We start from the raw sequence: 55,554 nt of genomic DNA, 5'->3' as shown, positions 1-55,554 counted from the left end.
GACAGCGGTCGAACGGCCGTGTCTGCGAACCTCGCGGAGGAACACCGCGCGGCGGCGACGATCGGCGCCGATAGTCACCGTCGTGCACGGTGTACCAACCGCAGCGGTAAGCACCGGCTACTGCGGCCACCGAACGGTCCTCGTCGAGTACCGCGGTGGCCATCATCGCCTTGGCCCGCAGGGTCACCCGCGCCCGCGCCGGGATTCCGGGCACATACACGGTGAACACCTTGCGCTCACAGACCATGCTGAGGCACAACCACCGGTACGGTCCCCGCCGAACTGGACCCCAAGCGCGGGACCCGGGTCATCCTGGCTCTGCTGCACGGCTTCGTCTTACAGCGCACCGCATTCGGCCTTGATGACACCGAAGGCTTCATCCACGACGTGCGCAGCCTGCTAACCGACCGCAGCCCTGGGGAGAGAACTCCGCACCCGGCCTGACTGGTGACCACCGACGCCCAAACCATCCGTCTAGTGCCACTCGATCGACCTACAATCACCCACACAACGAGCGGCGCCAACGTTGTCGGGCGGCCGTTACATCGCAGCCGCGACGCCGCTCTTTCACCAAGGTAGTCGATCACCTTGGTAGTCCACGAAATGGATGCCGGCCGTGCCGTCCAGCGCGTCGAGCACGTCGGTGACCGCGGGCACGCTCTCCGCCACCGACAGCAGCGCGCGTTCGGTGCCGATCTCGGTGCGCACCCAGCCGGGATTCATCGCCACGTAGGTGCGGTCGTCGTCACGACGTACGGCAACGCTCTTCAATCCCATGTTCAGCCCGGCCTTGCTGATCCGGTAGGTCTCGTGATGCGCATCGTCGTTGAGCGCGATACTGCCTTGGCTGGACGAGAGCACCACCAGCATGCCGCGGGGTGTCACGTGCGCGGCAACTCGATCGATGATCCGCAGCGGCGCAAGGGTATTGACCTCGAGTGTGCGCAGAAAGTCTCCGGCGGTGACCTCGCCCACGGGCCCCGCCGGCCCGGCGATGCCCGCGGAGACGATCAGCCTGTCGATGCCGTCCGGAAGTCGCTCCATCACAGTCTGCAGACCGTCTTCGTCCGTGGTGTCGAGCATTTCGATGGCGAAGTTCCCGGCCACACGGTCCGGCGGCGTCGTGCGAACGGTGCCGGTGACCGTCCAGCCTCGGCGCAGATGCTCTTCGGCCAAGCCGCGCCCGATACCTTGGGACACCCCGATCACAACGATGTTCCGACTCACGCGTGCACCGCTTTCCAGGACTCGGCGGTCTCGCGGGCGAACTCGGTATAGCTGCGCATGGGGCGACCCAGAATTTCCTTCAGTCGCTGATCGGTACCCGGCGCCGCAATCATCCCGTCACGCTGGAAGCGCCGGTACATCAGCCGCAGGTCGTAGGCAAGCCAGTTTGGCAGGATCCCGGCGAAGGTCGCCTCCATCCGATCGAGATCGTCGCCTCCGTACCGGATTTGGCGTCCCAGGATCGCCGACCAGATCTCCGCGATCCGATCGCCGCCCAGAATCTGGGGGGCGACGACGTCGAGTGTCACCGCGGGCGCGGCGGGCGCCGCCAGCCGGCGCAGCAGTTCCGCGGCCGCAACCTCGGCGAGGTCGCCGACGTCGGTGAACAGCGCCGCAGCGTTGCCGACCGGCGGGTCGTAGACGCCGTCGTGGATCAGTCGGTCTCGCAGCGCGAGATCGTTCTGCAGGTAAATGCCGGGCCGCAGCACCGTGGCGTGAATACCGAAGTCGGCCATCGCCTTCTCGACCGCAGCCTTGGCCGCGAAGTGCGGCGGGTCGGTGAAGATGTCGGCGTGGATGACCGACAGGTAGACCACCGCCTCGACGCCGGCGGCTCGAGCCAGGTCCAGGGTCTGCAGTGATCCGGTCAGCTCGTCGAGGGAGACCGGGCTGAGCAGGAACAGACCGTCGACGCCGTCCAGTGCGGTGCGCATGGCGGCGGTGTCGCTGAGCGAGCCCGCCACCACCTCGACATCCGCCGGCAGCGCGGAGGTGTCGGGGCGACGCGACAAGGTCCGCACACGTTCGCCACGGGCCAGAACTTCGGCGATCACATGTGAGCCAACCAGCCCGGTGCCACCGGTGATCAGCACGGTCATGTCGTTCCCCTTTCGAAGGATCTCGGTGCAACGCCGATACTCCGCCGTCCAGCCGACTGATCTCTAACCACAGCGGGGAGGTTGCGACATAACGTGCACGACGACATGTCGTCAACGGCAGAATCTTCAGGATGGATCGCATTGACCGACAAATCGTGCACTGCCTCCAGCGTGACGGCAGGGCGTCGTTCGACCTGATCGCCGACGTTCTCGGGGTCTCCCCTCAAACCATCGGACGCCGCTATCAGGCCCTGCGCCGCGACGGGGTGATCAAGGTGGCGACGGTGCCGGACCCGCGCACGTCGAGGGCACGCACCTGGTTCCTGCGGGTGGCGGTGGCACCGCGCGCCGCCGGGCAACTCGCCGAGTCGCTGGCCGCCCGCGACGATACCTCCTGGGTCAGCCTGGTGAGCGGAGGCGGCGAGATCACCTGCGTCTGCCGGATCGATCCACGGGACGCGGCGGAGAAGAACCTGCTCGACGTCTTGGCCCGCTCGCCTTCCGTGCAGACGGTTACCGCAGCGGCGATGATGCGGATGTATCTGGGTGGCAACGCCGAATGGGATGCGTTCGCCGACCCGCTCAGCGTCGAGCAGGTGGCTATGTTGACCCGCACCGCGGGCGAGAAGCCACCCGCGGACACGGGATCGGTGTCGTTGCGCCCCGACGACCAGCCGCTGCTTGCCGAGCTGGCACGTGATGGACGCGCGAAACCGGCCGTGCTGGCACGAACACTGGCCTGGCCCCGCTCTCGGGTGACCGCCCGGCTCAACGAACTGTTCGCGGCCGGCCTGCTGCACACCGAGGTCGACATCGCCGCGGATTTCTTCGACTCCAGGGCGGCCGCCTACATCTGGATGGCCGTCGCCCCAGGCGAACTCGAGGCCACGGGCACCGCACTCGCAAACAGGCCCGAGACCGCGTTCGCCGCCGCGGTGACGGGTCCGACAAACCTGATGTGCGCCGTGAACTGCCGCGACATGGACGCCCTGTTCGGTTACGTCACCGACGCCATCGGCAGCCTGGCCCCGGTACGCACCGCCGACGTCACACCCGTCGTCCGGCGCATCAAACAGGCGCACACCCACATGCGCCGCGGGCGACTGTCGCCCTGATCCGTGCGACTCAGGAGTGGTTTCTACCCAGCTCGACCCCCAACGAACGTCAGAGATCGGCGACGGCGGACGCGGGGTCTTCGATGAGTCCACGCAGGTCCGTGAGGAACGCCGCGACCTGCGCTCCGTCGAGGATGCGGTGATCGAACACGCACGTCAACGTCATCAACGGGGCGATCACCAGGGTGCCGTCGCGAACCGCCGGGCGCGGCCGCAGCGACCCCATCCCCAGAATCGCGGCTTCCGGCGGGTTGATGATCGGGACGCCCTCGTCGACGCCGAGGGCGCCGAAATTGGTCACGGTGAACGTCGAGCCCCGCAGCTCGGCGCGCCCCAGTGTTCCGCGTCGTGCTCCGTCGGTGAGCCGGGCGATCTCGGCGGCGAGATCGCGGGTGCCGCGCTGCTCGGCGTCGCGGATCACCGGAACCAAGAGTCCGCGTGAGGTGGCGGCGGCGAACCCCAGGTGCACACCCCGGTGATAGCGCACCCGCGGCCCGGCCGCACCACGCGAATCGGCCGCCCAGGTCGCGTTGAGGCTCTGGTGGCGGGCCAGCGCCATCACCGTCAGCCGCACCGTCAGCGCGAACACGGTGATGTCCGGGTCGTCGATGCCGTCGCGCAACTGCAGCAGCCGGGTGCCGTCCACTTCGACAGTCGCCGATGCAGCGGGAATCTCCCTGTGCGCCAAGCTCATCCGCTGGGCCATCGTCGCCTGAACCGCGCCGAGGTCGACCAGTTCGCCCTCGACGCCGGCCGCGGCGTCGAGCACCGCCTCCGTGGTGATCACCCCGGCGGGCCCGGGGTCGACGGTGGTCAGGTCGACGCCGAGTTCGGCGGCGAGCTTGCGGGCCGCCGGCTGGGCTCGGGGCCGCGACGGCATCGGGCGACGGCTGATGTCCAATCCGTCGTCGGTGCCGTACCCGACCAGCACCGGCCGGCGTTCCCCGCCGCCGCGCTCCTCGGGCCCGCCGCGGCGCGGTGCGTCGTCAACACCGCCGCTGACCGCGATACGTGCCAGCAACGAGCCGACGTCGAGGACCTCACCGGGCGCGCCGCGGATCTCCGCGATCCGCCCGCGGTAAGGGCTGGGGATCTCCACCTCGGCCTTGGCCGTCTCGACAGTGCACAACGGCGCGTTGAGGTCGACCTCGTCACCGACGCCGACGTGCCAGGCGGTGATCGTCACTTCCAGAAGGCCCTCACCGAGGTCGGGCACCAGAAACGACTCGACCCGTTCAGCGCCCGGGCTCACGGCGCCTCCATCACGCGTTGAACGCAGTCCATCAACCGATCCACACCCGGCAGCCAGGCCTTCTCCAACCGCGCCGGCGGATACGGCGTGTCAAATCCGGTGGCCCGCAACACCGGAGCCTCCAGCTCGTAGAACATCTCCTCGGCGATCCGGGCCGCCAGCTCGGCACCGAACCCCAGCGTTCGTGGCCCCTCGTGAAGGACCACGGCCCGGCCTGTGCGGCGCACCGAATCGGCCACCGTGGCGAAATCCAACGGGCTGAGACTGCGCAGATCCACCACTTCCAGACTCGGGCCCTGTTGCTCGGCCGCCAAGGCCGCCGCTGACATCGCGGTGGCGACCAGGCCTCCGTAGGTGAGCACGGTGACGTCCTCGCCGGCGCGACGGATGACGGCCCGACCGATCGGCGGTGCCGGTGTCGCCAGATCGACCGGTCCGGCCGTCCAGTAACGCCGCTTCGGTTCGAGATACATCACCGGGTCGGGGCACGCGATGGCGTGACGCAGCAGCCAATAGGCGTCGCCCGGCGTCGCAGGGGTGACGACCTTGAGCCCGGCCGTGTGCACCCAGTAGGTCTCGGTGGACTCCGAATGGTGTTCCACCGCACCGATTCCCCCGAAGGAGGGAATCCGCACCGTCACCGGCATCGCGATGTCTCCGCGGGTGCGCATACGGTATTTCGCCAGGTGGCTGACGATCTGGTCGAACGCCGGGTAGGAGAAGCCGTCGAACTGCAATTCGGGCACCGGGACGAACCCGCGGATCGCCAGGCCGATCGCGATGCCGATGATCCCCGACTCCGAGAGCGGGGTGTCGAAGCAGCGGCTGTCCCCGAACGTCTCGGACAGCCCGTCGGTCACCCGGAACACCCCGCCCAGGGCACCGACGTCCTCACCGAAGACCAGCACCCTGGTGTCGGCGGCCATCGCGTCGTGCAACGACCGGTTGATAGCGGCAACCATGGTCATGCTGGTGTCCGGCGGGCCCGCGCCGGACGCGGCGCGTTCGATGATCTCGGTCATGGCCCACCCTCCTTCGCCTGCTCCTGCAGAATCTGGGTGCGTTGGCTCACCAGTTCGGGAGTCGGATGGGCGTAGACGGTGTCGAACACGGTGGTGACGTCGAAGTCGGCAGCGTCGACGACCGCGGCGCGCAACTCGGTACACAGCTGTGCGGCTTCGGCGCGGACCTCGCTGTCGAACGGTTCGCTCCACAGTCCCCGCCGCTGAAGGTAACGCCGATAGCGCGGCAACGGATCACGGTCGTTCCATGCCTGGACCTCCGCCTGGTCGCGGTAGCGCGTCGGGTCATCGGAGGTGGTGTGCGGCCCGACGCGGTAGGTGATCGCCTCGATCAGCGTCGGTCCCGCCCCGGCTCGGGCCCGCTGCGCGGCCTGCGCCATCACCGCGTAGCACGCCAGGACATCGTTGCCGTCGACGCGGACACCGGGCATGCCGTAGCCGATCGCACGGTGCGCGATCGACGGGCCGGCGACCTGGCGGTCCAGCGGCACCGAGATCGCCCACTGGTTGTTCTGTACGTAGAACACGCAGGGCACCCGGTAGAGCGCGGCGAAGTTGAGCGCCGCATGGGTGTCGCCCTCGCTGGTGGCCCCGTCGCCGAGGAAGGCGACCGTCACGGTGTCGTCGCCCAGACGCTGGGATGCCATCGCCGCGCCGACCGCGTGCAGTGTCTGGGTGGCGATCGGGATCGATACCGGCGCACAGTGTTTGTCGGTGAATCCGATCCCGCCGTGCCAGCCACCGCGCCACACCGGCGCCATCTGCGCGGGGGTGAGGCCGCGGGCCAGAAAAACACCGAGCTCGCGGTACTGCGGGAACAACCAGTCGGTGTCGCGCAGCGCCAATCCCGCCCCGACCTGGGCCGCCTCCTGGCCGCGGCACGGCGCCACCAACGCCATCTCGCCTTGGCGTTGCAGGTTGACCAGTTCGGCGTCGAACTCTCGGGTGATGGCCATCAGCGCGTAGAGCCGGCGCAGGGTGTCCTCCGGCAGGTCGAGCGTGAACCGCCCATCGCCGGTTGGGGCGCCGTCGAGGTCGATGAGCTGCACGGGCTCAAGGTCGACGGCCTCTGGTGTGGTTGCTGTCTCGGCCATACCGCCTCCTCGGGGCGCAGCACCGATTATGCCAGCGGCACCCGGGGGTTCGGGCTCATCCGGGCGCGACCATCCCCAGGCGTGTCGCCGTGACGCCCGGTACGGGAACGGGTCAGGAGATTCCCATCTGGCGGGCGATGATCATTAGTTGCACCTCGGTGGTGCCCTCGCCGATCTCGAGGATCTTGCTGTCGCGGTAGTGGCGGGCGACGGTGTATTCGTTCATGAACCCGTACCCGCCGTGGATCTGGGTGGCGTCACGGGCGTTGTCCATGGCGGCCTCGGCGGCCACAAGTTTGGCGATCGCGGCCTGCTTTTTGAACGGCTTTCCGGCCAGCATCAGCGCAGCGGCGTCGTAGTAGGCGGTGCGCGCGGTGTGAGCGCGGGCCTCCATCCGGGCCAGTTTGAACTCGATCGCCTGGTAGCGCGCGATGGGTCGGCCGAACGCCTCGCGCTCCCGCGCATATTTGACGCTCTCGTCCACGCACCCCTGCGCCACCCCGGTCGACAGCGCCGCGATCGCGATGCGTCCCTCATCGAGAATCGACAGGAAGTTCGCGTAGCCGCGGCCCCGCTCGCCGAGGAGGTTCTCCGCCGGAACCCGCACGTCGGCGAAGGTCAGCGGATGGGTGTCCGAGGCGTTCCACCCGACCTTGTTGTAGGGCGGCTCGGCGGTGAAGCCGGGGGTGGGCACCGGCACCAGGATCGCCGAGATCTCGTTCTCTCCGGTCACGGCGGTGACGGTGACCACCGTGGTGATGTCGGTGCCGGAGTTGGTGATGAACTGTTTCGACCCGTTGATCACCCACTGGTCGCCGTCGAGGCGCGCGGTGGTTTTGGTGGCGCCCGCGTCGCTGCCGCCACCGGCCTCGGTCAACCCGAACGCTCCCAGGGCGCGCCCGCTGGTCAACGACGGCAGCCACTGCTGTTTTTGGTCCTCGGTGCCGAACCGGTAGATCGGCATCGCTCCGAGGCTGACGCCGGCTTCCAACGTGATCGCCACGCTCTGGTCGACCTTGCCCAACTCCTCCAACGCGAGGCACAGCGCGAAGTAGTCGCCCCCCATGCCGCCGTACTCTTCGGGGAAGGGCAGCCCGAACAGGCCCATCTCGGCCATCTGGGCCACCACGGCGTAGGGGAAGGTGTGGTCGGCGTCGTGGCGGGCGGCCACCGGGGCAACGACATCGCGGGCGAACTCGCCCACCGTGCGGGCAAGATCGCGGTATTCATCGGGAAGCGTCGCGGTGGAAAGGAATTCGGTCATACCGTCTCGGGCTCCTCGTGTTCGGTTGTCGTGGTGATGCGGGCCAGCGGCTGCCCCACCGTCACCTGCTCGCCCGCGGCGGTGAGCAACTCCACCAACCCGTCGACCGGCGCGGTGAGCGCGTGTTCCATCTTCATCGCCTCCACGGTGACCACCACCGTCCCGGCGGTCACCGTCGCCCCGTCCTCGACGGCGACCGCGACCACCGATCCTGGCATCGGGCTGCACAGCTCGGCGTCGCCATCGAGATCGTCGTCGGGGCGGGCCGGGGCTTCGCGTACCGGTTCGACGACGGCGGTCAGCCCGCCGCCGGTCACCCACAGCGCGGTGTCGGTCCGGTCCACCCGGAAACGGTGCCGAACCCCGTCGACGGTGAGCACCAGATGATCGGTGTCGCTTTCCGCGGTCATCGTCCGGGGCTGCCCATCGCCGACGCGCACGCTCGCCGCGTCGGGGGTGCCGGTGAGATACACATGGTCGATGCGCTCCCCGGCGCGCAGTCGCACGGCCGTCGGCGCCGGAGCCCCGATGCGCCACCCGGTGGGCCGGGCCCAGATGTCGTCGCCGGCGGCGGCCCACCGCTGCAGCCAGGGCCACACCGCCGCGGCGATCAGATGCTCGTCGTCGACCGGTGCAGCGACGAAGTCGGCGGCACGGCGGTCCAGCAGCCCGGTGTCGAGGTGACCGGCGACGACGTCCGGGTCGGCCAGCAGGAACCGCATGAACTCGATGTTGGTGATCACCCCGGGCACCGCGGTGTCGGCCAACGCCTGGTCGAGTCGGCGCAGCGCGCCCGCGCGGTCCTCGGCATGGGCGATGACCTTGGCGACCATCGGGTCGTAGTCACTGCCGATGACGGTGCCGGCACGCACACCGGAGTCGATGCGCACCCCCGGCCCGACCGGGTCGATTGCGGCCAACACCTCTCCCCCGGTGGGCAGGAAACCGCGTGAGGGGTCTTCGGCGTAGACCCGCGCCTCGATCGCATGCCCGCGGGTGACGATCTCGTCTTGGCGGGCGGTGATCGGCTGGCCCGCTGCGATCCGCAGCTGCCATTCGACGAGGTCCCATCCGGTCACCATCTCGGTCACCGGATGTTCAACCTGCAGACGGGTGTTCATCTCCATGAAGAAAAATTCATCCGGCCGGTCCGCGGAGACGATGAACTCGACCGTGCCGGCACCGGTGTAGGCGACGCTGCGGGCGGTGTCACAGGCGGCGGCACCGATCCGCGCCCGGGTGGCCGCGTCCAGCAGCGGTGACGGCGCCTCTTCGATCACCTTCTGGTGACGGCGCTGCAGACTGCACTCCCGCTCCCCCAGGTGCACCACGGTGCCGTGGGCGTCGGCGAGCACCTGCACCTCGATGTGTCGCGGGCGCAAGACGAATCGTTCCAGAAACAGTGTGTCGTCACCGAACGCCGCCGCGGACTCCCGACGTGCCCCGGCCAGGGCGTCGGCGAGTTCCGCCGGGTCCGACACCAAACGCATGCCTTTACCGCCTCCCCCGGCGGAGGGTTTGATCAGCACCGGATAGCCGATTTCTGCAGCAGCATCGGTCAATTCGGCGTCGGACAGTCCGGGTCGGGCGATCCCCGGCACCACGGGAACGCCGAATTCTGCGACCGCGGCCTTGGCGGTGATCTTGTCGCCCATGGTCTCGATGGCCGCCGTCGGAGGGCCGATGAAGACCACGCCGGCGTCGTGTAGGGCGGCAGCGAACTCAGCGTTCTCCGACAAGAATCCGTAGCCGGGGTGGACGGCCTGGGCTCCGCTGCGCCGGACCGCCTCGAGGATCGCTGTGATGTTCAGATAGCTCTGCCGCGCCGGCGCCGGCCCGATGCGCACGGCCTCGTCGGCTTCGGCGACGTGGCGGGCGCCCGCATCGGCGTCGCTGTAGACGGCGACCGCACGGATCCCCATGGCCTTGAGGGTGGCGATCACGCGCACCGCGATCTCGCCGCGGTTGGCCACCAACACCGTGTCGAACATCGCCCTCACATCCGAAAGACGCCGTAGGAGACCGGATCGAGCGGGGCGTTGGCGGCCACCGACAGAGCCAGCCCCACCACCGTGCGGGTGTCGGCCGGGTCGATGACCCCGTCATCCCAGAGTCGGGCGGTCGAATAGTACGGGTTGCCCTGCTGTTCGTACTGCGCGCGGATCGGTGCTTTGAACTGCTCCTCTTCCTCGGCACTCATCGCCCCGCGCACCGTCGCCAGCACAGAGGCGGCTTGCTCACCGCCCATCACCGAGATCCGCGCGTTGGGCCACATCCACAAGAACCGCGGGGAGTAGGCGCGCCCGCACATGGAATAGTTCCCCGCACCGTAGGATCCGCCGATCACCACGGTCAGCTTGGGTACGCGGGCGCAGGCCACGGCGGTCACCATCTTCGCGCCGTGCTTGGCGATACCGCCGGCCTCATAGTCACGCCCGACCATGAACCCGGCGATGTTCTGCAAGAACAGCAGTGGCACTACGCGCTTGTCGCAGAGTTCGATGAAATGCGCTCCCTTGAGCGCCGACTCGGAGAACAGCACGCCGTTGTTGGCGACGATGCCGACGGGATGGCCGTGGATGTGGGCGAATCCGGTCACCAGACTCGATCCGTACTCGGCCTTGAATTCCTGAAACTCGCCACCGTCGACGAGCCGGGTGATGACCTCGTGAACGTCGTAGGGGATGCGGGGATCGACCGGCACGACATCATAGAGTTCGGTCTGCTCGCAGATCGGATCGACGACAGGAACCGTCTGCCACGGCCGGGGTTCGCCGGGGCCGAGTGTGGCGACGATACGGCGCACGATGCGCAACGCATCGCGGTCGTCGTGGGCCAGGTGATCGGTGACACCGGAGACCTTGGAGTGCAGGTCCCCACCACCGAGGTCCTCGGCGCTGACGACCTCACCGGTGGCCGCCTTCACCAGGGGCGGCCCACCCAGAAAGATCGTGCCCTGGTTGCGCACGATGACCGCTTCATCACTCATCGCCGGCACGTAAGCACCACCGGCGGTGCAGGATCCGAGCACCGCCGCAATCTGGGCGATACCCGCAGCACTCATCGTCGCCTGGTTGTAGAAGATCCGGCCGAAATGCTCGCGGTCGGGGAAGACCTCGTCCTGGCGCGGCAGGAATGCACCTCCGGAGTCGACCAGGTAGATGCACGGCAACCGATTCTGTGCGGCGATCTCCTGGGCCCGCAGATGTTTCTTCACCGAGATCGGGTAGTAGGTGCCGCCTTTGACGGTCGCGTCGTTGGCCACGATCATGCATTCGCGTCCCGAGACCCGGCCGATTCCGGTGATGATCCCGGCACCGGGACATTCGTCGTCGTAGAGCCCGTCGGCGGCCAGCGCGGCCACCTCCAGGAACGGACTGCCCGGATCGAGCAGACCGTCGACCCGGTCGCGGGGCAGCAGTTTTCCGCGTTCGACGTGGCGTGTGCGCGCACGGTCGGAACCGCCGCGCGCGGCAACGGCGAGCTTCTCCCGCAGCTGCGCGACCAGGCCCTGGTGCGCCTCCCGGTTCGCTGCCGACGACTTCATGGTGTGGTCCTGCCGATGCCGGTGACTGATGATCGATGGTATGTTAATCGAGATTAACTGAAGTGTCCAGGGAGTCCGTGATGGCCGACGCCGCAACTCCGACCCGCCGCAGCCGAGAAAAATCCGACCGGCGCGGCCAACTGCTGGCCGCCGCCGAGCAACTCTTCGCCGAACGCGGTTTCACGGCGGTGCGCCTCGAGGACATCGGTCGGGCCGCCGGTGTCAGCGGGCCGGCGATCTATCGGCACTTCCCCAACAAAGAGGCACTGCTCGTGGCGTTGCTCGGCGGTGTCAGCGATCGGCTGCTCGACGGTGCCCGCACGGTGCTGTCGGCCGGCCACGATGCGGCGACGACGCTGGAGTGCCTCATCGACCGGCATCTGGATTTCGTGTTCGCCGCACCGCGCATCATCGAGATCCAGGACCGCGACCTGGCCCACCTGCCCGACACCGAGCATCGCCGGATTCGGCGCGCACAACGCCGCTACGTCGAGATCTGGGCGTCGACCCTGCGTGGTCTGCACAGCGCTCTCACCGAGTCCGACGCGCGGCTGATGGCACACGCGGCGTTCGGTTTGCTGAACTCCACTCCGCACGGGGTGCCGTCGACGCAACCACGCGCCGCCGATGCCCGCCGTGCCCGGGAGATCATGCGCGCGATGACCGTGGCGGCCCTGACCGCGCCGCGGCGTTGAGGGCGGCTACCGGCCGGTGAGGCCATGCGCTCGCGGCGCGCAGGTAGTCTGGCCATCCATGAGGTGGGTGTGAGCGGTCCATACCAGCGCAGCGGCCCCGGCTACGATGCCGGTCCGCCACAGTGGGCTGACCCCACGGTCGTCGACTATCCGCTGTATCCCGACGCGGCCTACGCCGGTGAGCAGCTGCCGCCGACCGCCGGCTACACCGCCCCGGGTGTGCCGATGCCGCCGGTGCCGCCCACCCGGTCCTGGCAGCCCCCGCCGGGCGGGCCGTCGCCGGCTGAACCACCGCCGCCGGAACCGCCGGGGACACCACGGTGGCTGTGGCTGTTGACCGGGGCGACCGTTCTGTTGGTGTTGGGGCTGGTCGTCGCCCTCCTGATCAACGGGTCCTCGGAGTCCGACCGCACCGCAGCACCCTCGCTGACCCCCACCCTCGCGCCGTCCTCGCCGGTACCCACGGTTCCGCAGCGCCCCCAGCTGCCGACCCGGACCTCCCCGGCGCCCACGCCGTCGTCGCCGACCAGCCCGGCCCCGTCGACCTCGACCCCGCCGTCGGGCGCGACACAAACGGTGGACTACCAGGTCTCCGGCAGCGGTACGGCGCTGAGCATCGCCTACATCGACAGCGGCGGGGTGTTGCAGACCGACTTCAACGTGACATTGCCGTGGAGCATGCAGGTCAGCCTCGACGCGTCGGTATCCGATGCCGCGATGGTCACGGTGATCACCGCGGGCAGCCAGGTGACGTGCTCGCTCAGTGTCGACGGCGAGCAGGTGCGCCAGCACAGTGGCGCGTTCCTCACGGTGTGCGCTGCGGCCGGTTGAGTCCCGGCGTCCGTACCGCACTCATCGCCACCATGCCCGCAGCCAACACCGCGCACAGCCCACCGAGCCCGGCGCGTTCGCTGGCGAAGACGTCGACGAACACCGAGAACAGCCACGGGGCCAGGAAGGTCGCCGCCCGCCCGGTCATGGTGTACAGCCCGAACGCGACGCCTTCCAGACCGTCGCCGGCCATGCGCAACAGCAGGGTGCGCGATGCGGACTGGGTGGGTCCGATGAACAGGCAGAGCACCAGCCCACAGACCCAGAACACCGCCGGGCCCGACGATGCCAGCAGGATGAGGCCGACCACGATCATCGCGGCCAGCGACCCGACGATGATCGGTTTCGACCCGACGCGGTCATCGAGGAGACCGCCGGCGACCGCGCCGATGGCGGCGACGACCGAGGCGGTCCCGCCGAACAGCAACACGTCGGCCGATGAGATGCCGTAGACGTTGACTCCGAGCACCGCACCGAACGCGAACACCCCGACCAACCCGTCGCGGTAGACCGCGCTGGCCACCAGGAAGTAGACCAGGTGCCGGTCGCGGTGCCACTCGGCGCGCAAGTCGGCGGCGAGTTTGCGGTATCCGGCGAGCAACCCCAGTCGCGGCGGGACCGGTGATGTCGCGGGGTCCGGTGTGGCGGGGTTGAGGTGATGGGCACTGACCAGCAGCGGCATCGCGAAGACCGCCAGCCACGCCGCGGCGAGCAGCATCGCCATCCGCACGTTGTGCCCGCCGGCGGTGCTCAGTGCCAAGAGTCCGCGGGTGTCGCCGTCACCGGCGAAGAACCCGACGTAGACCACCAGCAGCAGCACCACCGCGCCGGCGTAGCCGGTGGCCCAGCCGAACCCGGAGACCCGCCCGGCGGTGGCCGGGGTGGATACCTGACGCAGCATCGCGTTGTAGGGCACCCCGGCCAGGTCACCGCACGCCGCCGCGGCCGCCAGCAGCGCCAATCCCGCGAGCAGATACGCCGGGTCGGCGCGGATCTGGCTCATCGCTGCCGTGAGTCCCACTGCCAGGGCGGTGAGTGCCGTCAACGCGGCGCGGCGCCGGTGCGGCGCCTCGACGAAGACCCCGATCCCCGGTGCCAGCACCGCGACCACCAGGCCCGCGATGGTCATGGCGCGACCCAGCCAACTGGCCGAGACCGTGGCCCCCGGATGCTCGGCGCCGACGGTGCTGGTCAGATACACCGAGAACACGAACGTGACCACGATCGCGTTCAGTCCGGCCGAACCGGCGTCCCACAACGCCCAGGCGACCACCCGGGCGGGATGCGGCCGCGCCCCCGGGTTGCCCATGTCGGCAAACTTTAGGCTCTGTTTAGGATCGACGCATGCCCGTCCCCACCCCCAGTCCGGATGCCCGCGCCGTCGTCACCGGCGCCTCGCAGGGAATCGGTGAAGCACTGGCCACCGAGTTGGCGGCCCGCGGCCACCATCTGATCATCACCGCACGGCGCGCAGAGGTGCTCGAGGCGCTGGCGAACCGGTTGACCGACCGCTACGGGGTCACCGTCGAAGTCCGCGCCGTCGACCTGGCGGATCCGACCGCGCGCACCGGCCTCCTCGACGAACTCGGGAAGAGGCCCATCTCGATCCTGTGCGCGAACGCCGGTACCGCCACGTTCGGTCCGGTGTCGGGACTGGATCCGGCCGAGGAACGCGCTCAGGTGCAACTCAACGCGGTGGCGGTCCACGACCTGGTGTTGGCGGTGCTGCCCGGGATGCTGGCTCGCAAGGCCGGCGGGATCCTGATCTCCGGGTCGGCGGCGGGCAACTCCCCGATCCCCAACAACGCCACCTACGCGGCGAGCAAGGCGTTCGTCAACACGTTCAGCGAGTCGCTGCGCGGCGAGTTGAAGAAGAGCGGGGTGCACGTCACGTTGCTGGCTCCCGGACCGGTGCGCGCCGAGGCGCCCGACCCCGCGCAGGCATCGTTGGTCGACAAGCTGGTGCCGGATTTCCTGTGGATCTCGGTGGAGCACACCGCCAAGCTCTCCCTGGATTCGTTGGAGCGCAACAAGATGCGCGTCGTTCCCGGGGTCACGTCCAAAGCGATGTCGGTGGCCGCCGGGTATGTCCCGCGGGCCATCGTCGCCCCGATCGTCGGCAGCTTCTACAAAAAACTCGGCGGCGGCTGAGCCGGGCCTGCGGTCAGCGCCGGCGTCGGGTCTTGGTGGTGCCGCCGACGCGGCGTGCCAATTCCCGGCCCAGAATGGTGGCCAGGGTGGTCAGGAACGCCTTCATCGCGCGGCTCTCCATCATCCGGGCGAACCAGCCGGGCTTGTCCGGGACCGGCCGCTGCAGCGACCCCTCCGGCGGGGTTTCGCGACGATCGAGCCGCTCATAGGCCGAATCCCGGTCGATGGTCTCGCCGTATCGCGCCTGCAGGCTGCTCGATTGCGCGGCCTGCCGGATGGCGTCCTCACCGATCGCGGCCATCAGCGAGCGCGGCGCGCGCAGCCGGGTCCACGCGACCGGGGTGGGCGCGCCCGTCTCGGAGAGGACGGTGATCACCGCTTCACCGATCCCCAGTGAAGTCAGCGCCGATTCCAGGTCGTAGACCTTGGTTTTCGGGTAGGTCCGCACCGTTTTGCTCAGCGCCTTCTGGTCGTCAGGGGTGAAGGCTCGCAGCGCGTGCTGCACGCGCGCGCCGAGTTGTGAGAGCACCGCGTTGGGCACGTCGGTGGGAAGCTGTGTGCAGAAGAACACCCCGACGCCCTTGGAGCGGATGAGTTTGACGGTCTGCTCGACCTGGTCGAGGAAAGCTTTGGAGGCGTCGGTGAACAGCAGATGCGATTCGTCGAAAATGAAGACCAGTTTGGGCTTGTCGACGTCGCCGACCTCCGGCAGCAGAGTGAACAGGTCGGCGAGGACCCACATCAGGAACGTGGAGAACAGCACCGGGCGGCTGGCCTGGTCCCCCAGCTCGATCAAGGTGATGACGCCGTGTCCGTTCGAATCGACCCGCAGCAGGTCTTTGGGATCCAGTTGGGGCTCACCGAAGAAGGTGTCTGCGCCTTCGGCCTCCAGGTTGACCAGCGCTCGCAGGATGACCCCCGCGGTCGCCTTGGACACCCCGCCGATCCCCTTCAGGTCGGCTTTGCCGGCGTCGCTGGTGAGATGGCTGATCACCGCCCGCAGGTCTTTCAAGTCCAACAGCGGGTAGTCGTTCTGGTCGGCCCAGTGGAAGATCAGTCCCAGCGTGGACTCCTGAGTGGCGTTGAGACCGAGCACCTTCGCCAACAGGATCGGGCCGAAGCTGGAGATCGTGGCGCGCACAGGCACCCCGATGCCCTCGGTGCCCAGCGACAGGAACTCCACCGGGAAGGCCGTCGGCGCCCACTCGTCGCCGGTGTCGCGCGCCCGCGCGGTGATCTTCTCGCCGCTTTCGCCGGGTCGCGCCAGCCCGGACAGATCGCCTTTGATGTCGGCCATCAGGACCGGAACACCCGCCGTGGACAGCTGCTCGGCGATCACCTGCAGGGTCTTGGTCTTTCCGGTACCGGTCGCCCCGGCCACCAGCCCGTGGCGGTTGAGGGTGGCCAGCGGGATACGCACCGGCGCATCCGGGTCGACGGTCCCGTCGACGACGATCGTGCCCAACTCCAACGCCGCGCCCTCGGAGGCGTACCCGGCTGCGATCCGCTGCGCCTCGCCAGCGGTCGATTCAGTACTCATTGACCCGTGTCCTTGATCGTTCTCGTGATCGCTGTGCTGGTGCCCCGACGCCGGGACAACCGAGAACATTACTTGGCCGCGGGCGGCCGCCGGCGCGGCAGCGGCTAACGTGGGCCTACTGTGAGTGCAATGCGCGACGAGCTGGTCTGGATCGACTGCGAGATGACCGGTCTGGATCTGAGCTCAGACAAACTGATCGAGATCGCCGCGGTGGTCACCGACAGCGACCTGAACGTGCTCGACGAGGGCATCGACATCGTCATCCACGCCGACGACGCGGCGTTGGAGTCGATGATCGACATCGTCACCGACATGCACACCCGCTCCGGGCTGATCGAGGAGGTCCGCGCCTCCACCGTGGATGTGGCGACTGCGCAGCAACAGGTCCTCGATTATCTGCGCAAACACGTCAAACACGCCAAGACGGTGCCGCTGGCGGGCAACTCGATCGCCACCGACCGCGGTTTCATCGCCCGTGACATGCCCGAGTTGGACGCTTTCCTGCACTACCGGATGATCGACGTCTCCTCGATCAAGGAGCTGTGCCGGCGCTGGTATCCGCGGGTGTACTTCGGTCAGCCCGCCAAGGGGCTGGCCCACCGCGCCCTGGCCGATATCCGCGAGTCCATCCGGGAGCTGCAGTTCTACCGGCGGACCGCCTTCGTCGCCGCGCCGGGCCCGTCTACCAGCGACATCGCCGCGGTCGCCGGGCAGCTCGGCGCCCCGGCGGACGCACCGGGCAAAACCGATTCGGCCCCCGGGCACCCCAACGGCTAGTATGGGGAGCCGCTGCCGGGCAACCGGTCGGCGGCGATGGTGGCTGTAGTTCAGTTGGTAGAGCACCAGGTTGTGATCCTGGATGTCGCGGGTTCGAGCCCCGTCAGCCACCCCACGGTAGAAACCCTGCCTGACCTGCACAGGCGGGGTTTCTTTTTGCCTGACTCGGGTGTCCATCCTTCAAAGACCGCATTGCGCAGATGGCCTATGCGGAGTACGGGATACCACAAAACACGGTGAAGACCTGGGTCGATGTAATCAGAGGTAAGAGCGGTAAAGAGGTGTTTCGCGACGACACCGCCTACAGCCCTCGGCGCACCATCATGTTTACATGGATTTCAACGGAACCGAATGAGTTGTGGATTCTTTCCGGAGACATCGGAACCTTCTATGTCACGCGCGAGTCCGACGGAAACTGGGTGAAACAGCACGCAACAGATGTTCCTGAAGAGATCAAAGCCCTGCGCGGATACTGAGGGTGAGCAAACGAATCGTCGCTGCGCTGTTGGCAGTGACGTCAGTTCTCGCGGGCTGCGTGATCAACCGCGCCGATCACTTGAACGACAAGCGGATCATCGAACCCGACAACCCACAGCCCCCACAGCCTTCCCCTTCGGGGCAATACACTGCCTACGCCGAATGGGGCCGGATGAGAACACCGTGAAGACGACTACGCCTACAGCACGAGGCACGGGGTGATGATCACCTGATTATCCACGGAGCCCAACCAACTTTGGATCTATTCGGGTGATGTCGCGGTGACCCGTGTGTCGCCGGATCCGAGTGGTACGTGGGAGAAGGTACCCGTACGACGTCAAGATGTACCGAGCGAGATCAGCGAGTTGTGGCGGCACCCGTCGCGCACATGACCGTTGGCGGCCGGTGCTCGTTTCGTCGGGCGATCCGATTTGACCGCAATGAAAGTGATCCAGTCGCGTTGTGATCCCGCGCGGCAATGGAGGCTGGGCCAGGGCCGGAAAGCTGTCGGGTGGGTGCGGGTCCGCGACGACGGCGAATACATCTACACGCCTAACTTTTCGCTCGCGACAGCTCGAACGCGTCAGCAGTCGTCCGGCACATCTGCGCCATGCGCTCGAACCTCCCGCCGACCGTCTTTAACGCCGACACCACCGCCTCGTGGGCACCGGCCAGACTCGCTGCGGTGGAGAACCCCGCCAAACCCGACGACACCGCTGTCGAATCGGGGACGGGGAGTCCGGTCACGGCGGTGTTCTCCGCGCTGATCCGGTCAGCGCCGCCCCGCACGTTCGCCGGGGTGATCTTCAAACGCCTGCCCCATCGGGCGCTCCCCTTCTCGTCGCGGCTTGTTGAGAGTCTAAGCCAGCGTCCAGTCCACTGCCCATGGTCACGGTTTTCTCATGAGCGTCACATTGAATCACGGCTTGACCTGGGGTTTGCATCGTCCCGATGCGGCGACGGTGGTGTGAGCGACCACGGCGGATATCGTGGAACGACGTGCCTCACAAGTCCTTCGGGAAGACCGCCCGCCACATCTCTCGTAGCGTGTCCGGGTAGCTGGGCATCGGCTCATCGTCGTCAGTACGCCGCTCCTTTCGCCACCGACATTTCAATTCCTTCCCGATTTCTTTCATTTGTTCCCGATATCCTGGAACAGTTTCTACATCGGATGCGGTCCACCTCTGGAAATAGTCGCGTTCGCGAAACCCTTCGCCGTGCAGTCGAAACCCTCTATGAAGTTGAATCCTGGTTGCCCATCGAACAAAAATGACCCAGAAAGCGACAACGCCCACGTAGACTTCGCTTATCGGCACCGCGAACTTGAGAACGAAATCGTACACGTCGTAAAGGTTCGATGGCACGAATCGGCGTATGAACGCGGCTAGAACGCTTGCCCACTTGATGCTGAACCAAGCGAATGCCACAAATATGATCACGGACAACCATGGTAACCATAGGGAAAGCTCACTAACGATCTGCTTGTAGACATAGCATAGGAAAACGATAGTAACCATCATGAGAAGACCGATAAGGAGCATAACTGCCCAAAGCGCCAGACGGTCGATGGCCCAGGCAATATTGATGAACCGCCATGCCCCAGGAGTATCCCCATGAGCCAAGTAGTACTCGTGCAATGCGCGCATCATTAGGTCGAAGACCTGCTGTGCCATAGTGTTGAGAGCGCCAATCGCAATAATCGCGATCGGGATATTCACGGCAAAGACCCATATAATTCTGTGAGTCTTCACGTTCCGAGCACGCATTTTCCATGATTTCTTAATTTCTTTGTCGTGTGCGCGAAGAGTTGCAACGTTCCCAGGCAATCGCAAACCGAGCACCGTGTCGCCACGCGCACCACGGGCCTTCTTGGGGTCAGCATGTCCGCTGACTGCATCTGGTTCGATCATGGCGTGAGCGTAAAGCCGGGGTGTGACAACTCCCCCGCACCTCGGGCCTACAGGTCGGATCGGCTCGAAGATGGGATGTCGGTACGGCGTTCTAGTCTGCCAAGGTGACCGACTACCTATCCGCCGAGGCGACATGGCGCGGGCAGTTCTGGCTGCCGACAGATGACCGTGGCCAGGTATAGCCAGCCCTGGTCGGTCTTCAAATAGGTGATGTCACCGACGAGGTGCGTGGCGGGCACCGGCGGCCGGAACCGGCGCCGCAGCAGGTCAGCGCGGGTGTCGGCATCGGCCGAGGCGATCGTGGTGCGTTTGAACCGCGGGGCTGGATCCCGGCGATGCCCAACTCAGCGATGATCTTGCCGATAAGCCACAACGATGCCCGGTGGTCTTCGGCGAGCAGGTCGGCCTGCAGGCGCCGCGCGCCGTGCCATCGTTGCACCGGCGATTCAGACCGTGCTGACCACCGGCGAAAGCACCGGCCGCCGGCGGTGACCGATGCGTCATCCAGCTGTTGCGCGCACGGTTTATCGCCTGCCGATCGCCTCAGGTCGTGTCGTCGACCCCGGCCGCGTGTGGGGCGCTCTCGCCGAGCAGTGCACGCACCAGCGGGCGCGGGCCGTAGGGCCGCAGCATGGCGCTCGCCGGGCGGGGTCGCACCACCTGCGGCCACCAGAACCAGCGGCCCAGCAGTGCGGCCATCGACGGGGTCATCAGCGAGCGCACGATCAACGTGTCGAACAGCAACCCGATCCCGATGGTGCTGCCGGCCTGCCCGATCGAGCGCAGATCGCTGGCGACCATCGACATCATGGTGAAGGCGAACACCAGCCCCGCGGCGGTGACCACACCGCCGGTGCCGCCCATCGACCGGATGATGCCGGTCTTGAGCCCCGCCCCGATCTCCTCCTTGAATCGCGACACCAGCAGCAGGTTGTAGTCCGAGCCGACCGCGAGCAACACGATCACCCCGAACACCGGTGTGATCCAGTTCAACTCGAGCCCGAGGATGTGCTGCCACACCAGCACGGAGAGCCCGAACGCCGCACCCAGTGACAGCACCACCGTGCCCACGATCACCAATGCCGCCACCAGGGAGCGGATGATGACCAGCATCACGATGAAAATCAGTGTCAGTGCCGCCAATCCGACCAGCACGATGTCGTAGGTGGATCCGGACTGAATATCGTTGTAGATGGCCGCGGTTCCGGTCAGAAAGAATTTGGCGTCGGCCAACGGGGTGCCCTTCACCGCATGGCGGGCGGTCTCCAACTCCGGTTTGACCGAGGCGATCCCGGCCGGGGTGGCCGGATCGGCGTCCAAGGTGACGAAGAACCGCGCCGCCGTGCCGTCCGGGGACAAGAAGATCTCCAGGCCGCGTTGAAAGTCCGGGTTGTCGAAGGCTTCCGGCGGCAGGTAGAAGTAGTCGTCGTTCTTCGCCGCGTCGAACGCCTGCCCCATGGCGGCGGCCGTGTCGGTCATCCGCTCCATCTGGGTGACCATCCCGTCGAAGCTGCTGTGCAATGTCAGCAGGGTGCCCCGCATGGTCCTGGCGACGGCGATCATCGGCGCGAATTCTGCGGTCATCTGGTTGACCACGGTGTCCATCGCACCGACGTCGCCGATCAACGTCGCCATGTTCTCGCTGAACCGGTCGACGTCGTCGAAGGCGTCGAAAACCGATCGCGTCGACCAGCACAGCGGAATGTTGTCGCAGTGCGGCTCCCACACCAGGTAGTTGCGCACCGGTCGCCAGAACTCGTCGAAATCGGCGATGTGGTCGCGCATCTCGTCGATGGTGTTCTGCATCGTGCCCATGTGGTCAACCATGTCTCCGGTGGTGCCGCCCATCGTCGCGACCAACGACTGCAGCCGCTCCATCGAGCCGATCATGGTGCCCAGATCGTCGCTCATCGTGAGCATGTCGGCCATCCGGTCCTTCATGAACTGAAGGTTGGCGGTGATCGGCAGCGACTGCATGCTGATCTGGAACGGGATCGAGCTGTGTTCGATGGGCCCACCCAGCGGTCGGGTGATGCTTTGCACCCGGGCGATTCCGGGCAGCCGGAAGATGTCCTTGGCGATGCGGTCCAAGATGATCATGTCCGCCGGCGTGCGCATGTCGTGGTCGGCTTCGATCATCAAGATGTCGGGATTGAGTCTCGCGGCGGAGAAATGCTGCTCGGCGGCGTCGTAGCCGACGTTGGAGGGCAGATCCGAGGGGATGTAGTAGCGGTCGTTGAAGCTGATCTTCATCGTCGGCATGATCAACACCCCGATGACGACCGTGACCAGCGACGCCGCGAACACCGGTGCGGGCCACCGGACCGTGGCGGTGCCGATCCGGCGCCACCGGTGCGCGGAGGCCTTGCGGCGCGGCTCGAGCAGCCCGAAACGGCTGCCGATCGCGATCACCGCGGGCCCGGCGGTCATCGCCCCGGCGATGACGATCAGCATGCCCAGCGCAGAGGGCAGCCCCAGGGTCTTGAAGTAGTCCAGACGGGCCAGGTGCAGGCACGCCGTCGCTCCGGCGATCGTCAGACCCGACCCGACGATGACGTGCGCCGTTCCCCGGATCATCGTGTAATACGCGGTCTGCGGGTCCTGTCCGGCTTGGCGCGCCTCCTGGTAGCGGCCGATGAGAAAGATGGCGTAGTCGGTGCCCGCGGCGATCGCCAACGACGACAGCAGGGCGACCACGAACGTGGAGAACCCCAGCAGCCCGTAGTCACCGAGCAGCGCCACCACCCCGCGGGCGGTGCCCATCTCGACACCGACCATGACCAACGCCAGCGCCGTGGTGCTCACCGACCGGTAGGTGATCAGCAGCATGACGATGATGACGACGCCGGTGACGCCCATCATCGTGAACATGCTCTTGTCGGCGGCTTCGGTCATGTCCGCGGTCAGCGCGGCCGGTCCGGTCACGTGCACCCGCACCCCGGGCGGGGGCGTGGTGTCGTCGACGATGTGGCGCACGGCGTCCACCGACGCGATGCCTAACGTGCTGCCCTGGTTGCCGGCCACGTTGACCTGGGTGTAGGCGGCCTTGCCGTCGGCGCTCTGCACTCCGCCGGCGGTGACGAGGTCGCCCCACAGGTTGTGCACGTGTTGCACGTGGGTGGTGTCGTCGCGTAGGCGGGCCACCAGGGTCTCGTAGTAGCGCCGCGCCGTCTCGCCGAGTTCGTCGTCGCTTTCGAGGACGATCATGACGATGCTGTCGGAATCGGACTCGCCGAACTTCGCGCCGATCTGCTTCGCGGCGATCACCGCGGGGGCGTCCTCCGGCGACATCGACACCGCGTGCTCACGGGCGACCGCCTCGATCTGCGGGACGAACACGTTGACCGCGACCGTCAGCAGCACCCAGCCGATGAGGATCGGCCAGGCCAGGGCGCGCATCGCGCGCATCAGCCGAGACGGGGGCAGCTCGGGCCCGCTCATGCCGCTTTGACCAGACAGGAGGTCTGGGCGCTGCGCCCGGTGGCCGAGCGGTCGTCTTTGACCACGCCGTTGACCGTGATGCGGCAGCCGAGTGCGGAGCTGTCGCCCTGGGCGACGATCTGCGCGACCACCACCGGCAAGGTGGTGCTCAGGGTGTGCGTCCAGGGCAGGGTGGAGAACCGGTCGGAACGGTTCTCACTGCGCTCGTCGAGGTAGCTCACCTTGCCGACGGTTCCCGGCGGACCGTAGACCTCGTAGCGCACCTCTTTGACGTTCACCGAGACGATCGCCTCGGTCCCGGTCGGCTGGGTGAACACCGGGTCGGAGCCGAACAGGGCGCGAAAATGGGTCACACCGAGTGTGCCGAGCATGACGGCCACCGCCACCAGCAGCGGAATCCACCCCCGCTTGAGGACTGTCATCACAGCCGGCCCCTTCCACCGTCGTCGCCCACCCGTCGGGCAATACCGTGAATACTATACCCCGTAGGGTATCGAGGAGGGCCGACGGCGCCCACGTGATCCGTTGGGGAGATCCTCAGCGCGGGACGGTCGCCGGGCGCGGCCGACGGGTTACGGTGTGCGGCGGCTCAGGCGTTGGCGTTGCCGGCGCGCCACTGGGACCACGGGATGTTCCAGTCCCCCAACCCGTCGGTGCCCGGCAGCGTCGGGCCGACGGTGTTGACCACCTCGACGAGGTCGCCGCGCTTGGTGTGGTCGTAGAACCAGATCGCGTCGTTCGGGCTGACATTCAGGCAGCCGTGGCTGGTGTTGGTGTTGCCCTGGGCACCGATCGACCACGGCGCCGAATGCACGTAGATCCCGCTGTAGGACATCTGGGTCGCCCAGTCCACCTCGGTGCGGTAACCGTCGGGCGAGTTCACCGGGACCCCGTAGGTCGACGAGTCCATCACCATGTGCTCGAAACGCTCACCGACGATGTAGACGCCGTTGTCGGTCGGGGTCGCGTCCTTGCCCATCGACGTCGGCATCGTCTTGACCACCTCGCCGTTGATCCGCACCGTGATCATCTTCGTCTTGTCGTCAGCGGTGGCGATCACCTTGTCGCCGATGGTGAACTCGGTGCTCGCGCTGTCCTGGCCGAACACCCCGTCACCGAGGTCAACGCCGTAGGTGTCGACCTTGACGCTCACCGTGGTCCCCGGTTTCCAGTAATGCTCCGGGCGCCAGCGCAGTTCGCGGTTGCTCAACCAGTAGAACGCACCTTCGACCTCCGGTTCGGTGGTCACGGTGATCGCCTTCTCGGCGGCCGCCCGGTCGCTGATGTTCTCGTCGAAGCGGATCATCACCGGTTGGCCGACACCGACGACCTCACCCTTGCTGGGGTAGGCGTAGGGCATCGCGAGGTTGGCCGGCGAGTGGGTGCGGAAGCTCAGCTTCTTCGTCGTCGCGCCCGCCAGTCCCAGCGCGGTCGCGGTGACCGTGTAGCGCTTGTTGTAGCCCAGCGGTTCGCTGGTGCTCCAGATCCGGCCGTCCTTGCTCAGCTCCCCGTCGACCTGGGTGCCGTAGTCGTTGACCATCGTCACCGACCCCAGCACGCCGTCCTCGGCGGTCACCTCCACCGGCGTATCGACGGCGACGTCGACATCCCCGTCTTTGACGCTCGCGGTGAGCTTGGGCACCAGCAGGTCGTCGTACGGGGTGCCCTTGTCGGAGATGATCTCCGTCGGTGCCGGCGAGGAGTCCCCGCCGCATCCGCTGAGACCGAGGACCAGAAGCGGCAGCAGCACCGCGGAAATCAGAGCGATTCGCGTCCGGCGCCGCCGCACCCGGGAAACGAACTGACCCATGCCCTGCTGTCCCTTTCACTACCGTGTCCCCGCCGCGCCGGACCGCCCCGGCTCGACGCCGAGGGGCTGGTTCCGGATTGGCCCCCACCGGGCTCCAGTCTAGGGCCCGACGCTCCGGTTTCCCGACAACGCTGTCGCTCCGGGGTGGGGATCAGGCGCACCGAATTTCGTGGTGTGGCGCCTTGCCTGTTATTCTCTCACACGCAGTTCGCGCCGTTAGCTCAGTTGGTAGAGCAGCTGACTCTTAATCAGCGGGTCCGGGGTTCGAAACCCTGACGGCGCACCATGAAAAAATCCCCCACCGCGGTGGGGGATTTTTTTCCTCTGCCGCCCCGACAGTGACAAGGGTCACCGTCGCCGGGGCGGCGCGCCGGGGCGAGTCGCTAGAAGACCCGCACCCAGTCGACCAACATTTCAGCGGGGTAGTCGCCCCCGGCGGGGTCACCGCCCCCGGAGCCGGCGACGGCCAGGTTCAGCACCGGGAACATGGTGTAGCCGGGGTTGTTGAACGGCCAATCGTCGATGGAGAACGCCGGAACCTCGAAGTAGGGCTCCTTGCCCGGGGCGTAGTCCTGCCAGAAGTACAGGCCCCGGTCGGTCCAACTCACCCGCCACAGATGCCAGTCGCCGTCCACCGGGAACGGGTGGGTCGCGAACGAGGTGCCGTCGGGGCGGGCGTGCACGGTGGTCCCCGAAGGCCATTCGCCGTTGCCGTACCACTCCATCAGGTCGATCTCACCGCCGACCTTGGGGTCGTCGCTGTTGGACAACCACCAGGCCGGCCAGCACCCCGCGGTGAGGCAGTTGAGCTTGATGCGGGCCTCCCAGGTGGTGCCCATCCCGCCACGCCAGTTGCCCTGCACCTTGCCGCTGACGTACTTGCCGTCGTCGTTGCGGGTGGCCCGGATGACGAGGTTGGAGTTGCCGTCGACGAAGACGTGCTCGCGGTCGTTGCGGTACTGGCCCATGTTCTCCGGGCGGTCCCAGAAGACCGGGTTCTTGATGGTCTCGCGGGCGGTGGCGATCGACCAGTTGGCCGAATCCGGCGCCGACCCCGCGGGACCGTCGAACTCGTCGAAGAACAGCAGGCTGGGGGCCGCGCCGGGCGGCTCGGCGGGCAGTGGCGCCGCCGGGGCCTGGGGTCGGGCGGGCTGCGCCTGCGCACGGGGGGCGGCCAACGCGCCCGCACCCAGTAAACCCAGACCCGACATCAGCATCATGTTGCGACGATTGATCTCTTGCACAGCTAGACCATAGAGCCTCATCCGGCCGATCTGTCAAAACAGGCCCCGCTCGGGCCGTCGTGTTGGCCGCCCCGCCCGCGGGACGCCCCTGTGATCAGCGGTTACGGATTTTGCGGACGGTCACCACCACAACCAGCGCCCCGACGCCGGCCAGCGAAACCGTCACCACGGGCTTTTTGACGATGCGCAGTGCGGTCGCCTTGAGGTCGTCGGCGAGGCGACGCGGGTTCGCCCGCTCGGCGAGCAGGTCCACGGTCGACGCCAACTGGTCGCGGGCCTGATCGATGTCCTTTTTGATGGTGTCGGGATCACGGTCCGCCACGGTCACCTCCGCCTTGTCCGCCATAGTCAGCTTGATGGCTCGATCCGCACTACCCTAGAACAGCGGCGCCGACTGGGGTGCCGTGGGGAACAGAAAGGGAGTTGCCTTGACCCAGCGGCTACAGCCCGGGGACACCGCACCGGCCTTCACATTGCCCGACGCCGACGGCAACTCTGTGTCGCTGGCCGACTACGCGGGACGGCGGGTGATCGTGTACTTCTACCCGGCGGCCGCCACCCCCGGTTGCACCAAGCAGGCCGGTGATTTCCGTGACAACCTGCGCGAACTCAACGCCGCGGGCCTCGACGTCGTCGGCATCTCCCCGGACAAGCCGGCGAAGCTGGCGACCTTCCGCGACGCCGAGGCGTTGACCTTCCCGCTGCTGTCGGATCCGGACCGCACCGTGATGACCGCCTGGGGTGCGTTCGGCGAGAAGAAGCTGTACGGCAAGACCGTGCAGGGCGTGATCCGCTCGACGTTCCTGGTCGCCGAGGACGGCACGATCGCGACCGCCCAGTACAACGTGCGGGCCACCGGCCACGTCGCCAAACTGCGCCGCGACCTGTCGGTGTGATTCGGTAGCGCCTACCCGCACAGTTTCGGTGGCCGGCGAGGTCGGTATGGGAAAGCACCGACGACAAGGAGCCCACCCATGCCGATCACCCGCCTGAGCCTGTGGTTCGACACCGAGGCGCTGGAGGCCGCCGAGTACTACGTGTCGATCTTTCCCAATTCGGCGATCACCGCCGTCTCCCACTGGGGCCCGGAGGATCCCGACCGGGACGGCAGCCCGCTGGAGGTGGTGTTCGACCTCGACGGGCGCGGATTCTCGGCGATCAACGGCGGCCCCGGCTACACCTTCGACCAGGCGGCCTCGATCCAGATCTACTGCGCCGACCAGGCGGAGGTCGACTACTACTGGGACGCACTGTCTCGGGGCGGTCAGCAGATCCAATGCGGGTGGCTCACCGACCGCTACGGGTTGCCCTGGCAGGTCATCCCGAACCGCCTGGCGGAGTTGATGGTCGATCCCGACCGCGACCGCGTGCAGCGGGTCAAGGAGGCGATGTTCACGATGGTGAAACTCGACGTCGCCGCCCTGGAGGCCGCCGCGGCCGGCGGGTGAGCGGACCGTCCTTGTGCTGGTCCTCACCGGCACAAGCCGGTACCGTCAGCAGGTGTCCGTCTCGCCGCGACTCGACGATCAAGGCCGGCTGGCGGCTCTCGCGCCGTTTCGCCGGGAGATCAGGGCGCACTGCTACCGGATGACCGGGTGTGTGCACGACGCCGAGGATTTGACGCAGGAAACCTATCTGCGGGCGTGGCGCGCGTTCGGGGATTTTGACCACCGGTCGTCGCCGCGCACCTGGCTGTATCGGATCGCGACCAACGTGTGTCTGACCCATCTGGGGCAACGACCGCGTCGTCCCCTGCCGACCGGGCTGGGCGCCCCGCCCGCCGATCCGCGGCGCCGCCCCGACGGCGACGGGGCCACCGCGTGGCTCGAACCGATCCCCGACACGTGGCTGTGGACGGCGGCACCGGTCGATCCCGGTGAGCACACGATCAGCCGTGACTCGGTGCGGATCGCGTTCATCGCCGCGTTGCACCACCTGCGGTCCCGTCCCCGCGCCGTGCTGTTGTTGCGCGACGTGGTGGGCTGCACAGCCCGCGAGGTCGCCGAGACGTTGGGCATGTCGGTCGCCGGGGTGAACTCGACGCTGCACCGGGCCCGCGCCCGCCTCGGCGCCGTCGACGCCGCGACGGTGCCGGCGCACCCGGAGAGCCCCGCCGACCGGCGACTGCTCGACGCCTACCTGGACGCGTTCGAACGCTATGACATGGCCGCCCTGGTCGAGGTGTTGGCCGCCGACGCGGTGTGGGAGATGCCGCCGTTCCCGGGCTGGTACCGCGGTGCCGCCGCTATCGTCACCGTGATCGCCACCTGGTGTCCTGCCCGCGGCCCCGGCGACATGATCCTGCGCCGGACGGCGGCCAACGGGCTGCCGGTGTTCGCGGTCTACCTGCGCGGCGCCGACGGGGTGCACCGGGCCTTCCAGGTGCAACAACTTCACACCGGACCCGACGGTGTCGGCCGCGTCACCGCCTGGTTCGCCCCGGAGTTGTTCGCCGCGTTCGGGTTGCCGGCGACGCTGTGACGACGCCCGTCGCCGCCCTCAGCGGCGCGCCGCGCCCAACTCGGCCAGCAGCAGCGCCTCGGCGATCGCCGCCCGTTCCAGCACCCCCAGATGCAGGCTCTCGTCGACGCTGTGCGCCCGGGTGGCGGGATCTTCGACGCCGGTGACCAAAATCGCGGCGTCGGGGAAAGCGGCGGCGAACTCGGCGAGAAACGGGATCGACCCGCCCATGCCCATGTCCACCGGCTCGGCCCCCCACGCCCGGCGGAACGCGCTGCGGGCGGCGTCGTAGACCGGTCCGGTCGCCGCGATCGCATACGGCTGCCCGAGTTCGCCGTCGGTGACCGTCACGCGGGCCCCCCAGGGGGCGTTGTCCTGCAGGTGGCGCCGCAGGGCGGCGAGGTGTTCGGCCGCGTCGCCGCCGGGGGCGACCCGCAGGCTGATCTTCGCCCGGGCACTCGGGATCAAAGTGTTGGAGGAGGCCGCGATCGGTGTGGTGTCGATCCCGATGACGGTGATCGCCGGTTCGGCCCACAATCGTTGCGGTATGGGACCGGAACCGATCTCGCGGACCCCGTCCAGCAGGCCGGCCTCGGTGCGCAGCCGCTCGGCCGGGTAGTCGGGGAAGGCCCGCCCGGGCTCGGCGCGGTGCAGGCCCGCCACCGCGACATCGCCGTCGTCGTCGTGCAGGCTGGCCAGCAGCCGTACCAGCGCGGCGAGCGCGTCGGGCACCGCCCCGCCCCACAGCCCGGAGTGCAGGCCGTGCTCCAGGGTCGACACCTCCACCTCGCAGTCGACCAGGCCGCGCAGCGACACGGTGAGCGCCGGAACCTCGACACTCCAGTTGTCGGAGTCGGCCAACACGATCACGTCGGCGGCCAGGGCGTCGCGATGGGCGGCCAGGATCCGGCCCAGCGACGGTGAGCCGGACTCCTCTTCACCCTCCACGAAGACGGTCACCCCGACCGGCGGTTCGCCGTGGTGGGCACGAAATGCGGCCAGGTGCACGGCGATTCCGGCCTTGTCGTCGGCGGCGCCGCGGCCGTAGAGACGCCCGTCGCGTTCGGTCGGCTCGAACGGCGCACTGGCCCAGGCCGCCCGGTCGCCTTCGGGCTGCACGTCGTGGTGGGCGTAGAGCAACACCGTCGGCGCCCCCGGCGGGGCCGGGTGGTGGGCGATGACCGCCGGTGCGCCGCCTTCGGCGACGATCTGCACCTGCGCGAACCCGGCGGCACTGAGCAGCTCGGCCACCGTCGCCGCGCTGCGGTGCACTTCGGCACGGCGCGCCGGGTCGGCCCAGACCGACTCGATGCGCACCAGGTTCTCCAGGTCGGCGCGCACCGCGGGCAGCACGGCGCGCACCCGCTCGGCGATCCCGCTCACCGCGGGCCCCGGGGTGAGCCGGGCGGCGGGTGCGCCACCGCCACTACAGGATTTCCAGGATCGCGACCGCGGCGGCGGTGTCGTTCTCGTGGGTCAGCGACACGTGGATGGTGACGTCGGCCAGATGTTGGGCGATCTCGCCGGTCAGGCGAACCCGAGGCCGACCCCACATGTCGGTGACGACCTCGATGTCGCGGTGGATCGCCTCCGGCAGCACCGGTTTCTGGGCGAACCGCGAGCCCGACCAGGCCTTGATGACGGCCTCCTTGGCCGCCCAGCGGGCCGCCAGGTGCCGGGCCGCCGAGGAACTCTTGTCCGAGGCGTCCCGGCGCTCACCGGGGGTGAAGGTCTCGGCGAACACTGTTCCGGGCTGATCGACCTGTTCCGCGAAGTCCGGGATGCTGACCAGGTCGATCCCCACGCCGACGATGCTCATGCCTGCGCTCCTGCTTGCCTGCGCTCATCTTCGGGGACCATAGCCGCTAACGCTAACCGATGTAGACCTCGCCATCGCCGAGGCGTGCGGCGGCGTTGATCAACATCGCCGCTTCCTGGCGTTTCTCCGCGCCGTCCTTGTCGAACCGGCGGTTGGCCGGCCGCTCGTACATGGCCGGCCCGCCCGCGATCGCCGCGGCCAGCCGGCGCTGACCGGCCAGCAGTCGGGCGTTGGCCCGTTCGGTGTAGTCGCGCCGCTGATCGGGGGCCAGTGCCGCCAAGAACGCCTGCGGGTGCACCAGCGCCACCAGCCCCGACACGTGCCCGAACCCGAGGCTGGTCACCAGCCCGGCCTTGAGCGGGAGCCGCTCCCCCATCCGCAGGGGCTCGCGCACCCACACGAAGTGTTCCGAGGAGGCCAACTCGTCGTCGACGCAGTCCAGGCTGCGGTTGGGCGGGATCACCCCGTCGCGCAGGATCTGGCACAGGCCCATGATCTGGAAGACGGCCGCACCGCCCTTGGCGTGCCCGGTCAGCGTCTTCTGGCTCACCACGAACAGCGGCGCCCCCGCGGAACGACCCAGCGCGGCCGCCAGACGCTCGTGCAGTTCGGTCTCGTTGGGGTCGTTGGCCAGCGTCGAGGTGTCGTGTTTGGAGACGACCGCGATGTCGTCGGCACCCACCCCCAGCTTGGTCAGCGAGCGGGCCAGCATCGAGTCGCGGCCACCGCGCCCGGCGCCCAGCGCGCCCAGACCCGGTGCCGGGATCGAGGTGTGCACCCCGTCGCCGAAGCTCTGGGCGTAGCCCACCACCGCGAGCACCGGCAACCCCATCTTGGCGGCCAGATCGCCGCGGGCCAACAGGATCGTGCCGCCGCCCTGGGCTTCGACGAAGCCGAGCCGGCGCCGGTCGTTGGCGCGGGAGAACTTGGCGTCGCTGATGCCCTTGGCGCGCATCATCTCGGTGTCGGCGGTGGCCGCCATGTCCCCGAAGCCGATGATCGCCTCCAGGGTCAGGTCGTCGAACCCGCCGGTGACGACGAGTTCGGCCTTGCCCAGCCGGATCTTGTCGACACCCTCCTCGACCGAGACCGCGGCGGTCGCACAGGCGGCGACCGGGTGGATCATCGCCCCGTAGGAGCCGATGTAGGACTGCACCACGTGCGCGGCGACGACGTTGGGCAGCACCTCCTGGAGGATGTCGTTCGGCTTGGACCGGCCCAACAGGTTGCCGTGGTACATGGTCTGCATCGAGGTCATGCCGCCCATCCCGGTGCCCTGGGTGCTGGCCACCAACGACGGGTGCACCCAGCGCATCAGCTCGGCCGGGGTGAAGCCGGCCGACAGGAACGCATCCACGGTCGCCACGATGTTCCACAGCGCCACCCGGTCGATCGAGGTGGCCATGTCCTGGCTGATCCCCCACACGGTCGGGTCGAACCCGGTCGGGATCTGCGCCCCCACGGTCCGGGACAGCTTCGTCTTGCGGGGCACCCGGATCTCGGTGCCGGCCTTGCGGATCACCTCCCAGTCGCCGGACTCGGGCACCGGGCGGATGACGGTGTGCGCGGGGTCGAACTCCACGAACGCGCGCGCGTCGGCCTCACTGGACACCACGAAGGAGAAGTCCTTGTCCAGGAAGACGCTGACCAGAAGCGGTGAGGCGTGATCGGGGTCGATCGCGCCGTCGTCGACGAACTCGCGGATGCCGACCCGTTCGACGACGGTGTCGTGGTAGCGCTCCACCAGCTCCGCCTCGTCGACCAGATCACCGGATTCGGTGTCGTACCAGCCCGGCGTCGGGTCGTCCTCCCAGCGGACCAGGCCGGTGGTCCAGGCCAACTCCAGCACCCCGGCGGCCGACAGTTCCCCGGAGATCTCCATCTCGTAGCGGGTGCGCGAGGAGCCCAGCGGGCCGAGTTCGGCGCCGCCGACGACGACCACCAGGTCGGCGGGGTCGACATCGAGGTCGGCCCACTCCGGTGCGGGCGCCGGGGCGGTCAACCGCGGCGGGCTGGGCAGCGCGGCGATGGTGCTCGCCGCATCGGCCGCGTCGTCCGCGTCCTCGGCCTCGGCGGTCATCTCCGCGCGGGCCTTTTTGGCCAGCTCCCCCATGTCCAGGTTCGCCTCGGCGAGCCCGCCGGTGAGGTCCGCCTCGATCGGGGCGGCCGCGGCCGCCACCTTCGACTCCACGTCGCAGAGCCCGACGAGCATCGCGGCCATCTCCGCGGTGGAGTAGGTCCTCACCCCGGCCTCTTCGACCGCGGAGACGATCGCGTCGTTGTGGCCCATCAGACCGGTGCCCCGGGTCCAGCCGATCAGGGCGTGCGCCAGGCTGACCCGCTCGGCCCACGACGACTCCGCACTCCAGCGCGACACCACCGCGTCCAGGGCGGATTTGGCCTCGCCGTAGGCGCCGTCACCGCCGAACATCCCGCGGTTGGGTGAGCCGGGCAGCACCACGTGCAGCCGCGAGGCGATGTCGCGTTCGGCACCGATGCGCGACAGGCCACCGATGAGCCGCTGCACGGCCCACAGCAGCACCTTCATCTCCATCTCGGCGCGCGCACCGGCCTCCGACAGGTCGCCGGCCACCCGCGGCGCGGCGAACGGGAACAGCAGCGTCGGGGTCTGCGCGTCCTTGAGGTGGATCGAGACCGGCCCCAGGTTCTCCACCTGTTCGCTGCCGATCCACTCGACCAGCGCATCGATGTCGTGGTAGGAGGCCATGTTCGCCGGCACCACCCACAGCCGCGCACCGAACCGGGCGTGCTCGCGGTAGAGGCTGCGGTAGAACGCCAACCGGTCGTCGTCGAGACGTGACGTGGTGGCGATGACGGTGGCTCCGCCGTCGAGGAGCCGGCCGGCCACCGCAGCGGCGATCGAGCCCTTCGACGCGCCGGTCACGACCGCGACCTCGTCGCTGTGCACGCCGACACCGGGGTTCTCCGCCCCGGCGGCGATCCGCCCGTACAGCGAGGCGTGGATGGTGCGCCCGGCGGCCAGCGCCTTGCCCTGCCACCAGGTGGCCTGGGTGGCGACGGTGTGCCCGGCGCCTTCGAACCGTTCGGCCAGACGCCCCCAGTCGGCGTCGACGTCGGCGTCGGCGGCCAGCCACAGGGTGGCCAGGTCCTCGCGGGCACTGGCCCAGCGGTCGTCGAAGACGACGGCCTTCTTCGCGTCGAAGGCCGGGGCGACCAGCCGCGGCCAGTCCGCGCCGAGCTCGGCGGTGACCAGGTCTATCAGCTCGGCGTCGGTCCCGGCCGACTCCACGGTGACCGGGTTGTCCAGGCCGAGCTGGCCGAGCACGAGGCGGGCCGCGGAGGCCAGCACCCCGTCGCGGCCGGTGATCTGGTCGGTGAACTCGCTGAGTGCGGCGGCGTCGACGGTGGCCCCACCGGCGCCCCCGCCCGCCGACGGCAGACCGACGGCCACCCCGTGGCGGGCGGCGACGGCGGCCACCGCGGCGTCGACGGCGGCGTCGACGGCGGCGGCGTCGCCCAGGGCACCCTCGTGCAGTCCGCCGAGCGCCCCGCCGCGCACGCTGGTGCCCTCCCGGGTGCCCAGCGCCACCTCGACGGTGACGTGTTTGGCCCAGCCGTCACCGAGCTCCCAGGTCTTTTTGACCCGTTCGGTGATGGCGGCCGGCCGTTTGCCGGACGGCCCGAGCACGGTGCGCAGCTGGTCGTTGATCGAATCGGCGAGCACCGGCCCGAACGGCTTGTAGGTGCGCGCCAGTTTGGTGACCTGCGAGCGCAGCCCGGCCAGGTCGGCTTCGGCCGCACCGTCGATGGCACCGAGGTTGAGCTCCGAGCCGAGGTCGACCAACAGTTGGTTGCGTCGCGAGGACGCCCCGTCGGTGATCGACTCGATGGAGTCCAGCGGCTCGATCTGATCCAGCCGCATCTTCGCGCTCAGCGCGATCAGCGCCAGGGTGGCGTCGGCGGCGTCGAAGCCGAGATCCTCGGGGCGGGGCGCACCGGTCGGCGCCGCCGGGGCGGCCGCGGGCGCGGCCGGGGCGACGGCGGGAACCGCATCGGCGGCCGTGGCGTCGGAGCCGGCGGCGTCGGCGGCGTCGACCTCGTCGTCGTCGGGTTCGGGATCGGTGTCGGTGGCGAACAGCACCGGCGCGTCGCGTTCGACGTTGAGCACCTGCACGGTGCTGTGGGCGTACTCGGGCAGCTTCAAGGTGTTGGTGGCCAGCCCCGCCACGGTCGGGGCCGACTTCACCCCGATCTCCACGAAGCGTTCCACCCCGAGCCCGCCGGCGGCCTCCTCGATGAACAGCAGATCCTGGGTTTCGATCCAGCGCACCGGGCTGGCGAACTGCCAGGCCAGCAGTTCGATGACGATCTTGCGGCACAGCTCGCGCGGCTTGTCGTTGCGCCAGGTGTCGTAGTCGGCGAGGATCTCGTCGAGCGGCTCGGCCGGCACCAGGTCGCGGATCTCCTGGACGAACTCGCGGTCCAGGCTGAACGGCTTGGGCACCAGGTTGGGGATGTAGCGCCCGATGATCAGCGCCGGATCCTGGTCGCGGGGCATCACCCGTTCCAGCGAACGGCGGAAGTCGTCGACGCCGACGCGCAGCACCTCGGAGTGGAACGGCACGTCGATGCCGGGCACCATGATGAACGAGCGCCGCCCGCCGCTGCGTTCGCGTCGGCGTTCGACCTCGGCCTCCAGCTCCTCCAGGCCGCGCACCGTGCCGGCGATCGCGTACTGCGAACCCCGCAGGTTGAAGTTGACGATCTGCAGGAATTCCCCGGTGCGGTCGGCGATCTCGGCGACGAACGCGGTGACGTCGGCGTCGTCGAGGTCGATCTGCGACGGGCGGATGGCGGCCAGCCGGTAGTTGGACGCGCCGAACGCGTCCCGCGGCACGATGTCGTGCATCTTCGAGCCGCGGTGGAACACCACCTCCAGCAGCGCCTCCAGCTCGTAGACGCCGGACACGCAGGCCAGCGCGGTGTATTCACCGACCGAGTGACCGCAGGCGATGGCGTCTTCGACGAACGCGCCCTGCTCGCGCATCTCGGCGACCTGGGCGGCGGCCACCGTCGCCATCGCCACCTGGGTGAACTGGGTCAGATACAGCACCCCCTCCGGGTGCTGGTAGTGCACCCCGGAGGCGATCAGCGACGTCGGGTTGTCGCGCACCACGTGCAGCACCGAGAACCCCAGGGTCTCGCGGGTGAACGCGTCGGCGGAGTCCCACACCTTGCGGGCCGCCTTGGAGCGGGCCCGGACCTCCATGCCCATGCCCTTGTGCTGAATGCCCTGACCGGGGAAGGCGTAGACGGTTTTCGGCGCGGCCAGCCGCGCAGTCGCCGACATGACCAGCTCCGAGCCGATCCGGGCGGCGACCTCCAGGACCTCCGCGCCCTGGTCGATGCCGACACGGTCGACGCGGAAGTCCACCTCGTCGCCGGGGCGCACCATGCCCAAAAACCGGGCGGTCCAGCCGATCAGCCGCGCCGGCGGGCGGGCCTGCCCGTCGGTGGCGGTCACCGCGTGCTGCGCGGCGGCCGACAGCCACATGCCGTGCACGATCGGCGAGTCCAGCCCGGCGAGCAGGGCGGCGGCCCGGTCGGTGTGGATCGGGTTGTGGTCCCCGGAGACCACCGCGAACGGACGCATGTCCGCCGGGGCGGTGACGGTGACGTCGCGGCGGCGCCGCCGCGGGGTGTCGGTGGCGTTGTGCGACACCGCTCCCCCGGCACGCTGCGGGTCGGTGAGCTCCAGCGCACCGGTGCGCCCGCGGATCGCGAACCGTTCCGCCAGGGTGGCCAGCACGGTGCCGTCCGGGCCGGCGACGGTCACCGCGACCGGAACGACCCGGCCGACCTCGGTGTCGGTGGCGGTGCCGGCCTCGGCGGTGACGGTCAACTCGGTCGCCTCGGCCGGCAGCGGGGCCAGCAGGTGCGCGGCGTGGTCGAGGTGCACCAGCGACAGCAGGCCCTCGACGACCGGGAATCCGGCCGCGGTGGTGGCCGCGCCGATCGCGGCGAACACCGCCGGCCAGCAGCGACCGACCAGGGTGTCGGGCACCGGGGTCAGCCCCGGGGCCAGCGGCGCACCGAACACGGCGGTGACCCCGGTGTGGTCGGCGACCCGCTCGGGGTCCCAGGCGACGGTGACGGTGGTCGCGCCGCCGCTGACCGGTGCGAGCGCGTCCGGGCCGTCGGCCCCGGCGGCGATCGCCAGCACGGCACGCATCGCCGCGGCGGCGTCGTCGGTGTGCACCATCGGGGTGACCCCGTCGGCGACGCCGGCGGGCAGGGTCAACGGGATCTGGATCCAGGTGTCCGACAGCGGCACGCTGAGCAGCACGGTGGCCGTGTTCGGCGCGTCGGTGCCGGCCGGATCCGAGACGACCTCCAGCCGCGCCCCGGTGGCCGGGTGGGTGGCGCTGCGGTCCTCGGAGCCGTCGTGCACCTGCCACTCGGTGGCCGCGCCGAGGCGGTGCACCGGGTTGGTGGCGGTGCGCCCGGCCCACAGCACGTCGGGGGCGTCCAGGGCGACGGCCAGCGGGCCGGTGACGTCGGTGCGGCCGATCCGCCGCGCGGTCACCGGCTGCGGGTCGCCGTCGCGGCCGAGCACGTCGTCGATGGTGGCCTGCTCGAAGCGGTCCAGCAGGTCCCCGACCGGCTCGTCGACCCGGGTGATCCCGGCGACGGCGGCCGTCCCCGGGATGATGCACACCTGGTCGGCGGTGTAGCGGGCGTCGTGGGCCTGCCACAGCGAGTCGCTGCGCCACCAGCGGCGCACGTCCTTGTCGATGACCGGAACGAAGTTGACCGGCTTGCCCGGCGTCTTGCACAGCTGGGTGAAAAACGGCACGTCGGCGGGGTGTAGCAGCACCGTCTCGGCGTCGGGGTAGGCGGCGAGCAGGGTGGCGATGGCGTCGTCCGGGCGTTCCAGCAGGGCGCGGCCGGCCTCGGTGTCGGCGAACAGCGTCTCGATGGGGCCGGACTCCACCGCGTGCAGCCGGGCCTCGGCGCGCTGCAACATCGACCCGAAGCGGTCGCGCCAGGTGTCGGCCAGCCACGGGCTGTCCGGGGAGGCGGTGTCGGCGGTCGAATCCCCGGCGCCGATCGCCAGTTCGACGTAGCGGCGCAGCCAGGCGGCGTAGGTCATCTCGGCGACGTCGCCGAAGTAGGGCTTGGCGGTGTCGGCCATCGCGGCGATCAGTTCGTCGCGGCGGGCGGCCACCGCCTCGGCGTCGCCGGCCACCTCGTCGAGCAGCCGGCCGCACCGGGAGGCGGTGTTGTCGATCTCGTGGATGTCGGCGCCGAGTTGGCTGCGGCTCGACGCCATCCCGCCCTGGGCGCCGCCGGCGCGGATCCACTGGTCGGTCCCGGTGGTCTCCACCAGCATCTGCTTCACCGACGGCGAAGTGGTGGCCTCCTGGGTGGCCATCGCGGCGGTCCCGACGAGGATGCCGTCGACCGGCATCGACGGGAACCCGTAGCGTTCGGCCCACCGGCCGGTCAGGTAGTCGGCGGCCTGCTCCGGCGTGCCGATCCCGCCGCCGACGCAGACGGTGATGTTGGGCTGGGAGCGCAGCTCGGAGTAGGTGGTCAACAGCAGGTCGTCGAGGTCCTCCCAGGAGTGGTGGCCCCCGGCGCGGCCACCTTCGACGTGGGCGATGACCGGTTTGGTGGGCACCTCGGCGGCGATGCGGATCACCGAGCGGATCTGCTCGATGGTGCCCGGCTTGAACACCACATGGCTGATGCCGGCGTCGCCCAGTTCGTCGATGAGCTCGACGGCCTCTTCGAGGTCGGGGATACCGGCGCTGACCACCACCCCGTCGATGGGGGCGCCGGACGCGCGCGCCTTCTGCACCAGCCGCTTGCCGCCGACCTGCAGTTTCCACAGGTAGGGGTCGAGGAACAAGGTGTTGAACTCGATGGTGCGGCCCGGCTCCAGCAGCCCGGTGAGCTCCTCGATGCGGGCGGTGAAGATCTCCTCGGTGACCTGCCCGCCGCCGGCGAGCTCGGCCCAGTGCCCGGCGTTGGCGGCGGCCGCCACGATCTTGGCGTCGACGGTGGTCGGGGTCATGCCGGCCAGCAGGATCGGGGACCGTCCGGTGAGCCGGGTGAACTTGGTGTCGAGTTTGACCCGGCCGTCGGGCAGCCGCACCGCGCGCGGGGCGTAGCTCGACCACGGCGCGGCCACCTCGGGCACCGCGCCGACGGTGAACAGGTTGCGCTGGCCGCCGCGGGTGGCCACCGGCACCACGCCGATGCCCAGGCCGCGCACCACCGGCGCGGTCAGCCGGGTCAGGATGTCGCCGGGGCCCAGATCCAGGATCCAGTGCGCCCCCGCCTGGTGCAGCTCGGTGATCTCGTCGACCCAGTCGACCTGGCGCACCAGGATGGCCTCGGTCATCTCCCGCGCCAGCGCCACCATCTCGTCGCTGAACCCGATCGTGGCCGCCCATCCGGCGACCAGGTCGATGCCGTCGGCCAGCCGCGGCGAGTGGAAGCCGACCTCGACCTGGACCGGTTCGAAGACCGGGGCGAACACCGCGCCGCCGCGCAGCTTGTTCTTGCGCTCGGCGGCCTCCTTCTCGGCGATCTGCTCGCAGTACAGCTCGAACCGGGACAGCTGCTCGGGGGTGCCGGTGATGACGACGGACCGCCGGCCGTTGCGGATCGACAGCACCGGCGGCAGCACCGTGCGCACGTCGGCGGCGAAGTCTTCGAGGAGTTGGAACATCCGTTCCGGGTCGACGTTGGTGACCGACACCATCGGCGGCCGGTCCCCGGAGATCGTGATGCCGCGCCGACGCGCCACCAGGGTCCCGGCCGCACCGATCAGCTGGGCCATCGCCACGAGTTGGACGTCGTTGGCGCCCGCGGCTTTCACCGACTCCACGGCCAGCACGCCTTGGGAGTGCCCGGCCAGCGCGACCGGCGGGGTGGCCGCCAGGTCCAGGCCCTGGCGGGCCAGGGCGCGCACCGCGGCGATCTGGGTGAGCAGCACCCCGGGCACCGACACCGCAGCCGAGGTCAGCTGGTTCTGCGACGGGATCGGGTCCTCGGCGGCCAGCGCACGCACCCAACTCAACGGCTCGAACCCGATGGGGCGCACAACGACGAGTTCGCGGGCGACCGGCTCGAGCAGCAGGTCGGCCTCGCCGGCCAGGGTGGTGAGCTCGGCTTCGATGCCGGCCGAGGAGACCAGTTCCTCCAGGGTCTCCAGCCAGGCGGCACCCTGCCCGCCGAACGCCACCGCGTAGGGCTCGCCGGTGTTGAGACGATCTACCAGAGCATGGGTTTGCGGAAACGTCCCGTCGTGGTCGGCGGACACCCGGTCGTGCTCATAGATCGTCACGTTGTGTATCTCCCTGCGGTGTTGGTGTCGTCGTGCGTCGTGTCATCTGCCGGGCGTGTCGGGGCCTGGGATTCCTCGTCGAACCCCGGCCTGACCGACCCGCTCCTCCGTCGGTGGCGGCTGATCCCCGCCATGCGGCATCTCATTAAGGGTGGCATAAGAATCGGGGTGGTTTGACCCCCCGTTTGGTTACCCATGAGTTCTACGCATCAGTAACCCGTGCTGCGGGTAACACCGTGTCTGACCACGGTCAACGAGGTGCCGGACAAACGTCCTGCATGGACGTGGTTACGGTCGAGTAGCCAAATTCCGCAGATCACAGCCGCATCGTTATCAAATCGTTACAAACCAATTCGGGAGCCGCCGGGTTCACTGCCCGCCGTGGCCGCCGGGGCCGGGTTCGGCGGCGACCGCGGCGACGAGCCCGGGTATGCGCCCCGTCCCCCAGCTGCGCTGGATGTAGCCCTGGACCCGGTCGAGCTCGTCCTGGGTGACCGCGGCGGGTGTGCCCGGCTCCAACGGGTCGAAGTGGAAGATGTAGAGCCGCGAGGCGAACTGCTCGAACGGCAGCGAGGCCTCCCCGAACCGTTCCCCGTGCCCGGCGGTGCTGACCACCACCGAGTCCCCCCAGTCCTGGCCGCTGTCGTTGTTGGGGTTGTAGAAGTACACCCGCATCACCTCGTCGGGGTCCAGGCTCACCCGCAGCACGGTGATCGCGTGCCAGCCGATGAACCGGGCGGCGGTGTCGGTGACCGCCACCCCGGCGGGCTGCGGGTGGATCAGCGGCTGGTTGCCGTTGTAGAACGGGTGGTACGCGCCGTAGAAGTGCCGCAAGAACCCGTCGAGGTCGACCAGGTTGCCGGTGGCCACGTCGACGTTGATCCGGAATCCGCGCCCGGCCCACCATCCGTGGAATTCGGGGTTCACCCAGCGGTGCGGGTCACCTTCCCGGCCGATGCAGCGCCGGCCCATCTCGGCGTAGATGCGGTCGAGGTGCGGAACCACCAGCAGCGAGACCGGGTCGAGGTCGATCGGCAGCCGGGTGGCGACGCCGCCGGAGCTTTGCCGCGAGGAGATCGGCTGGCCCTCGAAATGCATGACGATCTCGTCGTCGCGCGCCGCCCAGGTGATGATCTGCAACAGATAGTCCGGGTCGTTGTAGGACCACATCGACATCGCCCGGGCGGACTGGCAGGTGGGGTTGTCGCCCTGGCCGACGCCCAGCGGCAGTCCCAGCACCGACAGGGTGCCGGCCAAAAGCCAGGTCCGCGGCTCCTGGGCGGTCCCGAACGCCAGCGTCAGCCGGTCGCGGGAGTACTCCGACAGCGGCAACGCCAGCTGCCGCCACAGCGACGGCGCCACCGGCGGTTGGTAGAGGATGCCGCGCTCCAACAGCAGCGCCAGCCCGTAGATGCACTGCGCGGTCTCGGTGTGCACGACGGTGGCGATCAGCGCGTGCACCAGATCGTGGTAGCACAGCAGGCAGTCCCGTCCGGTGCTCGACAACCCCAGCGCCTCACCGATGAGGTAGGGCCCCTTCTCCAGCAGGAACCGCAGCAGGGTGGCGTGGTACGGCGAGACCAGACCGGTGTCGTGCATGGACCGGGCGAACCCGGCCGCCTCGTACTGCAGGGTCGGCTCGTCCATCGATTCCAGCCGCGACCGGTAGACCTCCACACCCGGGTCCTCCCGGCAGGCGTCGGTGGTGCCGTAGAGGCTGGTGATCAACCGGTCGACCCCGCGTCCCCCGTTGCCCAGGTCGATGTCGGGGTCGGCCAGCGCGATCGAGATCTGGGTGATCATCTCCTTGATCGGGTCGACCTGGATGGGGCGCTGGCGCAGGATGCGCCAGATCTCCTCGACCAAATGATCGAGCACCCCTTCGTAGCCGATCTGCTCGACGAGGTACCGGAACAAATCGCGGGTGACGGTGGCCATCCGCCCCTGCTGCTCGCGTTGCGCCTCGGTGGGCGCGGTGAACAACAGCGACAGGTTCAGCGCCAGCACCTGCGACAGGTGGTGGCGGGCCTGTTCCGCGGAGATCAGCCGGTGGCGGTATTGACCGTTGGCGACCGCCAACAGCCGCAGTTCGTTGACCGCCTCCAACACCACCGTGTCCGGGTTGTCGCTGCTCAACGAGCCGATGCTCAACGCCGGCAGCAACGTCTGCGGGGCGTCCCAGTCGGTGCCCAAAAACAGCCCCGCCGCATCCAGGTCGGCGGCCCGGAGTTGGACCGCCGCGCACCCGCCGGGCTGCAGCAACACCAGACGCAGGCTGTCGAGGACGCGGCGCAACCGGCCCGGTTTGCCGACCTCACCGGCCTCGGCCAACGACCGGGTGGCGTCGGTGAGCTTGGCCAGCCGCTTCTCCAGCACCGCGCCTTCAGGGCTCACGTCGCTAATCAACCGGGTTCCTCACCATGTCAGATAGAGGTCAGTGTCAAACAGTCAGACGTAGAAATCCAATTCTTCCTGACGCTTGAGCACATGGCGCATCTCGTAGGGGTCCTCGCCGAAGAAGTAGACCAAACCCCAATGGGTGCCGAACGCGGTGCGTTTGGTCACGGTCTCCTCCAGCGGCGGGGTGAGCTCGTGGGATTCGAAGTAGTCGTGGTCTTCGGTCTCCTCGGGCATCGCCAGTTTGCTGACCACTCGGCGCCGCGGGTAGACCCCGAAGCAGCCGGCATGGCCGGTGGCGTCGACGACCTCGGTGGGGAAGAACTCGTCCAGCTCCTCGTCGGTGGTCTTGGGGTCGAACGCCAGCACCAGAGCCTGGTAGGCGTTGAACCCGTAGACGCGTTCGAGCAGTTCGAAGACCTTGAAGCCCGGCGGCCGGTAGGCGACCTCACCGAAGTACATCTCGCCGTCGCTGGTGACGAAGTATTCGGGGTGGACGAAGCCGAAGTCGATCTCGAAGGTCTTGATCAGCTTCTCGAGCTGACGGGTGATCTCCGGGCGGTACTTCTCCAGCTCCGGGGAGGCCGGCACGAACACCGAATACCCCAGGGTGACGTATTCGGAGATGTTGAGGAACCGGATCTTGCCGTCGTGCACCCAGGCCTCGACGGCGAACTCCCAGCCGTCGAGATGGGATTCCATCAGCGCCGGGAATTCCTCGTCGGGGATCGCGTCGACGTCGTCGGGGGTGCGGATCACCCGATGCCCCAGGCAGCCCGCCTTGTCGAACGCCTTGATGTGGATCGGGTCGTTGGGGTCGCCGTCGAGTTTGAGCAGCGTCTGGTTGACCCGTTTGAGGAACCGGATGACGTCCTCGCGGTCGATGGCCTCCTCGAAGATGCCGACCCGGATGCCGCCGAGCTGGGCGCGCCGCTTCATCAGCGACTTGTCGCGCAGCAGCATCGACTGACCCAACAGCCGCGGGTTGTCCAGCAGCACCGAGTTGATCGCCCCCGCCCACTCGACGGTCTCTTCGAAAAGCGGGATCGCGACGTCGACGCCGCGGTCCTGCAGGGTTTCGGCGATCTCCATGGAGCGCTCGTTGAGCCGCTCGAAATTCCACGCGATGTAGGGGATGTTGTGCTGCTGGCAGTACTCCTCGGCCCAGTCCGGTGCCACCACCACATACCGGCGGTCAAACCGGTCCACAGCATCGATCGCGTTCAGACTCCACCCCAGCAACGCCACATACCCCTTGTCGGGATTGCGCTCACGCGTCGGAGCAGGATTGGTCGATTCTTCAACAGAATTCGGCAAGAGACCTCCATCTCGTCGATTGTTCGTTGAGCGGGGCTCGCCCACGCTACCCGATACCGCACCGGGCCGCCGAGCACCGACGGTGACCTACCGCGCCCCGGCAGGCACAATCGACAGGTGCGCTCCTGGATTGTGTGGTCGACCGGGCTGATCGCCTACATCGTGGCCGTGCTCAACCGCACCACGTTCGGGGTGTCCGGTCTCGATGCCGCCGACCGGTTCGCCGCCGGCCCCGGTGTGTTGTCGTGGTTCGTGGTGTTGCAGGTGATCGTCTACGCCGCCATGCAGATTCCCGCCGGGGTGCTGCTGGACCACTTCGGCCCCCGCCGGATGATCGCCTCCGGTGCGGCCGTGATGGCCGTCGGCCAGCTGGTGATGGGGATCACAGGTTCGCTGCCGGTGGCCGTCAGCGCCTACGCGTTGGTCGGGCTCGGCGACGCGCTGACGTTCATCGCCGTCATCCGGCTGATCCCGAACTGGTTTCCGGCGTCCCGCGCACCGCTGCTCACCCAGCTGACCGCGCTGTGCGGGCAGACCGGCCAGATCCTGTCCGCGGTGCCCTTTGTGGCGCTGCTGCTGCGCTCCGGCTGGACCGTCGCCTACGTCTCGGCGGCGGCGCTGAGCGTGATGGCCCTGGCGTTGACGCTGTGCCTGGTCCGCGACACCCCGCACGGGCACGAGACCCACGACGAGGCGCCACGGCTGCGCCGACGCCTCGCCGCGGTCCCCACGGTGCTGTCCCGTCCGGGCACCCGGTTGGGGTTCTTCACCCACATGGGCACCCAGTTCCCGCTGACCGTCTTCGTCCTGATGTGGGGGGTGCCGTACCTGACCAGGGCGCAGGGCCTGTCCCGCAGCAGCGCCAGTGCGCTGCTGACGCTGTCGGTGCTGGTGTTCATCGTCACCGGGGTGCTGGTCGGGATGTTCAGCGGGCGCCACCCGTCGGCCCGGCCGCGGCTGGTGCTGGCGACGATCGCCGGGTGCGCGCTGATGTGGGCGGTGGTGTTGGCCCTGCCCACACAAGCGCCCCACTGGCTTTTGGTCATGTTGGTGGTGGTGATCTCGGCGGCGCAGCCGGTGTCGTTGCTCGCCTTCGATTTCGCTCGCGACTTCAACCCGTCGGCCTCGCTGGGCACCGCGCAGGGCACGGTCAACATGGGCGGTTTTCTGGCCTCCCTGCTGGTGATGCAACTGATGGGGCTGATCATCGGCGCCGGTGACGCCTGGTCGTTCGAGGCGTTCCGGGCGGCCTGGCTCACCCAGTACCTCATCTGGGCGATCGCCGCGGCGGCGGTCGTCATCAACGCCCGTAACGTCGGCCGGGGCGGACCCGCGCGGTCTGTGTCCGACCCCGCAGCCCGGGTGACGCCCCAAAAAACGCCCTAGAAATACCCGGTACCGGGGGTATCGTGGTGGCTATGTCAGCGCTCGAGGCCGCCGCCGGCGGTCACCCCGCCCAGCCGATCAGGGTGCGACGGATCCGCTTCCGCTACGACACGCTGGCGCCAGGGCCCGCCGCGGCACCGGAACGCCATTACGTGCAGGGTGACCTGGTGATGAGCCACGTCGTCGCGGTGTTGTCGGCGCTGTTCCCCGAGGGCGAGGACTTCTTCGTGCGGTCGGTGCGCCATTACGCCGACCAGATCAGCGATCCCGCGTTGAGCACCGCGATCGCGGGCTTCACCGGCCAGGAGGTCACCCACGGACGCCAGCACCGTGAGCTCAACGACCGGTTGGCGCAGATGGGTTATCCCACCCGCCGGGTCGACCGGCGAACCCGCACGGGGCTGGCCCGCCTCCAACGGTGGACGGTGCCGCGCTACCGGCTCGCGGTGACCGCCGCCCTCGAGCACTACACCGCCACGCTCGCCGAAACGCTGCTGTCCGATCCCGTCGCCCGCGACGTCCTCGGGGACAGCGAGGTCCGGTCGGTGCTGCTGTGGCATGCGCTCGAGGAGTCCGAGCACAAAGCCGTCGCGTTCGACACCTACCGCGCCGTCGGAGGCACCGAACGCATGCGGATTCTCGCGATGGTGATCACCAGCTTCGGGTTCCTCGGGGTGGTGGCGTTGCACACCACGCTGTCGATGCTCGCCGACCGGGCCACCTATCACCCCGTCCGTCTGATCAGAAGTCTTACCGCTCTGCGTCATTCACCGTTTCTCACCCGCTCGGTGATGCGGCGCCTGCGCGACTACACGCGCATCGGGTTTCACCCCGACGACCACGACAACACCGCGTTGCTCGCCGAATGGGTCCCGCGGCTGTTCGGCGAACAGGGGTCGCTGACCGACCGATTGGTCTGATGCGGCACGTCCGGAACGCGCGGCGCGGGTGTGCTTTTTCTCAGATCCGGTAGTCGGCGAGCAGACGTCTGCTGATGATCTGTTTTTGGATCTCGCTGGTGCCCTCGCCGATCAGCAGGAACGGCGCGTCGCGCATCAGCCGTTCGATCTCGTATTCCGTGGAGTAGCCGTAGCCGCCGTGGATGCGGAAGCTCTGCTGGGTTACCTCCGAGCAGTATTCGCTGGCCAGGTATTTGGCCATCCCGGCGGCGACGTCGTTGCGTTCACCGGAGTCCTTGAGCCGGGCGGCATTGACCATCATCAGATGCGCGGCCTCCACCTTGGTCGCCATCTCGGCGAGTTGGAATGCGATCGCCTGGTGGTCGGCGATCGGCTTGCCGAACGTCTGTCGCTGCTGGGCGTAGCGCACCGCCAGCTCGAAGGCGCGCACCGCGACCCCGCAGGCGCGTGCCGCCACGTTGACCCGCCCCACTTCGATACCGTCCATCATCTGGACGAAGCCGCGGCCCGGCGCCGCGCCGAGCACGTCGTCGTCACCGGCGCGGTATCCGTCGAAGATCATCTCGGTGGTGTCGATGCCCTTGTAGCCGAGCTTGTCGATCTTGCCCGGGATGGTCAGGCCGGGCAGCACCTCACCGAAACCGGTGGGCTTTTCGACCAGGAACGCGGTGAGGTTGCGGTGCGGCTTGTCCGCGCCCTCGTCGCTGCGCACCAGCACCGCCACCAGGGTGGAGCTGCCGCCGTTGGTCAGCCACATCTTCTGGCCGGCGATGGTGTAGCCGCCGTCGGGGTCCCGGGTGGCGTGGGTGCGGATCGCCGCGACGTCGGAGCCCAACTCCGGTTCTGACATCGAGAAGGCCCCCCGGGTCTCCCCGGTCGCCATCCGCGGCAGAAAACGCTGCTTCTGCGCCTCGGTGCCGTGTTGGCGCAGCATGTAGGCGACGATGAAATGGGTGTTGAGCACCCCGGAGATGCTCATCCAGCCGCGGGCCAGTTCCTCCACACAGAGCGCGTAGGTCAACAGCGACTCCCCCAGGCCGCCATAGCTTTCCGGGATCATCAACCCGAACAACCCCATCTCACGCATCGCGTCGACGATGGGTTGCGGATAGGTGTCGGTGCGCTCGAACTCGGCGGCGACGGGGATGATCTCCTTGTCGACGAACCGGCGCACGGTGGTGACGATGTCGGTTTGGAACTCGGTGAGCCCCAGTGTCTGCGCCAGCCTGGTCATCGTCAGCCCTTACACCCGGTCGATTCGTTCGAAGATCGCGGCCAGACCCTGACCACCGCCGATGCACATCGTCTCCAGACCGTAGCGGCCCTGCCGCCGGTGCAGTTCGCGCGCCAGCGTCGCCAGCATGCGGACCCCGGTGGCTCCCACCGGATGTCCCAGGGAGATCCCGGAGCCGTGGACGTTGATCCGGTCGTGATCACCGGGGCCGGTCCCCCACTCCCGCAGGACCGCCAGAGCCTGGGCGGCGAACGCCTCGTTGAGTTCGATGACCTCGATATCGGCCAGCCTCAGCCCGGCGCGGGACAACGCGGCGGCGCTGGCCGGCACCGGCCCGATGCCCATCACCGCCGGATCCACCCCGGCGACCGCCCACGACACCAGCCGCACCAGCGGCGTCAGACCCAACTCGGCGGCCCGCGCAGGGGTCGTCACCACGCACATCGCCGCCGCGTCGTTCTGGCCGCTGGCGTTGCCGGCCGTGACCGTGGCCTCCGGATCCTCGTCGCGCAGAATCGGTTTCAACGTCGCCAGTGCCTCCACGGTGGTGTCGGCGCGGGGGTGTTCGTCGGTGTCGACGAGGTGGGTTCCCCCGCGGGTGGTCACCGAGACGGGGACGATCTCCTCGGCCAGGATTCCGCCGCGTTGGGCGGCCACGGCCCGCTGGTGCGAGCGGACGGCGAGTTCGTCCTGCTCGGCACGTGAGATCCGGTACTGGCGGCGCAGGTTCTCGGCGGTCTCCAACATCCCGCCGGGGACCGGATGATTGCGTCCGCCGGCACGCAGCCGGCCCTGCACCAGCCCGTCGCGCATCCGCACCCCGTGTCGGCCGGCGCCCCAGCGCATGTCGGTCGAGTAGAACGTGACGTTGCTCATGCTCTCCACCCCACCGGCGATCACGGTCTCGGCGTCCCCGTTCTCGACCTGCCGGCAGGCCTGGATCACCGCCTGCAACCCGGAACCGCAACGCCGATCGATCTGCATGCCGGGCACGCTGACCGGAAGCCCCGCGTCAAGGGCCACCACCCGGCCGATCGCCGGGGCGTCGCTGCTGGGATAGCAATGCCCGAGCACCACGTCGTCGATGGTGTCCACGGGCACCCCGGTGCGCTCCATGAGACCGCGCAGCGCCGCCACGGCGAGTTCGACCGCACTCACCGACCGGAACATGCCCCCGTAGCGTCCGATCGGGGTGCGCACCGGCGCGCAGATCACCGCGCCCGGCGCACCCGCTCGCTCGGCGATGGTGCTGCTCACATGAACCGTCCACCGGTCACGTCGAGCACGGTCCCGGTGATGTAGGAGGACAACTCACTGGCCAAGAACAGCGCGACGGCGGCCACCTCGCCGGGCTCCCCGGCACGCCCCATCGGCACTTCGGCGAGTTTGGCATCCCAGATACGTTGGGGCATCGCCTCGGTCATCGCCGATCGGATCAGCCCGGGCGCGATCGCGTTGACCCGCACACCGCGGTGCGCGAGTTCTTTGGCTGCGGCCTTGGTCATCCCGACGACGCCGGCCTTGGCCGCCGAATAGTTGGTCTGCCCGACCAGGCCGACCTTGCCCGACAGCGACGACATGTTGATGATCGCGCCGTGCCCGGCCTCGCGCATCACCGCCGCCGCGGACCGGATGCCGTGCCAGGTGCCCTTGAGATGGACCTCGATGACCTGATCGAACTGCTCCTCGGTCATCGTGCGCAAGGTGGCGTCGCGGGTGATGCCGGCGTTGTTGACCATGATGTCGAGACCACCGAAGCGGTCGGTGGCGGTGGCGACCAGCTCGGTCACGGCCGCACCGTCGGTGACGTCGCATTCGGCCGCCACGGCCACCTCGGGACCGCCGAGGCGCTCGGCGGCGGTGCGCGCCTGGGCCAGGTTGAGATCGCCGAGCACCACCCGCGCACCCTCGGCGACGAACCGCTCGGCGATCGCCAGGCCCAACCCCTGCGCAGCGCCGGTGACAACGGCGGTCTGCCCGTCGAGCAACGCCACCCTGCACCACCCTTTCCGGATCGGTTCAGCCGGGTCTCCGGCACCTATCGAGCACCCTATTTCATCGCGGGGATTCAGCGCGGTGACCGATCCCGTGTCGTCGGTGTCCGCACCGGATCGCCAGCGACGGGTCGGTATGCTCGCCGCGCAGCGACCAGTGAGGAGCCGTCTTCGATGAGTGATGCGGTCGGCGCAGAGGAGTTCGCCCAGATTCTGGCCGAGACCCGCCGTTTCGTCCGGTCGGTGGTGTTGCCGCGGGAGGCCGAGATCGCCGACGGCGACCGCGTCCCCGACGATCTGCGCGACCAGGCCAAAGCGATGGGGTTGTTCGGCTACGCCGTCCCGCCGCGGTGGGGTGGGCTGGGCCTGGACCTGGCTCAGGACGTCGAACTGGCGATGGAGTTGGGCTACACGTCGCTGGCGGTGCGCTCGATGTTCGGCACCAACAACGGCATCGCCGGGCAGGTGCTGGTCGGCTACGGCACCGACGAGCAGAAAGCCCGCTGGCTGGGCCCGATCGCCAGCGGCGAGGTGGTCGCCTCGTTCGCGCTGACCGAACCGGGCGCGGGCTCCAACCCGGCGGGGTTGCGCACCGCCGCGGTGCGCGACGGCGACCACTGGCGGATCAGCGGACAGAAGCGGTTCATCACCAACGCCCCGGTCGCCGGGCTGTTCGTGGTCTTCGCCCGCACCCGCCCCGCCGACGACGACGGTGCCGGCATCGCGGTGTTCTTGGTGCCCGCCGACGCCGACGGCGTCGAGGTGGGAGCCAAGGACGCCAAGATGGGCCAGGAGGGCGCCTGGACCGCCGATGTCAGCTTCACCGAGGTGCGGGTGCCCGACGCCGCGGTGATCGGCGGCGACGGCGATGTCGGCTATCGGGCGGCGATGACGTCGTTGGCGCGCGGCCGGATCCACATCGCCGCGCTGGCGGTCGGCACCGCCCAACGCGCCCTCGACGAATCGGTCGCCTACGCCGCCACCGCCACCCAGGGCGGCACCCCGATCGGTGATTTCCAGCTGGTGCAGGCGATGATCGCCGATCAGCAGACCGGGGTGATGGCCGGGCGCGCCCTCGTCCGTGACGCGGCCCGGATGTGGGTCAGCGGCGAGGACCGCCGGATCGCCCCGTCGGCGGCGAAGCTGTTCTGCACCGAGATGGTCGGCACGGTCGCCGACCTCGCCGTCCAGATCCACGGCGGCAGCGGCTATATCCGCGGTGTCCCGGTGGAGCGGATCTACCGTGACGTTCGGCTGCTGCGCCTGTATGAGGGCACCAGCGAGATCCAGCGGTTGATCGTCGGTGGCGGGTTGGTGCGCGCCGCCCGCCGCAGCGGGTGATCAGTGCCGGCGCGTCGCGCCGGTCGGCGTTTTGCGTGCCCGCCAGCGCTGACGCGACCCGGACACCTCCACGGTGATGTCGTCGAACCCCGCCGTGCGGAGTTTGGCGCTCAGGCCCGACGGGCTCAGCGGGTTGCAGATGTCACCGAGGTGGATGAGCCGGAACGGCAGCGAGGACAGGCTGTCGCTGCCGGCGAAGACCCCGCCGGGGGCGAGCACCCGGTACGCCTCGGCGAGAAGGCGGTCCTGCATCGCCGAGGTCGGCACGTGATGCAGCATCGTGAAACACACCACCGAGGTGAAGTGGTCGTCGGGCAGGCCGGTGGCGGTGCCGTCGGCGTGCACGATGTGGGCACGGCCGGCGAATCGCTGCTGCAACTGCTCGGCCATCACCTGGTCAACTTCCACCGCGGTGAGATCCTCGGCCTGCTCGACGAGCACCCGGGTGGTCGCCCCGTAGCCCGGACCGATCTCCAGGGTGCGTGACCCCAGCTCGACGTCGGCCAGCGCCCACGGCAGCAGCCCATCACGCACGCTGTTCGCCCACCGCTGCGAACTGCACAGCCGCCGGTGCAGCAGGTTCATCGCCATCGCCAGATCCCTTCTTTTGCCGGGGTCGTCCATCGGGGTCGTGCATCGGGGTCGTCCATCGGGGTCCGGGTCACCCCGCCCCCAACGCTACGACCCGCACCGGGTGCGGACTTTCGTTATCCTGCCTGATTATGTTGGAAATCGGCCACGAGGCGGCGACCGCGGCGTTGACCGTGCAGCCGGGCGCGCACATCGAGCGGCACCGCCACCGGTGGCATCAGATCGTCTACCCGTCCCGCGGTGCGGTATCGGTGACCACCGCGGCCGGCACCTGGATCACCCCCGCCAACCGCGCCATCTGGATCCCGGCCGGCCAATGGCACCAGCACCGCTTCCACGGGCAGACCCGGTTCCACGCCGTCGCCCTGGATCCGCGGCGCTACCGCCGGGTGCCGGCCACCCCGGCGGTGGTCGCGGTCAACCCGCTGCTGCGCGAGTTGATCATCGCCTGTTCGCGCAGCGTCGACACCGGATCGCCCGCCCACCACCGGATGCTGGCGGTGCTGCACGATCACCTCGACGCCACCGATGAGCGTCAACCGGTGTGGTTGCCCACCCCGGTCGACGAGCGGTTGCGCCAGGCCTGCGCGCTGGTCGCCGCGGATCTGTCGACACCGCTGACCCTGGCCCAGATCGGGCGGCGCATCGCGGTCGCCGAACGCACCCTGAGCCGGCTTTTTCGCACCGAGTTCGCGCTGACCTACCCGCAGTGGCGCACCCAGCTGCGCCTGCACCACGCGTTGGCCCTGCTCGCCGAGGACCAGGACGTCACCACGGTGGCGGGCCGGTGCGGGTGGGCGACCCCCAGCGCCTTCATCGACAGCTACCGTCGGGTGCTGGGACACACCCCGGGGAAGGCGGTGCGGCACTGATGGGACTGGCCGAACAGCTGCTGGGCGGCTGGCATCTGGAATCGTTTCGCACCGTCGAGGCGGCCACCGGTGCGGTGTCGACGCCGTTGGGCGAGGATCCCCGCGGTCTTCTGCTCTACACCGCCGACGGTCACATGTCCGCGCAGCTGGCCCGCGCCGACGGCGGCGGCTATCTCGCCTACGGCGGGCGGTTCCGGGTCGAGGAGCACCCCGACCCCCACGCCGCCACCGTGCACCACGACGTGATGATGGCCACGGTGCCGCAGCTGTTGGCCGCGCCCCAGGTGCGCCACGCCCATCTCGACGGCGACCGGTTGACGCTGTCGGCGACCACCCCCGGTGACGACGGCGTCACCCGACGCGCCACGCTGACCTGGCGGCGGTAGCGGCCGAGGGCAGCGGTACCGTGCACTGCGAATCAACCCCCCGCACCTGGAGGCCAGATGTCCGAGACCGCCGAGCCGTCGGTGACGTCCCCGACACAGTTCACCGTCCCGTCCGTCGTCGACGCCATCGTCGCCGCGATCCCGGACCGCGACCTGGTCATCCAGGGCGATCGCCGGTTGACCTACGGCCAGATCGGCGACCGCGCCAACCGCCTGGCCTCCTACCTGCACACCCGGGGACTGGGCTGTCACGCCGAACGCGGCGGGCTGGACGGTCACGAGTGCGGCCAGGACCTGCTGGGCATCTACGCCTACAACGGCAACGAGTTCATCGAGACGCTGCTGGGGTCCTTCCGGGCGCGGGTGGCGCCGTTCAACGTCAACTATCGCTACGTCAAAAACGAGCTGGCCTATCTGCTCAACGACTCCGGGGCGACCGCGCTGGTCTATCACGCCGCGTTCGCGCCGACACTGGCCGAGGTCCTGCCGGAGCTGCCGCAGCTGCGGGTGCTGATCCAGATCGCCGACGACTCCGGTAACGCCCTGCTCGACGGCGCGGTCGACTACGAGACGGTCCTGGCCGAGACCGCACCAGAGCCGCCGCCGGTCGCCCCGTCCCCCGACGACCTCTACGTGCTCTACACCGGGGGCACCACCGGAATGCCCAAAGGGGTGCTCTGGCGTCAGCACGACATCTTCATGACGTCGTTCGGGGGCCGCAACATCATGACCGGTGAGCCGGTCAGCACCATCGATGACATCGTCACGCGGGTGACCGAGAACCCGGGCATCAAGTTGATGATCCTGCCGCCGCTGATTCACGGCGCCGCCCAGTGGGCGGCGATGACCGCGATCACCGGCGGGCAGACCCTGGTGTTCCCTTCGGTCGTCGACCATTTCGACGCCGACGACGTGGTGGCCGCCATCGAGCGCGAGAAGGTGATGTCGGTGTCGGTGGTCGGCGACGCCATGGTCCGCCCGCTGGTCGCCGCGATCAAAAACGGTCACGCCGACGTGTCGTCGTTGGCGGTGCTGGCCAACGGCGGTGCCATGCTGACCCCCTCGGTCAAGGAGCAGGTGGTCGAGATCCTGCCGAACGCGATGGTGATCGACGCGGTCGGGTCCTCGGAGACCGGTGCGCAGATGCATCACCTGTCGACGTCGGGGGCGGTGTCGACGGGGACCTTCGCCGCCGGGCCCGATACCTGTGTGGTGGCCGAGGATCTCGGTTCGATTCTCGAGCCGGCCCACGAGGGTCTCGGGTGGTTGGCCCAGCGCGGCTACGTTCCGCTCGGCTACAAGGGTGACGCCACCAAGACCGCGGCCACCTTCCCGGTGATCGGCGGAGTGCGCCACGCGGTCCCCGGCGACCGGGCGCGGCACCTCGACGGCGGGACGATCGAGCTGCTGGGCCGCGACTCGGTGACGATCAACTCCGGCGGGGAGAAGATCTTCGCCGAGGAGGTGGAGTCGGCGATCGCCTCGCATCCGGCGGTGGCCGACGTGGTGGTGGCCGGCCGCCCCTCCGAACGCTGGGGCCAGGAAGTGGTCGCGGTGGTGGCGTTGGCCCGGGGGGCCGCCGCCGACGCCGCCGACGCCGCCGACGCCGCCGGGATCGTCGAGCACGCGGCGAAATCGATCGCCCGCTACAAGCTGCCCAAGGCGGTGGTGTTCCGCGACACGATCCTGCGCAGCCCGTCCGGCAAAGCCGATTATCGCTGGGCCCGCGAGCAAGCCGAACAGGACTCCGCGACCTGACCCGCCGCGCCGGGGCGCCGGCACCGTCAGAACAGCTCCGGGGCGTAGCCCGCCGAGGGTGGTCGGGCCATGATCGTGGGCCGCACCCCGTAACGCGGGCCGGTCGAGGGCCCGCTGTTGCGCGCGGCCACCGGCACCCCGGGGGCTCCGTGGCCACCGTGGGTCGCAGCGGCCGGGCTGTGCCCGGGCAGGATCGTGCTGCTCGGCGCGACCGGAGCGACCGCCCCCCACGCCGGCGGCGCCGATAGCGTCCCAACTCCCATCGCCCGCCCCATCGCGGCGCTGACCGCGGTGGGCACCGGCGGTGTGCCCGCGCCCGCTGGCCCACCGGCGCTGACCAGCCCGGCGGTGCCCATGGTGCTCATGGCCGGGGCCACCGGGGCGAAACTTCCCGGCGCGAAGGCGCCCGGTGCCGCCTCGTTGAATTCCTGGACCGTCGCCAGATCGGCGAGCACCGAGGTGACCATCGCCGGATTGGCCATGTCGGTGGAGGTCAACGTGTTCCACAGGTTGGCGTTGGGGCCGAGCCCTCCGCCGCCGGGGTCGCCGAGCCACCCGTCGGACTCCGAGGAATCCAACAGCCCGCCGAGGATCGTCGTCGGGCCCTGGTCTGCTCGACCGGCGGCGTCCGCGCGCTCGGGCCTCTGCGTCGGCGAGGAGTCGTCCGTGCCGGTGTTCTCCGCACCCGGTGGGGTGAAACCGGCCAGCTGAACGGACGTGGATGCACCGGTGGCGTAGCCGTGCATCGCCGCGGCGCACTGCGCCCACATCTCCTGGTACTGCGCCTCCGCCGCCTGGATAGCCGCCGTGTTCTGGCCGAAGACGTTGGTCGCCAACAGGTTCTGCGCGTGCGCCCGGTTCGCGAAGACGGTGGCCGGCGGGACCGTCACCGCGATCGCAGCCTCGAAGGCGGCCGCCGCGTTCTTCGCCTGCAGCGCCGTGTGCTCGGCGTTGCCCGCGGTGGTCTCCATCCATCCCACATAGGGGGCGAGTTTTCCGGCCATCGCCGCCGAGGACGGCCCGAGCCATTGCTCGGTGGCCAGGCGGGTGACGACACTCCGGTAGGACGCCGCCACCGATCGCAGGTTCGCCGCCAGCGCGTTCCACGCCGACGCGGCGGTGAGCAGTGTCGTCGATCCGTCACCGCCGTGGATCAGCGTCGAGTTGATCTCGGGCGGCCGGGCGGCGAAGTCGTGGGTGAACACGGCTCACCCGTCCGGCAATCCGGTCAGCCGGCAGAGCGAAGACATCGTGTCAGTCATGGTTGTTCTCCTCGTGGTTGGGTGGCCGACGGCCCGTTGTGCGGGCACACGTCATCGGCGTGCGGCACGGTGGCCGCACGCCGATGACGTGATCCAGGTGTCGGATTACTCTCGGGTCAGGCCCCTAGAGCCAGCTGGAGCCGACCGCCGAGTCGGTGGACGCCATGTTGTTCCCGGCGTTTTGCACCTTCGCACCGTGCGT

At 69.0% G+C, this 55,554-nt stretch carries 43 protein-coding genes, 2 tRNA genes and 3 pseudogenes; 18 read left to right on the top strand and 30 right to left on the bottom strand.

The genetic code is table 11. The features are described 5' to 3' along the window. Positions 1-79: 79 nt before the first annotated feature. The 3 genes and pseudogenes from B8W67_RS12905 to B8W67_RS12890 form a co-directional block, all read right to left on the bottom strand. Positions 80-265: pseudogene (locus B8W67_RS12905) on the bottom strand (transposase family protein); the annotation flags it as partial. Between the two features lie 302 nt (positions 266-567). Further along, positions 568-1,227, bottom strand: a complete 660-nt coding sequence (locus B8W67_RS12895) for an SDR family oxidoreductase (RefSeq protein WP_163796998.1) — start codon at positions 1,225-1,227, stop codon at positions 568-570. Continuing rightward, entirely contained in the window at positions 1,224-2,105 is an 882-nt protein-coding gene (locus B8W67_RS12890) for an SDR family oxidoreductase (RefSeq protein WP_069393563.1), read from the bottom strand. Before B8W67_RS12890 ends, B8W67_RS12895 begins: the two co-directional genes overlap by 4 nt. A gap of 131 nt (positions 2,106-2,236) precedes the next feature. Here B8W67_RS12890 and B8W67_RS12885 point away from each other — a divergent pair, with 131 nt between their 5' ends. Next, positions 2,237-3,220, top strand: a complete 984-nt coding sequence (locus tag B8W67_RS12885; protein ID WP_085304368.1) for an Lrp/AsnC family transcriptional regulator — start codon at positions 2,237-2,239, stop codon at positions 3,218-3,220. 49 nt (positions 3,221-3,269) lie between these two features. On the opposite strand, the gene B8W67_RS12880 is transcribed toward B8W67_RS12885, so the two are convergent. The 6 genes from B8W67_RS12880 to B8W67_RS12855 all read right to left on the bottom strand — a co-directional run bounded on the left by B8W67_RS12880 (position 3,270) and on the right by B8W67_RS12855 (position 11,399). Beyond that, complete coding sequence (locus B8W67_RS12880) at positions 3,270-4,472, bottom strand: dihydrolipoamide acetyltransferase family protein (RefSeq protein WP_085304366.1); 1,203 nt, start codon at positions 4,470-4,472, stop codon at positions 3,270-3,272. Next, entirely contained in the window at positions 4,469-5,494 is a 1,026-nt protein-coding gene (locus tag B8W67_RS12875) for an alpha-ketoacid dehydrogenase subunit beta (RefSeq protein WP_085304364.1), read from the bottom strand. Before B8W67_RS12875 ends, B8W67_RS12880 begins: the two co-directional genes overlap by 4 nt. Then, positions 5,491-6,588, bottom strand: coding sequence for a pyruvate dehydrogenase (acetyl-transferring) E1 component subunit alpha (gene pdhA / locus B8W67_RS12870; protein WP_069393567.1), 1,098 nt, complete (start codon positions 6,586-6,588; stop codon positions 5,491-5,493). The genes B8W67_RS12875 and pdhA overlap by 4 nt, the downstream gene beginning before the upstream one ends. A 112-nt stretch (positions 6,589-6,700) precedes the next feature. After that, positions 6,701-7,852: an acyl-CoA dehydrogenase family protein gene (locus tag B8W67_RS12865; protein WP_085304362.1), complete on the bottom strand. Its 1,152-nt coding sequence runs from the start codon at positions 7,850-7,852 to the stop codon at positions 6,701-6,703. Next, complete coding sequence (locus B8W67_RS12860) at positions 7,849-9,843, bottom strand: acetyl-CoA carboxylase biotin carboxylase subunit (RefSeq protein ID WP_085304360.1); 1,995 nt, start codon at positions 9,841-9,843, stop codon at positions 7,849-7,851. Before B8W67_RS12860 ends, B8W67_RS12865 begins: the two co-directional genes overlap by 4 nt. A 5-nt stretch (positions 9,844-9,848) precedes the next feature. Beyond that, positions 9,849-11,399 carry a carboxyl transferase domain-containing protein gene (locus tag B8W67_RS12855; protein WP_085304358.1) on the bottom strand — a complete coding sequence of 517 codons (1,551 nt, stop codon included), beginning with the start codon at positions 11,397-11,399 and terminating at the stop codon, positions 9,849-9,851. Between the two features lie 80 nt (positions 11,400-11,479). Between B8W67_RS12855 and B8W67_RS12850 the strand changes: the two genes are divergently transcribed. Further along, positions 11,480-12,094: a TetR/AcrR family transcriptional regulator gene (locus B8W67_RS12850; RefSeq protein WP_085304384.1), complete on the top strand. Its 615-nt coding sequence runs from the start codon at positions 11,480-11,482 to the stop codon at positions 12,092-12,094. A gap of 69 nt (positions 12,095-12,163) precedes the next feature. Next, a complete protein-coding gene (locus B8W67_RS21530; protein ID WP_163796996.1) occupies positions 12,164-12,925 on the top strand; it encodes an MmpS family transport accessory protein in 762 nt (253 codons plus the stop codon). On the opposite strand, the gene B8W67_RS12840 is transcribed toward B8W67_RS21530, so the two are convergent. Beyond that, complete coding sequence (locus tag B8W67_RS12840; RefSeq protein ID WP_085304354.1) at positions 12,900-14,234, bottom strand: MFS transporter; 1,335 nt, start codon at positions 14,232-14,234, stop codon at positions 12,900-12,902. The two genes, B8W67_RS21530 and B8W67_RS12840, sit on opposite strands and share 26 nt — an antisense overlap. 35 nt (positions 14,235-14,269) lie before the next feature. Between B8W67_RS12840 and cmrA the strand changes: the two genes are divergently transcribed. Continuing rightward, positions 14,270-15,076 (top strand): mycolate reductase, encoded by an 807-nt coding sequence (cmrA, locus tag B8W67_RS12835; RefSeq protein ID WP_085304352.1) that lies wholly within the window; start codon positions 14,270-14,272, stop codon positions 15,074-15,076. A 13-nt stretch (positions 15,077-15,089) separates the two neighbouring features. Here the strand turns inward: cmrA and B8W67_RS12830 are convergent, their stop codons facing one another. Further along, positions 15,090-16,616 (bottom strand): helicase HerA-like domain-containing protein, encoded by a 1,527-nt coding sequence (locus B8W67_RS12830; RefSeq protein WP_085304350.1) that lies wholly within the window; start codon positions 16,614-16,616, stop codon positions 15,090-15,092. Between the two features lie 129 nt (positions 16,617-16,745). Here B8W67_RS12830 and orn point away from each other — a divergent pair, with 129 nt between their 5' ends. The 4 genes from orn to B8W67_RS21315 all read left to right on the top strand — a co-directional run bounded on the left by orn (position 16,746) and on the right by B8W67_RS21315 (position 18,057). Next, entirely contained in the window at positions 16,746-17,393 is a 648-nt protein-coding gene (gene orn / locus B8W67_RS12825; RefSeq protein WP_069393575.1) for an oligoribonuclease, read from the top strand. A gap of 39 nt (positions 17,394-17,432) precedes the next feature. Further along, positions 17,433-17,508: transfer RNA gene (locus B8W67_RS12820), tRNA-His, on the top strand. An 85-nt stretch (positions 17,509-17,593) separates the two neighbouring features. Beyond that, positions 17,594-17,869, top strand: coding sequence for a hypothetical protein (locus B8W67_RS20565; protein WP_133056108.1), 276 nt, complete (start codon positions 17,594-17,596; stop codon positions 17,867-17,869). 2 nt (positions 17,870-17,871) lie between these two features. Beyond that, on the top strand, positions 17,872-18,057 hold the full coding sequence (locus B8W67_RS21315) for a hypothetical protein (RefSeq protein ID WP_234806749.1): 186 nt from the start codon (positions 17,872-17,874) through the stop codon (positions 18,055-18,057). Between the two features lie 365 nt (positions 18,058-18,422). Here B8W67_RS21315 and B8W67_RS12810 read toward each other — a convergent pair whose 3' ends face one another. The 6 genes and pseudogenes from B8W67_RS12810 to B8W67_RS12785 form a co-directional block, all read right to left on the bottom strand. Then, entirely contained in the window at positions 18,423-18,617 is a 195-nt protein-coding gene (locus tag B8W67_RS12810) for a hypothetical protein (RefSeq protein ID WP_133056107.1), read from the bottom strand. Positions 18,618-18,874: 257 nt separating this feature from the next. Continuing rightward, complete coding sequence (locus tag B8W67_RS12805) at positions 18,875-19,780, bottom strand: hypothetical protein (RefSeq protein WP_133056106.1); 906 nt, start codon at positions 19,778-19,780, stop codon at positions 18,875-18,877. A gap of 161 nt (positions 19,781-19,941) precedes the next feature. After that, positions 19,942-20,094: pseudogene (locus B8W67_RS12800) on the bottom strand (IS3-like element ISGmo1 family transposase); the annotation flags it as partial. A gap of 229 nt (positions 20,095-20,323) precedes the next feature. Further along, positions 20,324-23,221, bottom strand: a complete 2,898-nt coding sequence (locus tag B8W67_RS12795) for an MMPL/RND family transporter (RefSeq protein ID WP_085304346.1) — start codon at positions 23,219-23,221, stop codon at positions 20,324-20,326. Continuing rightward, complete coding sequence (locus tag B8W67_RS12790; protein ID WP_069393579.1) at positions 23,218-23,643, bottom strand: MmpS family transport accessory protein; 426 nt, start codon at positions 23,641-23,643, stop codon at positions 23,218-23,220. The genes B8W67_RS12795 and B8W67_RS12790 overlap by 4 nt, the downstream gene beginning before the upstream one ends. Before the next feature lie 167 nt (positions 23,644-23,810). Then, a complete protein-coding gene (locus B8W67_RS12785) occupies positions 23,811-25,031 on the bottom strand; it encodes a L,D-transpeptidase (RefSeq protein WP_085304344.1) in 1,221 nt (406 codons plus the stop codon). Positions 25,032-25,241: 210 nt separating this feature from the next. Here B8W67_RS12785 and B8W67_RS12780 point away from each other — a divergent pair. Beyond that, positions 25,242-25,317: transfer RNA gene (locus tag B8W67_RS12780), tRNA-Lys, on the top strand. Between the two features lie 97 nt (positions 25,318-25,414). Here the strand turns inward: B8W67_RS12780 and B8W67_RS12775 are convergent. After that, the gene (locus B8W67_RS12775; protein WP_234793994.1) at positions 25,415-26,266 is read right to left on the bottom strand and encodes a glycoside hydrolase family 16 protein; all 852 of its coding nucleotides are present in this window, start codon (positions 26,264-26,266) and stop codon (positions 25,415-25,417) included. A 103-nt stretch (positions 26,267-26,369) separates the two neighbouring features. Then, positions 26,370-26,597 carry a DUF3618 domain-containing protein gene (locus tag B8W67_RS12770; protein ID WP_069393600.1) on the bottom strand — a complete coding sequence of 76 codons (228 nt, stop codon included), beginning with the start codon at positions 26,595-26,597 and terminating at the stop codon, positions 26,370-26,372. A gap of 106 nt (positions 26,598-26,703) precedes the next feature. Between B8W67_RS12770 and bcp the strand changes: the two genes are divergently transcribed. From bcp to B8W67_RS12755, 3 genes are all read left to right on the top strand, one after another. Continuing rightward, positions 26,704-27,171, top strand: a complete 468-nt coding sequence (gene bcp, locus B8W67_RS12765) for a thioredoxin-dependent thiol peroxidase (RefSeq protein ID WP_069393581.1) — start codon at positions 26,704-26,706, stop codon at positions 27,169-27,171. A gap of 78 nt (positions 27,172-27,249) precedes the next feature. Beyond that, entirely contained in the window at positions 27,250-27,723 is a 474-nt protein-coding gene (locus tag B8W67_RS12760; RefSeq protein ID WP_085304342.1) for a VOC family protein, read from the top strand. Positions 27,724-27,775: 52 nt separating this feature from the next. Continuing rightward, positions 27,776-28,756, top strand: a complete 981-nt coding sequence (locus tag B8W67_RS12755) for a sigma-70 family RNA polymerase sigma factor (RefSeq protein ID WP_069393601.1) — start codon at positions 27,776-27,778, stop codon at positions 28,754-28,756. 18 nt (positions 28,757-28,774) lie between these two features. Here the strand turns inward: B8W67_RS12755 and B8W67_RS12750 are convergent, their stop codons facing one another. From B8W67_RS12750 to B8W67_RS12730, 5 genes are all read right to left on the bottom strand, one after another. Continuing rightward, entirely contained in the window at positions 28,775-30,118 is a 1,344-nt protein-coding gene (locus B8W67_RS12750) for a dipeptidase (protein ID WP_069393582.1), read from the bottom strand. 43 nt (positions 30,119-30,161) lie between these two features. After that, positions 30,162-30,554, bottom strand: a complete 393-nt coding sequence (gene acpS, locus B8W67_RS12745; RefSeq protein WP_069393583.1) for a holo-ACP synthase AcpS — start codon at positions 30,552-30,554, stop codon at positions 30,162-30,164. Between the two features lie 52 nt (positions 30,555-30,606). Next, entirely contained in the window at positions 30,607-39,894 is a 9,288-nt protein-coding gene (locus B8W67_RS12740) for a type I polyketide synthase (protein WP_085304340.1), read from the bottom strand. A 369-nt stretch (positions 39,895-40,263) separates the two neighbouring features. Further along, on the bottom strand, positions 40,264-42,288 hold the full coding sequence (locus tag B8W67_RS12735; RefSeq protein ID WP_372507433.1) for a hypothetical protein: 2,025 nt from the start codon (positions 42,286-42,288) through the stop codon (positions 40,264-40,266). Between the two features lie 54 nt (positions 42,289-42,342). Continuing rightward, a complete protein-coding gene (locus B8W67_RS12730) occupies positions 42,343-43,383 on the bottom strand; it encodes an ATP-grasp domain-containing protein (RefSeq protein WP_234793995.1) in 1,041 nt (346 codons plus the stop codon). A 342-nt stretch (positions 43,384-43,725) separates the two neighbouring features. On the opposite strand from B8W67_RS12730, the gene B8W67_RS12725 reads away from it, so the two are divergent. Together B8W67_RS12725 and B8W67_RS12720 are read left to right on the top strand one after the other, a co-directional pair. Continuing rightward, positions 43,726-44,994 (top strand): MFS transporter, encoded by a 1,269-nt coding sequence (locus B8W67_RS12725; RefSeq protein WP_085304338.1) that lies wholly within the window; start codon positions 43,726-43,728, stop codon positions 44,992-44,994. A 32-nt stretch (positions 44,995-45,026) separates the two neighbouring features. Beyond that, a complete protein-coding gene (locus tag B8W67_RS12720) occupies positions 45,027-45,914 on the top strand; it encodes a metal-dependent hydrolase (protein ID WP_085304336.1) in 888 nt (295 codons plus the stop codon). A gap of 40 nt (positions 45,915-45,954) precedes the next feature. Here B8W67_RS12720 and B8W67_RS12715 read toward each other — a convergent pair whose 3' ends face one another. Genes B8W67_RS12715 through fabG form a run of 3 tightly spaced genes read right to left on the bottom strand, consistent with a single transcriptional unit; the run spans position 45,955 to position 49,142 of the window. Beyond that, positions 45,955-47,148, bottom strand: a complete 1,194-nt coding sequence (locus B8W67_RS12715; protein ID WP_069393588.1) for an acyl-CoA dehydrogenase family protein — start codon at positions 47,146-47,148, stop codon at positions 45,955-45,957. Positions 47,149-47,157: 9 nt separating this feature from the next. Continuing rightward, on the bottom strand, positions 47,158-48,405 hold the full coding sequence (locus B8W67_RS12710) for an acetyl-CoA C-acetyltransferase (protein WP_264033407.1): 1,248 nt from the start codon (positions 48,403-48,405) through the stop codon (positions 47,158-47,160). Beyond that, the gene (gene fabG / locus B8W67_RS12705) at positions 48,402-49,142 is read right to left on the bottom strand and encodes a 3-oxoacyl-ACP reductase FabG (protein WP_069393589.1); all 741 of its coding nucleotides are present in this window, start codon (positions 49,140-49,142) and stop codon (positions 48,402-48,404) included. Before fabG ends, B8W67_RS12710 begins: the two co-directional genes overlap by 4 nt. A gap of 174 nt (positions 49,143-49,316) precedes the next feature. Here fabG and B8W67_RS12700 point away from each other — a divergent pair, with 174 nt between their 5' ends. Continuing rightward, positions 49,317-50,483, top strand: coding sequence for an acyl-CoA dehydrogenase family protein (locus B8W67_RS12700; protein ID WP_085304334.1), 1,167 nt, complete (start codon positions 49,317-49,319; stop codon positions 50,481-50,483). Here B8W67_RS12700 and B8W67_RS12695 read toward each other — a convergent pair whose 3' ends face one another. Continuing rightward, on the bottom strand, positions 50,484-51,074 hold the full coding sequence (locus B8W67_RS12695) for a class I SAM-dependent methyltransferase (protein ID WP_085304332.1): 591 nt from the start codon (positions 51,072-51,074) through the stop codon (positions 50,484-50,486). Between the two features lie 131 nt (positions 51,075-51,205). Between B8W67_RS12695 and B8W67_RS12690 the strand changes: the two genes are divergently transcribed. The 3 genes from B8W67_RS12690 to B8W67_RS12680 are packed head-to-tail and all read left to right on the top strand — an operon-like array spanning position 51,206 to position 54,090. After that, on the top strand, positions 51,206-51,946 hold the full coding sequence (locus B8W67_RS12690; RefSeq protein WP_085304330.1) for a helix-turn-helix domain-containing protein: 741 nt from the start codon (positions 51,206-51,208) through the stop codon (positions 51,944-51,946). Beyond that, the gene (locus tag B8W67_RS12685; protein ID WP_069393593.1) at positions 51,946-52,332 is read left to right on the top strand and encodes a lipocalin-like domain-containing protein; all 387 of its coding nucleotides are present in this window, start codon (positions 51,946-51,948) and stop codon (positions 52,330-52,332) included. The genes B8W67_RS12690 and B8W67_RS12685 overlap by 1 nt, the downstream gene beginning before the upstream one ends. 57 nt (positions 52,333-52,389) lie before the next feature. After that, positions 52,390-54,090, top strand: a complete 1,701-nt coding sequence (locus B8W67_RS12680; RefSeq protein WP_085304328.1) for a medium-chain acyl-CoA ligase Mig — start codon at positions 52,390-52,392, stop codon at positions 54,088-54,090. Positions 54,091-54,116: 26 nt separating this feature from the next. Here B8W67_RS12680 and B8W67_RS12675 read toward each other — a convergent pair whose 3' ends face one another. Next, positions 54,117-55,295, bottom strand: coding sequence for a PPE family protein (locus B8W67_RS12675; RefSeq protein WP_085304326.1), 1,179 nt, complete (start codon positions 55,293-55,295; stop codon positions 54,117-54,119). 181 nt (positions 55,296-55,476) lie between these two features. Beyond that, positions 55,477-55,554 (bottom strand): annotated as a pseudogene (locus B8W67_RS12670) (type VII secretion protein EsxI); the annotation flags it as partial.

This window comes from Mycolicibacillus koreensis, from assembly GCF_002104795.1.
Classification (GTDB): domain Bacteria; phylum Actinomycetota; class Actinomycetes; order Mycobacteriales; family Mycobacteriaceae; genus Mycobacterium; species Mycobacterium koreense.
The sequence above is the reverse complement of the archived record's forward strand: the minus strand, read 5'-3'. Positions and strand labels throughout refer to the sequence as shown.

Excerpts from the sequence above, each read along its gene's own strand:
- B8W67_RS20565 (WP_133056108.1), top strand. The coding sequence starts at position 17,594 with ATGGCCTATGCGGAGTACGGGATACCACAAAACACGGTGAAGACCTGG.
- B8W67_RS12785 (WP_085304344.1), bottom strand. The coding sequence starts at position 25,031 with ATGGGTCAGTTCGTTTCCCGGGTGCGGCGGCGCCGGACGCGAATCGCT.
- B8W67_RS12685 (WP_069393593.1), top strand. The coding sequence starts at position 51,946 with ATGGGACTGGCCGAACAGCTGCTGGGCGGCTGGCATCTGGAATCGTTT.
- B8W67_RS12700 (WP_085304334.1), top strand. The coding sequence starts at position 49,317 with ATGAGTGATGCGGTCGGCGCAGAGGAGTTCGCCCAGATTCTGGCCGAG.
- B8W67_RS12830 (WP_085304350.1), bottom strand. The coding sequence starts at position 16,616 with ATGAGTACTGAATCGACCGCTGGCGAGGCGCAGCGGATCGCAGCCGGG.
- B8W67_RS12860 (WP_085304360.1), bottom strand. The coding sequence starts at position 9,843 with ATGTTCGACACGGTGTTGGTGGCCAACCGCGGCGAGATCGCGGTGCGC.
- B8W67_RS12795 (WP_085304346.1), bottom strand. The coding sequence starts at position 23,221 with ATGAGCGGGCCCGAGCTGCCCCCGTCTCGGCTGATGCGCGCGATGCGC.
- B8W67_RS12865 (WP_085304362.1), bottom strand. The coding sequence starts at position 7,852 with ATGACCGAATTCCTTTCCACCGCGACGCTTCCCGATGAATACCGCGAT.
- B8W67_RS12690 (WP_085304330.1), top strand. The coding sequence starts at position 51,206 with ATGTTGGAAATCGGCCACGAGGCGGCGACCGCGGCGTTGACCGTGCAG.
- B8W67_RS12840 (WP_085304354.1), bottom strand. The coding sequence starts at position 14,234 with ATGGGCAACCCGGGGGCGCGGCCGCATCCCGCCCGGGTGGTCGCCTGG.
- acpS (WP_069393583.1), bottom strand. The coding sequence starts at position 30,554 with ATGAGCATCGTCGGCGTGGGGATCGACCTGGTCAGCATCCCGGACTTC.
- B8W67_RS12875 (WP_085304364.1), bottom strand. The coding sequence starts at position 5,494 with ATGACCGAGATCATCGAACGCGCCGCGTCCGGCGCGGGCCCGCCGGAC.
- B8W67_RS12730 (WP_234793995.1), bottom strand. The coding sequence starts at position 43,383 with ATGGAGATCGCCGAAACCCTGCAGGACCGCGGCGTCGACGTCGCGATC.
- orn (WP_069393575.1), top strand. The coding sequence starts at position 16,746 with ATGCGCGACGAGCTGGTCTGGATCGACTGCGAGATGACCGGTCTGGAT.
- B8W67_RS12720 (WP_085304336.1), top strand. The coding sequence starts at position 45,027 with ATGTCAGCGCTCGAGGCCGCCGCCGGCGGTCACCCCGCCCAGCCGATC.
- B8W67_RS12850 (WP_085304384.1), top strand. The coding sequence starts at position 11,480 with ATGGCCGACGCCGCAACTCCGACCCGCCGCAGCCGAGAAAAATCCGAC.
- B8W67_RS12890 (WP_069393563.1), bottom strand. The coding sequence starts at position 2,105 with ATGACCGTGCTGATCACCGGTGGCACCGGGCTGGTTGGCTCACATGTG.
- B8W67_RS12680 (WP_085304328.1), top strand. The coding sequence starts at position 52,390 with ATGTCCGAGACCGCCGAGCCGTCGGTGACGTCCCCGACACAGTTCACC.
- B8W67_RS12855 (WP_085304358.1), bottom strand. The coding sequence starts at position 11,399 with ATGAAGTCGTCGGCAGCGAACCGGGAGGCGCACCAGGGCCTGGTCGCG.
- pdhA (WP_069393567.1), bottom strand. The coding sequence starts at position 6,588 with ATGGCCGAGACAGCAACCACACCAGAGGCCGTCGACCTTGAGCCCGTG.
- B8W67_RS12805 (WP_133056106.1), bottom strand. The coding sequence starts at position 19,780 with ATGATCGAACCAGATGCAGTCAGCGGACATGCTGACCCCAAGAAGGCC.
- B8W67_RS12715 (WP_069393588.1), bottom strand. The coding sequence starts at position 47,148 with ATGACCAGGCTGGCGCAGACACTGGGGCTCACCGAGTTCCAAACCGAC.
- cmrA (WP_085304352.1), top strand. The coding sequence starts at position 14,270 with ATGCCCGTCCCCACCCCCAGTCCGGATGCCCGCGCCGTCGTCACCGGC.
- B8W67_RS12790 (WP_069393579.1), bottom strand. The coding sequence starts at position 23,643 with ATGACAGTCCTCAAGCGGGGGTGGATTCCGCTGCTGGTGGCGGTGGCC.
- B8W67_RS12695 (WP_085304332.1), bottom strand. The coding sequence starts at position 51,074 with ATGGCGATGAACCTGCTGCACCGGCGGCTGTGCAGTTCGCAGCGGTGG.
- B8W67_RS12885 (WP_085304368.1), top strand. The coding sequence starts at position 2,237 with ATGGATCGCATTGACCGACAAATCGTGCACTGCCTCCAGCGTGACGGC.
- B8W67_RS12760 (WP_085304342.1), top strand. The coding sequence starts at position 27,250 with ATGCCGATCACCCGCCTGAGCCTGTGGTTCGACACCGAGGCGCTGGAG.